A 57,087-nucleotide genomic window follows, 5' to 3' on the forward strand; every position below is an offset into this window, starting at 1 on the left:
ATCGGCAGATTTGGACCTTATATCCGCCACAAAAGTCAGTTTTACTCACTGACTAAAGATTTTGATCCAATGACGGTAACTGAAGAAGAGGCTGTGTTGATCATTAGAGCGAAAAGAGAACTCGAAGCCAACAGGCTCATCAAGAAATTCACTGAAAACGAAGAAGTTCAGGTGCTGAACGGTCGCTTTGGCCCTTACATCAAGTTTGGCAAACAGAATGTGAAGATTCCGAAAGGTAAAGAACCCAAGGAGCTTACCTACGCCGAATGTGTGGAGCTGGCCGAAGCGGCGCCTGCCAAAAAGGGAGGATTCAAGAGAAAGTCCAAATAGCGTAAACGAACATGAAAATCGTATTCTTTAGCACCAAATCGTACGACAAAGAATACTTCGAAAAGGCCCACAAGGAGTTTGAATTCATATTCATAGAGGCGAATCTTGACCCCATCACTGCGGTGGTCATTCCCGAAGGGGCAGTTGTTTGCTGTTTTGTGAACGACACGATCAATGAGCAAGTCATTGAGGTGTTGAAAAGTAAGAAGGTTTTGCTGATAGCCCTCAGGTGCGCCGGGTTCAATCAGGTAAATCTGGAAGCCGCTGCCAAAGCCGACATCAAGGTGGTGAGAGTACCCGCCTATTCTCCTCACGCCGTGGCCGAGCATGCGGTCGCACTATTACTTGCCCTGAACAGAAAAACGCACAAAGCATATAACAGGGTGAGAGAGGGCAATTTCTCACTGGAGCGCATGACCGGGTTCGATGTCTTCGGCAAAACTGTTGGAGTGATTGGCACCGGTAAAATTGGGGCCACCTTTGCCAGCATCATGCTGGGGTTTGGCTGCCGGGTCATTGCCTGCGATCCCTTCCCAAACACTGAACTGACTGAGAAGGGCATTGCGTACTACCCGTTGAACGAGCTACTGGCTCAGTCTGATATCCTATCGCTTCACTGCCCGCTGACACCTGAAACACACCATTTGATAGACGAAAAAGCACTGGAGCACATCAAACCGGGAGCCTTTTTAATCAACACCAGCCGGGGAGCGCTCATCGACACACCTGCTACTATCGATGCATTGAAAAGTCGGCGGCTTGGCGCCCTGGGCATCGATGTTTACGAGCAGGAGGAGCACCTCTTCTTTCAGGACTTCTCCGATGTCATCATCGACGACGACGTTATCTCCCGCCTTATGACCTTCCCCAACGTGCTGATTACAGCACATCAGGCGTTCCTCACCAGCGAAGCGCTGGAGCAAATTGCGTTGACCACTCTGCAAAACATCCGAAGCTTCAACGAGGGGCGAACACTCGTTAATGAAGTTACTTTAAATAAAAATTAGTTGCCGGCCCCCAGTCGCACCGTCGCCTAACATTACTGGTTTCTCCTCATCTCTGCCCGCCGCATGGGCATAGCATCTACCAGATCGAAAATTGTTTCTACTGGCACAACAGTTTGTTCCTTTAGTTTAACACCGCCATCTTTTCCAATCAGAACGATTAAAAAATCACTATTGGCTGGGTTAAAAGTTTGCTGCAACGTGGCGGCATCTTTGGCACCAATCGATGCTCCATCAATTGATCCTTTACTTCCACTGTCAACGACACCCAACACCAGGTCACGGTCATCCAGTTCCTTTTCCTGTCTTTTGAAAAGCGCTATTTGCTCGACAGCAGCATCTGCTTTTGCATCTGAATGAAAGACAAGGACGACCCTGTTTTTCCAGGCATAATGTTCAAGTGGATCGCCAGGCTGAGCCTCACTCAATCCAACTGACAACATCAAAATCAATGCGATAGATAACATGGTATGATAACCCGCCTCTGCCGCCTTTTGTTATCAACTGGCCTCAGCAATGCATTCAATCTCCACCAATGCATCCAGGGGCAGCCTGCTCACCTCCACTGTGCTCCTGGCAGGTTGATGTCCTCCAAACACTTCGGCATATACAGCATTCATCGCTGGAAAGTCCCTGAAGTTTTTAAGAAACACAGTCGTTTTCACTACGTCGCTCAGCGACAAGCCTTCGGCTTTCAACACTGCTGACAAATTCATCAATGCCTGCCGGGTCTGCGGCCCTATCTCCCCTTCAACCATTTTGTTAGTGTCGGGCACAATGGGTGTTTGCCCAGAGCAGAATAGGAGGCCTCCGGATCTGATCGCCTGCGAATAAGGGCCTATGGCCTTGGGTGCCTCGTCTGAATGTATTTTCTTCATGTTTGCTCAATAATTTAGACCAATCTATAAAAATCTATTCTTGTTTTAACTAATCCACCCTGCATCTCGTTATCTTTCGGAAATGGCATTCTTCGATCAGTTATATCAGAAATTATTCAATAGCCGGGGCAGCGAAACTTCGCTCATCCTTCATGAGGTGATTGTAAGAAATGAAAAATACCTGCAAGGCTATGAGCAATGGAAGTTGAATGGCCGTGCCACCAAAATGATTTCGGACTACAGCCGCTCCTACCATTTCAAAAAATCAGGAATTCAAAGTGAACCCAATGTGCACGTATTTGCCTCCTCAGCGTCCAACGGATTTGCGCTGACATACTCGCCAGATTTCGATAAGCAGGAGTTTCAGTTTCTGTTCGACTACCTGGCGGAAATCAGCAAAACATTGGGCTACAGGCAGGTAAACAGCGATGTGACGATCACGGAGAAGAACGACACGATTGAAACCAGAGAGAAACACTACCTAAAACCACCTATGGTTACTGCTGATCAGCTGTCCAAACAACTTTTTGGTAACATTCTTGTGGAGTACATAATGATTGATGATCAGCCGAGCTATATTAAGCTACTGGCTAATATCTACTTCGATAGACAATATGAGCCGGCTGAAGACCATAGAGAATTGATCTCACATTTGTTTTCTATCGACTGATAAACTTAAAACCGTTATAAATCTCAAAACAATGAAAAGAATTGCTCACAGAATTACAGGCTTTAACATTATAATGATTGCATGCTTCTTGCTGCTCACATCTTCCACGCAGTTGCTCCCAACCAACCTGAGAATCACTGTATTGAATAGCCTTGGTAATGCAGAAGAGGGTGTTACGGTAACCCTTTATGCCACCGAAGACAACTACATAGAAGAAAAGAATCCGGTGCAGGAGTCGCAGTTGACCGATGCCAAAGGACGAGTAACGTTTACCAAACTGGAGCCAAAGCCTTACTTTGTTGTGGCCAGAAAAGGAGACCTTGACAACAACGGTGAGGGCGCTGAAACAGCTCCCCTACAAGAAGGACGAATGAACAAAGTAAACATTGTGATTCAGTAGGCCGGATGTCCCGAAAAGAATTGATCAGCCTTTTGAGCCATTACGAAACGCCCCATGCAAGTGAGGTTCATTACGCTCCAAGGTTTGTATCTCTTCTTCAAAACTTCTCAGGTTGTTTCCGCAGAGATTTGGTTTCAGGCCATATCACCGGCTCTGCCTGGGTAGTTTCTTCAGCCCTCGATCAGGTAGTACTGTTGCACCACAAAAAGCTCAATAAATGGCTGCAACCAGGCGGTCATGCCGATGGCCAGGAGGATGTATTGAAAGTTGCTTCAAAGGAACTCGAAGAAGAGACAAGTCTTACTGCCTATAAATGGATCACCGAAGATATTTTTGATATCGATATCCACCTTATTCCTGAAAGAGGCAACGAGCCGGCTCATTTTCACTATGACATCAGGTTTATTGCTATGGCTGAAGCTTCAGCTCCCCTTGTTGTAAGCAACGAAAGCAGAGATGTAAGGTGGATACCCTTGTCGTCTGTTACTGAAGAAGCAGGTTTTGAAGAATCGATTCTCCGAATGGTTAAGAAAACACACAAGCTAAAGGAATCGCTAACCTGATACCGTGAAGTTGATATGAACAAAAGGGCTCTCTTTATCTCCTCACTTTTACTTGGCAGTGGCCTCCTTTCGATTTACTTTTTAGGAAAGTTTTCAAACGACGGCGACCAGCAGTCACCTGAAGTGCTGGCCACGCCGTTTACACCCACCAGCCTGGGCGTTGAGGAAGATCCGGACGCCAGAGCCAACTTTGAACGCATGATGCTGGCGGATCCGGTGTCAGGAGCAATCCCCGCAGGTATTCACAGCAAGGCACTTAAGTTTACCCGACAGCTCCCTACAAGCAGCGAAATGAAACGGAGTGGTCTTGCGAGAACCGAGGAAAGGGCATACATCCCACGAGGACCCTTCAACGTAGGCGGACGTACCCGTGCGCTGGCCATCGACCGCAGCAATGAAAAGGTAATTCTGGCAGGAGGCGTTTCCGGTGGATTGTGGCGAACTGAAAACGAGGGGATTATATGGAAAAGAATCACGCCACCCGAAATGATCAACAGTGTGAGTTGCCTGGTGCAGGACACACGGGCTGGCCACACCGATACCTGGTACTTCGGCACGGGCGAATACTCCCTTTTCAACTCAGCCAGAGCGAATAATTCCACACCCTACAGAGGCGACGGTATTTTCAAATCGACCGACAAAGGGCTCACCTGGCAACCACTGAGTGCTACTGTATCGGGGGATGTCACCACTTTTGGAAGTCCTTTTCAGTATATCTACAAGCTGGCCATCAATACGGCCAACAGCAATGAAGACGAACTGTACGCCGCCACTATTGGAGGCGTGATCCGTTCTGCCGACGGCGGTGACACCTGGGCAACCGTGCTGGGTGCTGACCTGCTGAGCGAGCCACCCGGTACCGATTTGAATGACAAAACCTTTCCGTTCTTTAGCGACGTGTCAGTTACCAAAAACGGGATTAAGTATGGTGCGTTGAGTACTACAAGCAATGCCGACAACAATTGGGCAAAAGCCGGCATTTACAGATCAGAGGATGGGCTGGCATGGGCGAATATTACCCCAACAGGGTTTCCAGCGCAATACAGAAGGATAGTCATCACGCCTTCTCCTTCCAACGAAAGAGTCATCTACTTTTTAGTCGATGCAGCAGCTACAAACCTGTGGAAAGCCACCTACCTGCCTTCGGGCAACAACTATATTTGGGAGAACCTATCGGCCAACATACCGGACTTTGGTGGCAGAGTGGGTGAGTTTGACACCCAAAACGGCTACAATATGCTATTGGAGGTGCACCCAGCTGATGAAAACATAGTATTCATGGGCGGCACCAATCTGTTTCGTTCGTCCGACGGCTTTAAAAGCAAAGACAACACCGAGTGGATTGGAGGATACGACCCGGAAAACAATGCCAGCCAGTACCCAAACCACCACGCCGACCAGCATGTACTCGCCTTCTACAGCGCTGATCCGGCAAAAATGCTTTCTGGTCACGACGCCGGCGTGTCGATTACCTGGAGTGGACTGTCGAAAGAAGTCAACTGGCTAAGCCTGAACAATGGCTACCTGACTTCCCAGTTTTTCACCATCGATATCCCCAAATATGAGTACAGCGACCTGATGGTAGGCGGCATGCAGGACAATGGCACCTACCTGAGAAGTGCTCCCGGCGAAAACCCGCCATGGGACCAGGTTTTTTCCGGAGATGGCAGCTATTGCCAAACCACATCAGATGGCACATTTTGGTATGTGTCGGCACAAATGGCACAAATCTACCGGCTTACGTTCAATACTAAATTCGAGCTCACCGGCTATGCCAGGGTAGACCCAACAAATGGGGGGCTTGACAGCGACAACGGCTACCTGTTCGTGAACCCTTTCAGGCTTGACCCGGGCAATAACAATATCATGTTCCTGGCCGGTGGAAACATCATTTGGAGGAACTCAAACCTAAGCCAGATCACTAACGGCTCGCAGGAAAAAACGAGCACTAACTGGCAGCGAATCGAGTCGTCGGTTATCCCCGAAGGACAAATCACAGCCATGGAGATAAGCACCACGGGAGAAAAATGGTTACTGTATGGTAACAGTACCGGCAGGCTTTTCAAGCTGACTTCAGCAGGAGACACAGCCTTTGATATGGAAGAAATTACAGGTGCTGATTTCCCGCAAGCATTCATCAGCTCCATTTCCATTGACCCTTCCGATCACCACAACATCATGGTGGTCTTTTCCAACTACGGCATTCCCAGTGTCTTCTTTTCAGACGATGGCGGCCTTTCATTCACCGACATAAGTGGTAACCTGGAAGAGCATGCGGATGGAACGGGAAATGGCCCCAGTGTCCGTTGGGGGCAGTTGATCCCCATGCAAGGTGGTGAGCTTATGGCTGTTGTTGGCACCGGCTCGGGGCTTTACGCAACCGAAGCGCTATCGGGAACCGCCACCACCTGGGCCAGAGAAGGCTCCGACGTGGTCGGCTACAGCGTAGTACCTATGCTGAGCTACAATCCGCTTGACGGGCGACTGGCGATTGCTACCCATGGAAATGGCATATTTGAAACTTTTATATCCGATCATTTGGTGATCGAAAGACCGTCGTCTTCTGAGAAATTTATTGTCGGTGCCCCCTACCCTAACCCTTTCACTGATTTGATCAGCATTCCGTTCGAAATACCGAAAAAGCAAATTGTGAAATCCATCATTTACAATGCCGCCGGCCAGCAGATCAAAACGCTTGTTTGGGGCACACAGTTTGAAGGGGCCACTACTATGACATGGGATGGAACGAACGTGACGGGCACGGCAGTGGTGGATGGAGTTTACTTTTGCCGGATACAATTGGCCTCTGGTGAACAAAAAACTGTCAGGCTGATACTCAACCACTAAAAATAAGAAACCCCGGCAGACAAAATCTGCTCGGGGCCCACCATCAACCTTAATTAAACCTTAAAGAACCTAATCAATTGGATCGTTTTCCATTTGATTAATTAACTCAAAGATAGAGTGCTGCAATGATACTATTCAGGCATTAAACCTGGCGATATTATACATGTAAGTTTTGGTACAAAAAACAATACTTGCACACCTTTCAGGAAGGTAACACATCAAAATAGTGCTATGAAAGCAAAAAACTGATGTAAGTATTTCCTTATTTTCTACAAAATATTGAGCTATTAATCGTAGGTAGCGCTAATTCATACCTTTGAATAGTCAAAACTTCATCAGCGGCATCTGCAAGATAATCTTTATTTTATCCTATTTGGAGCTAATCAGCACCAACATAAAGGCGATGACCATCAGCCAAAATTTGTAGGCAGCAATAGCAGGGATAATGACAATACTCAACTCACCCAAAACAAGTAGCAGCACAACGAGTACGGCGATTAGTTTTATGACAGATCTTGTTCTTTGACTCATAGCTTTAAAATATTTTTTGTGTGTAATTTAATACATCACGAAATAAACAGAATAATTGTAGATTCGCAGTATCTGATGAAATTTCATGGCGGAAATAGGGATCGACATAGACAAAGCAAAATCCTTTTTGGATCGGGGGCAACTGATAGGGCTGCCCACTGAGACTGTGTATGGTCTTGCGGGAAATGCTTTTAATGAAGCGGCCGTTTTAAAAATCTTTCAGGTAAAAAACAGGCCCTCCTTCGATCCGCTTATTGCACACACCAACAGCCTCGAAAAAGTTAAGACATTTGTCAAGGACATCCCGGATGTAGCACTTGACCTCGCTGAGGCATTTTGGCCCGGCCCACTTACGCTACTGCTTCCAAAGAAAAAAAGGATTCCGTTGCTGCTTACCTCCGGGTTAAAAACTGTGGCGGTGCGAATCCCGGATCACCCGCTCACTACGGCATTGCTCGAGCAACTTGATTACCCGCTGGCGGCACCCAGCGCCAACCCATTTGGTTATGTAAGCCCTACCACTGCACACCATGTGCAGGATCAACTTGGGGAATCCATCCCGTACATCCTCGACGGGGGGCCGTGCCGGGTAGGTATCGAATCAACCATTATCGGGTTCGAAAACAATAAGCCGGTTGTTTATCGGCTGGGAGGCAAGCGAATTGACGAAATAGAAAAGCTCATTGGCACAGTGCGCATAAGAACCAATATGAGTTCCGACCCTGCCGCACCAGGCATGTTAAAAAGCCACTATGCGCCGACAAAAAGGGTAGTTGTTGGCGACCTGGAAGAGCTGATCCCCAAATTAAACCCGATGAAAGTGGCGGTCATTTCATTTCAGAAAGACTTTCCTGAAGTGCCCGAAAACAACAAGTTTATCCTGTCGAAGGCGGGAAACATTGATGAGGCAGCTGCCAACCTATTTTCAGCCATGCGAAAAATGGATAAAACAGCTGCGAACTGCATTATAGCTGAATACGTGCCGGAAATCGGTTTGGGGAAGGCCATTAATGATCGTCTGAAGCGTGCTCAGGCATAGCTGAAAATGAAAGACCCGGCGAACCTCTTTCAAACTCGCCTAAAAAAAGTAATTTTACAGCTATCATTAGCCCACATTCTCGAGCCAATTTATTTCCCTGGTTTTAAAAATTAAAAACCTTTTATGATAACACTAGATAAGTACAATTTTAAAGGAAAAAGAGCGCTAATACGGGTCGATTTTAATGTGCCCCTCGACAAGTCAAACAATATAACGGACGACAATCGACTAAAGGCAGCCATTCCAACAATCAATAAAATAATAAAGGATGGTGGGTCTGTTGTGCTCATGAGCCATTTGGGGCGCCCAAAGGAAGGGCCTGAGGAAAAATTCTCGTTGAAGCATGTGGTAACCTACCTGACTGAAGCCCTTGGAACAAAGGTTCAGTTTGCAGATGACTGCATTGGCGAAGCGGCTTTCAAAATGAGTGCAGCCCTTCAGCCGGGTGGCGTTTTGTTACTCGAAAACCTGAGGTTTTACAAGCAGGAAGAAAAAGGTGATGCGGAGTTTTCGCAAAAGCTGGCCAAGCATGGCGACGTTTATGTAAACGACGCTTTCGGAACTGCTCACCGGGCGCACGCCTCCACTACCATCGTGGCCAACTACATGAAGGACAAGGTGTGTGGCTACGTGATGCAAGCAGAGCTTGATAACGCACAGAAGGTGCTTGAAAATGCCACCAAGCCATTTACGGCCATTATGGGTGGTGCTAAAATTTCCGATAAAATACTGATCATCGAGAGGCTGCTGGATACAGTTGATCACCTCATTATTGGTGGCGGCATGTCCTACACGTTCTTCAAGGCCATGGGTGGGCATATTGGCAAGTCACTGGTGGAGGAAGACAAGCTTTCGCTGGCCAAGGAGCTGATTCAGAAAGCCAAAGAAAAAGGTGTTGAGCTTCACTTGCCTATCGATTCGATAATAGCTGATAACTTCAGCAACGACGCCAATACAAAAGTGGCCAACAACCACTCTATACCAGACGGCTGGATGGGTCTTGACATCGGGCCTGAGGCAACGGCCATCTTCTCGAAAGTGGTAGAATCGAGCAAAACTATTCTCTGGAACGGGCCTATGGGCGTATTTGAGATGGAAAAGTTTGCGAACGGAACAAAGAAAATTGCCGATGCCGTTGTAAAAGCAACAGGCAATGGCGCTTTTTCTCTGATTGGCGGAGGCGACTCCGCTGCTGCCGTTAACACACTGGGCTATGGGGACAAGGTAAGTTATGTTTCAACAGGTGGAGGAGCCCTTCTTGAGTTCATGGAAGGCAAAGAACTTCCGGGCGTAAAGGCCCTTCAATAGTGCCACACCCTGAAAATAAATGAAAAAAAGGCGGCTTTAAAGCCGCCTTTTTGTATTTTCGTTTACCACAGACCTTAATTATTTCCTTAAAGTGCTTTAACCTACAAAAAGACTGCTTTATAAAGGTGAAATCACTTGTCCTCTTCTTTGTCACTTTCATTGTTTCGGCCAATCTATGGGCTGACTCTGTTTATTTTCCCTCCGACAAAAGTCGAGACAGCTTGATCAACCTACTCCAAACCAGTGAAAAAGAGCAGCTTGTGGACGTGCTCAACAAACTTTCACTGTACTACAATATATCCGACCCCTCAAAAGCCAGCGCTTATATACAGCAAGCAAAAAGCTTGGCCGGGGAGCTTGACTACCAAGCAGGTCTGGCCTTCGCAACAAAGGAGGAAGGCATGATGAAGTTAAATAATGGAGAAATCATTCCAGCCCTTACGTTGCTTGAGCAGGCCAGAAATATTAGCGTTGAGATCAATGACTATCGGCTCATTGGCGAATCGTTGCATTGCATTGGTCTTGTCTACTCTGCCTTTGGCTTCCATGAGTACGCTTTGAAATACCTCAATGAGGCCATGGACGTCTACCGCAAGGGAAATGAAAATCAGCTAATAGCCTATTGCTACTACGATGAGGCAGCTGTTCATGTAAAAAACAAAGAGTTCCAAAAGGCGCTCGACAGGGTGCGGGAATGTGACCAATTCAGCCTTAGCAATGGCGTCAAAATTGAGGGCGGCCTCTCCCACATTCTATTGGCCGACATATACGCTGGGCTGCACAAAGACACGCTGGCCCTCGAGAACTATAAGTTGGGGCTGGTGCTGATAGGAAAAGAGAACTTATCACCAAGAATCAACGCAGCCGGACTCAGGGCTTTGGGGAAATTCTATCTGGAAAAAGGTCTTTATAAAGAGGCTAAGAAATCCTTTTTTGAAGCAAAAACCGTCATTGACGAGGGCACCAACGATATTGAAAAGGGAGAAATAATGCTGGATTTGTCCAGTGTTTGCCTGAAACAAAACTACCTTAGGAGTGCGCTGGAAATGATCGACTCAGCCCTCATAAAGAGCGAGAAGACCAAAGCCATTGCTTTACTGACAAGGGTACTCTTCACCAAAGCCGAAATACTTAAAAAAATGGGGTTGGAGGGGTCAGCCTTAAGGGATATTTCGAGGGCTTACACCCTTCAGGATTCAATTAACTCGGAAGGGTACAAGAACTACATCGCCGATATGGTGGCCTCTTTCGAAATTCAAAAATCCAACCTTAAAATCAAGGCCCTCAACAATCAACTTGAAGCTACACAGGGGGAGTTGGCGAGCACCAGCACCTTGTCACGGTATTACCTTGCAGCTACACTTTTCTTTGTGGCCCTGCTAGCATTCATTGCTTTTGACCAGCTAAAGCTAAAAAAGATTACAAAGAAACTCTATGCTGTTAACGAACAAGTGAACAACCAAAATATCGAGTTGAAGAGGCTTGATGACGAAAAAAGTGACCTCATTAAGCTGGTGGCACATGACATGCGCAGCCCCGTAAATAATATTGTTTCCATTGCCGGACTGCTGGAGCATGAAGCTACTACTGCCGAAGAGAGAAAAGAATATGTACAGCTGATAGAATCCATCTGTCAGCGAATCAATAGCAGCATTTCAAAATTCCTGGGCAGAAATGAGCACGCTTCGCCAGCCAGCAGGGTACCAGAGCTTGAGATGGTGAGCATCAATGATTTGATAATTGAAACAATGAGCGAGTTTAGCCCAAAAGCTGCGTCGAAGGATATCGAGTTGCTATTTACGCCATCAGACAATAAAAATGAGGTATTAACTGACGGCGACTACATCTCGCAGATACTTTCCAACCTTTTATCCAATGCCATAAAATACTGCCAGTCGGGTGCCACAGTAAGTCTGGAGTTTGCCATGCAGCTAAAGCATTGCGCCATCATCGTGAGAGACAATGGGCCGGGCATTTCTAAAGAGGAACAATTGACTTTGTTTGACAAATACACCACCACCAGCAATAGGGCAACTGGAAACGAGTCGTCCACAGGTCTTGGTTTGTCCATCGCAAAAAAGCTAACGCTGGCACTGGGAGGGGATATTCAGTTGGAAAGTGATATTGGCAGGGGCTGCCAGTTTATTGTGAGCATTCCAACAGTGGAAAATAGCCACGTGCCTAAGGCAACGGTGTTGGCTAAGTGAGCATCAGCTTCCCTACTTCATTGTATCGCACTTTTTCTTCATCCAGTAGATGCCGGATCCCGTACATTCTCGCCTCCTTTGTCTTGCCAGAATGTCCTTTCATTAGTTGCTCTAACGACACCTGATTCTTTCCAATTTCATCCATCAGCTGTGTCAGCAATTTATTGAAATCCTTCTCCGACTGAAGGGCCTTCTTTTGCCTGATGCAGTAATCGCACATTCCGCAGGGGATATCATTATGTTCGCCAAAGTATTCCTGAATCACCTGCGTACGACATCTTACCTCCTGTTGCAGGTATTTTATCATGGCGTCTACCTTGTCAATCAGCTCTTCTCTTCGCTGCGCCAGCCGTTGTTTGTCGATGGAAAGCTTGGCGGCATCCTGACGGGGCGTAAGGAACTGCACTTGTGGCGAGTCTTTCATTTTCTCGTACACAAAGGCCCCCTGTGTGTCCAAATACGTCAGCTGCTTTACCACCTCAGCTCTCGTGCAATTGGCAAGTCTGGCAATGTCACTTTCGGAAATTGTGGTCAAATGGGCAAACACCTCACCACCAAAAAGGCGGAGTGTCGCCTTGATTACCGGATCCAGGTTAGCATTGGCCACCTGTATTTTATACAACTCCTGCTTGTCGACCTTCGCAAACAGCCTGGAGGGCTGGTAAAAGCTCTCTGTGAGTTGGATGAGCCCCTCTTCTTCAAGCTTTTTCAGTGCTGCAAAGGCCTCAAACGGGCTTAATTGGTAGGTTTTGATAAACTGGTCATAGTCAAAGTCGAACGACACAAACTGTGAGCTTCCCACCGCCAGCTTGAAGTAATTGGCCAGCGCCTGGTATACCTTTTTGAGGTACTCTACCTCTGGCAGTGAGCGAAGGGTGCGTTCCTTCAGCTCCCTGACGTCCGCTGCCAGATAAATCATGACTGCGTAGGCAAGCTTCTCGTCACGGCCTCCCCTACCCGCTTCCTGATAATAAGCCTCGAGGCTGTCAGGAATATCGACGTGGATCACCACCCGCACATCGGGCTTGTCGATGCCCATGCCAAAAGCGTTGGTAGCCACCATCACCCGCACTTTGCTGTCGATCCAGTGGGTTTGCCGGTTCGACCGCTCCATGGCGTTCAGCCCCGCATGATAGTAGGAGGCAGATATGCGGTTCGACATGAGCCATTTGGCCAGTTCCTCCGTGCGCTTCCGGCTTCTTACATACACCACAGCCGACCCCTGCACATTGGTGAGTACCTCCAGCAGCTTCCTGCCTTTGTCTTCTACCTTGAAAACCGAGTAGGACAAGTTCTTTCTGGCGTAGCTCTTCATGAAAACAGCCGCAGCTTTCATTCTTAGCTTATCCTGTATGTCCTGCTGCACTTTCAATGTGGCCGAGGCAGTCAGAGCGATGAGTTTTGCATCGGGAATTTTTTCCCTGAAGTCGGCTATTTGCAGATAAGGTGGCCTGAAGTCGTAGCCCCACTGCGAAATGCAATGCGCCTCGTCGATGGCTAATAGTGACACCTTCATTTTGACAGCCCGCTCAATAAAAATCTCGGTCAGCAACCGCTCAGGCGAAACGTACAGAAACTTGATATTGCCATAAATACAGTTGTCGAGTATGATATCAATTTCTCTTTTACTCATGCCCGAGTAGATGGCCTCAGCTTCAATCTCCCGCTTTTGCAGCTGGAACACCTGGTCTTTCATCAGAGCAATGAGAGGCGACACCACAATGCAAATACCTTCCACGCACAGGGCAGGCACCTGAAAACAAATGGATTTGCCACCGCCCGTGGGCAGGAGCGCCAGTGTGTCTTTACCGTCGAGCACACTTTGGATGATGTCCTCCTGTAGCGGCCGGAAGGCGTCGTATCCCCAATATTGCTTTAATATGTCGGCTGGTGCTTTCACTATTCGAAGATATCTATTGCAAAAGCTTGATAGCAGTGATGAGGTAAATATCGTTGCTCACCCGCTGGTCGATGGGCAGCTTCGCCATCGATTCGCTCACGGACGGCTCCTGCTGCACCAGAAAATCGGGCAGCACCCCGTTTGCCTGCCACGACCGCCCAGCAGGTGAGTACATGGCACTGCTGATGAACTTCACCCTGTATTGATTCTCGAGCGTGTAGGTGGTTTCAATTACCCCTTTGCCAAATGTTTTGGTACCTATAATGGTGGCTCGCTTGTGGTCCTGCAAAGCGGAGGCAATGATCTCAGCGGCGGAAGCGGTACTCTTGTTCACGAGCACCACCATTTCAAAGTCAAATGGTGCCTCTCTGTCCGCCACTATGGGTGTGGCCTTGTCGCTTCTGGCAACAGTGCGTACGATGATGTTATTCTTGCTCAGAAACAGGTTGGCGATGTTGACCCCTTCGTTCAGTACCCCACCCGGATTATTGCGCAGGTCGAGCAGTATTTTCTTTACTCCCTGCTCTTTCAGTTTTTGCAAGTCGGCAGCCAGCTGTTGCGTAAGCCCCTGCGACACATTTTTAATTTCTACAAGGGCCGCTTGCCTCCCCGGAAGTACAGTCACTTTCAGGTCGTTGGAAGGAAAGGCGGCTCTTTTCAGCTTTACGTCCATCACGCTGACATCCCGGATCACTTTCAAGGTAGCCTCTGAGTTGGCCGGCCCGTCGAGCAGGTCGTTAACGAAGGCAAGCGTTTTGCCCTTCAGCGCCTCGCCGTTGATGCGCACGATGCGGTCGTACACTTGCAACTTGCCCACGGCAGGCGAATCTTCCAGCACTTCTGTTACCGTGAGGCTACCATCGTTGGTGTTGAATGTGCTGTTGAAGCCAAGCGACACCTTTACTCCCTTGAGTGAGTTCAGGATGTTTTCGTACTCTTCGGGTGTCCAAATTTTCGCCAGGTCGGGGTTTTCTGGCGGCGAGATGTGACGCAGCATCCCCTCAATAGCTGCCCAGTACAGCGCCTGGTCAGTAACTTCAGCGGAATAGTAGTTGCTAAGGATCAGCTTTCGCACCTCATCGAAGGTCTTTTCCGGGTCAGCAAAGTCGTGGGTGATTGTTACCGGGAAAAGCGGGGCAATGGCGTTTTGCGCCAAACTAACGGAAAAGCTAATGAGAAAGGTAAACAACAGGACTAAAGGACTTTTCATGATGATGCACTTGAATCTTGAGTAAGAACAAATCTAAAGCTAAGGGCAGGAGAAGAACCAGGTACAAATACCAAATAACAAGCATCAAAAAACAAATAAGTACCAAATCCAAAAAAGGAAAATCTCAAACGCAGATCAGGTTTTGAATTTCCCATTTGAAAAATTGAGATTTATTTGTCTTTTGTTATTTGAAATTTGGGTTTTTAGGTGCCTACCAGCTGATCTTCTCTTTGTTCAAAAAAGCGGCCATTCCCCGCTTGCAGTCTTTGGTCGAGCGGGCGACGGCGTTTTGTTCGGCCGCATACTGCAGGGCGTCAACAATCGACATCTGCTGCACTTCTGCCATCATTTGCTTGGTCATGCCCATCGACTGCTCGGAGTTGTTGGCAATCAGTCTGGCCGCCATTTCCTCCACCCTGCCTGCAAGCTTATCGGCGGCGACTACCTCATTTACGATACCCAGCTCCCACGCCTTTTTGGCATCGATCAGCTGGCCAGTGAGCAGTAGCTCTCTTGCCTTTGCATCTCCCAGCTTCCGCACCAGAAACACCATCACAATGGCTGGGATGAAGCCGATCCTGACCTCTGTGTAGCCAAACTGGGCTTCGGGCACTGCGTACACCATGTCGCAAACCGTGGCCAGTCCACAGCCGCCTGCAATGGCAGGGCCCTGCACCTGAGCAATTACTACCTTGGGAATGGTGTAGATCATTTCAAACAACTCCTTCAGGTGGATGCTGTCATCCAGGTTTTCTTCGTAGGTATTGCTTTGCAATTGTTGGAGGTAGGCGATGTCGGCGCCGGCACAAAAAGAAGTGCCTTCTGCTCTCAGAATGATCACCTTCACTTTGGGATCGTAGGCGGCTTTTTGAAAAGCTTCCTTCAGCTCAGCTACCAATTCATAACTCAGCGCATTTCTCTTCTCAGGTCGATTGAGCGTGATCCACGCCAGGCGCTCACCAGTCTCATATTTTATCAGGTTCATGTTGCTTCTCTTTGGTGTGAATTTAAGGAGTGGATAGAAGGAGGCAAGCTGTGAGGGAAAAAAATTACCGCTGGCAGCCCGGAAACTGCCTAAATATGGGTTCATCAATTTTTTTATCTCAAAAACAGAAACATATAATCAAAAGACCCGTATCATATATCATCTCACAAATAGAAAGATATAATGAAAGGCTACTTAGGAGAGTTTGAAGAGCTGGTATTGCTAACCATTGCCAACCTGGGCAAAGAGGCCTATGGGCTGGGACTTATCAGAGATATCAACGAAAGAACCAGCAGAAACCTCAGCATGGGTGCGATGCATTCGACCCTCACCAGGCTGGAGGAAAAGGGCTATATCACCTCCTTTCTCGGGGAACCTACCAACGAGCGGGGTGGACGCAGAAAGCGATACTTCGAGCTAACCAGCGCCGGCATAACGGCCTTGAGTGAAATGAAAGCGCTGCGGGATGAACTGTGGGCCAACACAAAAGTGAAATTGTCGCTATGAAGAACTCTCAGCACCCCTCCCCTCCCGGTTTTGCCAAAAAAGCTTTTGCATGGTGGGCCAAAACGGCCGACACAGAAGACCTGCTTGGCGATTTGGATGAAGACTTTCTCTACAACGTCGCTGACAAGGGGAAGTTTAAAGCACAGCTTATTTACTTCAGACAGGTAGCATCTCTTGCCTTTTCCTACACACTAAGAAAAAGAAAAGATGCCGCCGCCTATTCCCACTACTACTCAGGAAACTCCCTCGCCATGATCAGGAACTACTTCAAAATTGCCGTCAGGAACTTCTCCAAGCAAAAGCTTTTTACCAGCATCAATATCATTGGCCTGGCACTTGGCATGTCCATCTGCGTGCTGGCCTTGTCCATTGCCGTGTCCATTTTCAGGTTCGATGAATTTCAAGAAAACAAGAACCGCATCTATCAGGTCAACACCTCGATAGCCGACAAAGAGGATACCAGGCTGTATGCGTCTACCTTCAATGCCACCGCTGACTTCATGAGCGAAAAATACCCGTTCGTTGAAAAGGTGGTGAAGGTCAGAGAGGGGTTCAGCCCCGAAGTGCAGCACAAGGGCAACTCTATGCACTTCAATGGCTACTTCGCCGATTCAACATTCTTTGATGTATTTACCTTTCCACTGCTTAGCGGCGATGCGAAAACAGCTTTAGCAGAACCATTTAGTGTAGTGCTGACCCGGTCGACGGCAGAAACCCTGTTCAAAAACGAAAACCCTGTCGGGCAGGTGCTTGAGTCTGACTACGGGCAACTGCACGTAACCGGGGTAATGGACGACCTGAAAGAAACGCATTTCTACTTCCAGCTGCTCACCTCCCACCAAACATTTGAGCAAATAAATAGCCAGGCACGCCTGAATACTGACTGGGTAAACTTCAGAGACAACTATCTGTACTTACTGCTAAAGCCCGGAACCAACGAAGTCACTTTGACCGAAGCCCTGGCCCAGGTATCTGCGCAAGCCGCCTCCTTTCACCCAAACCAGCAAGTAAATCTCCAGGCTACACGGTTGGACAATGTGATCCCCACGTGGAATGTCAGTAATGGCCTGGGGGTAGGTTGGGACTTGCCCAGTTTGCTCTTTTTCATGGCTATTGGCTGCCTCATCCTTTTACCGGCCATTTTCAACTATACCAATCTGTCTATTGCCCGGGCGCTGAAAAGGGCCAAGGAAATTGGCATAAGGAAGGTGGTGGGCGCAGGTCAGAGACAGATAAAGATGCAGTTCATCATTGAGACCATCCTGCTGACATTCCTGGCACTGCTCGGCTCGTTGTTTATTTTCTACTTCATCAAACCGGAGTTTCTCGACATGGTAATGGCCGCTGAGTCTTTGGACACGTCATTCGGCTTGATGCTCGTGATAGCCATCACTGTGCTTGCATTGGTCATTGGTTTATTGGCTGGAATTTTTCCGGCACTATACTTCTCGAGGCTTAACCCGGTGAATACGCTGAAGGGACAACTGCAAAACAAATCAGCCAATGTTTCGGGAATCAAAAAAGGATTGTTTGTCTTTCAATTCTTCCTGTCGCTGGTCTTCATCATCGGTGTGGCCGCCATCGGCAAGCAGTATGCCTATGTGTTCAGCTACCAACATGGTTTTAATTCGGACAATGTGCTAGCTGTGCCTTTTCAGGGGATCGACAAACAGGTGCTTCTCAACGAGTTCAAAGCGCATCCTGATGTAAAATCGGCTACAGCAGCTTCCAACCTGCCGGGTGCCTTCCTGCCAACACAGCTTGACGTGACGCCCAACAAAGTGGACACCTTGCCTGTGAAACAGGTGTTTATCGGTGAGGATTTTATTGAGCAGCTCCATATGAAACTCGCCTGGGGAGAAGGAAGGCTCACTGCCTCCAATCAAAATGAGGAGCAGGTGTTGGTCAATCAGGCATTCATTCAGGCCATGGGCGTTTTCAAAACCAAGAGCGATTCCCTCACCTTTACACTGGCCGATGGCACCCAGTGCCGGATAGTGGGTGCTTTGGAAGACTTCAACTTTGAGCCCCTGAACGAGTATATCAGCCCTCTTGTGCTCAGGTACTCACTGGACAACAGCAATTTTGCCCTGCTAACCATCAATTCCACGGATATCAAGGGTACGATTGGCGACCTGGATGCCATTTGGATGAGTATTGACCAAAAGCCTTCTTTTGAAGCTACCTTCCTGGACGATGAAATTGAAAAAGCGTACTACTTCATGACGGCGCAGATCAAGATTTTCAGCTACCTGAGTGCCATGGCCATTACCATCTCCTGTCTGGGCTTACTGGGAATGGTGGCTTACACCACCGAAAACAGAACGAAGGAAATCGCCATCAGGAAAATTATGGGTGCCACCAACAAAGGCCTTTACTATGCACTGACCAAAGATTTTGTAAGGCTGATTGTAATCTCAGCCATGCTGGCCATTCCGTTCGCTTACTTTTTCTACGACTACATTTTCCTCCGCATGTTGCTCAAGTACAGCAGTGGTGTGGGCGTCATTGAAATTGTGGCGAGCGTACTTTTTCTCTTTTTGATTGGTTTTGCGTCGATTTACTGGCAAACCTCGAAGGTAGCAAATGCCAATCCGGCCCAAAGCCTGAGGTACGAATAGCGCCCCACCCCTTGGTTCGTCTCTCACAAACGACTCCGGAGGCGCCGTCAAACTAAGCCTTTCGCTGGTCAACCCCGTGGCAACGGTCTATTGGCTTGCCTCGAAAACCTTTTGGAAATGCCAGAGGAACTGCTTGCAATCTCCGACACAAAAACTAACTTTATTAGCTGAGGCCTGCAGCCTTCAACACGCAAGCAAAGATGCCAGCCTAAACATCGCGCCATGAGAAAAGTAATTGCCTCCATCAATATGACCCTGGACGGGTTCTGCGACCATACGTCCGCAATTGCAGACGATGAATTACATGAGCATTTCAACGATGCATTGCGCAACGCCGGCGTCCTACTTTATGGCAGAACCACCTACCAGCTGATGGAAAGCTACTGGCCTGCTGTAGTGAAAAACCCCACCGGCAACCAGCCAATAGATGAATTTGCTGTGCTGCTGGAAAACGTCCCAAAAATCCTTTTTTCCCGCACGCTGAAAAGTGTGGCCTGGACCAATGTCACACTAGCCAAAGGCGACCTTCAGGGCGAAGTGCTGACCCTGAAGCAGCAACCCGGCAAAGACATTTATTTGGGTAGCCCGAGTTTAATTTCCGCTCTTACGAGACATGGTTTAATTGACGAATACCACCTTTGCGTGCACCCGATCATCGCCGGAAAAGGACTGCGGCTGTTCAAAGACATCGACGACATGGCAACGCTGAAGCTCATCAAAACAAAAGCCCTCAAAGCCGGTCAGCTAGCGCTTTACTATGAGGCGGTGAGGAAATGAAAATCGACCGACAAACCTTACAGAGACAATTTTAGGTTTTACTATGGAAGAATATACAACCTACGTTTACGAAAAATCGAAGAAAAAGGCGACCAAAAGGCTTTTCTATAACCTGGGCATTTTAGCTGCACTTGTCGGCGTGATTTACATGTTTGTCGCTGGCATACTTGGCATAGGTCTTAGCATTGTGGGAGCTATTGCACTCATTGTTGCGATCATCCAAATGAAAAACTACGATGACAAATACATGGGAATAACGGCCTATGGAGACAGGGGTGCCAAATTTATTATCAGTGAAACGGGTTTCACGATGGGAGACTCGGTGCTGCCTTTTGCAGAGCTTAGCGACCTTATGATATACGTTGATGAGTATGCAGGGAAGCCCAGGGAGATTTTTGGTGTGCATCACGGAGGCAACAACGAAATTACATTCAGGTACAAGGGCCAACCTTACAACGTTAACTATATTATAAAGAACAAGGCCGACTTTCAACAGGTGGAAAAACTGGTGGCGAAGATTGAGGGCAAAACCAAATAGGCATCGGGGCTGTTTATAGCCCCTGGCCCCCAATACTCATCATCACCTTGAGTCGTTCGTGAGACAAGAACCACTGCGAGTCGAAAAACATTTTACCTTTGTTTTACATTTCTTTTACAATCCGTTTATGGTGCTCCAGGTTCACTTCCCTTAGTTTTAGCGAATGCCTATTCAAGAGAACGGGCAGTAAAAGAGAAAAAATGAAAACAAGCACTCCCATTTACCTGGTGCTCCTGGTATTTGCTTTTTGCAGCTCCTGTAAAGAACAAAGCAACACCGACCAGGCCAAAGAAACTCCCGCAGCCGAAACCAAAACCGTAGCCGCCCACGGCGGGCCTAATAGCATCACCCGTGCCATCATACAAAACAGAAAGGGTGATATTTGGATGGCTACCTGGGAGGGTGTGTTCAGGTACGACGCCCGCCAGCCGGTCGGGCAGGGCACCACCTTCACCAACATGACCACCGGCGTAAGCGATGCCCGCTTCTTTTCCGCTTTGGAGGACAGCAAAGGCGACCTGTGGTTCGGTACCATTGGCTCGGGTGTTTATCGGTATGATGGCGTCAACTTTACGAATTTCACCACCAAAGACGGCCTGCCTAACAATGAAGTAACCTGGATATATGAAGACAAAGCCGGCCATATCTGGTTCGGTGTCAACGGCGGCGCCAGTAGGTACGACGCCCGCCTGCCGAACGGGCAGGGCACCTCGTTTCGGAATTACCTGATCGAAGGCGACATGATGGTGGAAGATACCACAGGCAAAACCATCCCGGATCTTACCCGCCCGCCTATGGAGGTAAACGCCATCATGGAAGACAGCTCAGGCAAGCTTTGGTTCGCTACCCGGGGCCGCACCTATGTGTACGACGGCAAAACATTCCTGGTCTTCATGCATGCCGACAAACCTTTCACCAATGTCCGAACGGTCATTGAAGACAGCAAGGGCCAAATATGGTTCGGCGGCAACGATGGCCTTTGGCGGTATAGCAACAACACACTGACGCAAATATCGAAAGATTTCTGCGGGTACATTTACGAAGACAGCAAGGGCAATATCTGGACCAGCTCCGAAACCGGCAAGGGTTGGGCCCTTTCCCGCTACGATGCCATGGCATTAGCCGGGTTAAAGCCGACGCCCACCGTGATCAACCCATGGAAAGATGGAAATCCGGGATTGGCCTTTGGGATTTTGGAGGCCAATGACGGTAGTATCTGGTTTGGCACAACGACTGGCGTGTACCGCTACGACGGAGCGAACTTCACAGATTTTATGGGGAACGGGGAAAGGAAATAAGATTACGGTACGAAATAGCTTAAGACAATGCACCTACCGGTTCAATCTAAGATTTCATCAGCAGATATTTCATGAAAGTGCTTGTTAGGTCAACAACAAAGTTAATCTCGCTTGCTTGCACCATGTCGTTATGCTTGACATAGTTATTCTGATACTTTGTATAATATTCAATTAGCTTGTGGAACATATTTGTTACTTCATTTGATGCACCACGACTCTTTTGATAGGCACCTAGTTCAGACATCTGATTCTCCAATGATTTTGTATTCCCTAAAAGTTGCCTAAGAAGAATTTCAAGTGAAAGTCTCATGTCGTCCAAAGCATTCCTTTCAAACTTCCCTCCTTCATACTTCTCAATAGCAGAATTAAATATCCTAAGCGAATCTGGATAAGCAATTAACCCCTGTCTTGCTTCTTCTATCAGCAAAACTGTGGGGCCCTTATCATGCGTTCTCTCATCAAACGGATTCGGATGATAAGTTTCGGTTTCGTCCAGACAATGTTCTATAAAAGATACCTCGTCTTTCTCAGTTTCATTCCAAATAAATCTATTCTTTTCAGCGAACAAAGGAATCTCATCCTCCTTCAAAAGAGTTGTTGTAATCCTCACCTCAGAAATATCGTCGAAAGGAATTAGTTTCCCCTTAATCTTTATTGGCCTGCGCATAACGAACTGGCTTGCAAAATCTCTATCGAAGACGTCATAAGTCATCATCAACCTAAGCTCAACCCTTTCAGTCTTACTTCTATAAAAATGCTTTAGGACTAAATTATACTTCTTTTCAACGCTTGGGTTTCTTTTCGAGATATCAGGATGCAGCCCGTAATTTGATAAGCAAGAATATACGAAATTAATAAAGCTCTTCTTATAATTTAATTCTTGCTTATGCCTCTCGTTCAGGCTTTCAAAAGAGCTAATGAGCGTCACGAAAATATTTGGCTCTATTGACTTATCACTATTGAAATGTTTTTCTTGCGGTTTAGGGGCCGGTACTTTCCTATTATATAAGTCAATCAATTTTTCTTTAAAATTCTCCCTTAGAAATTCATTGATCCTCGATTCAAGCTTATCTCGTTCGACATCTTTAAGAAAAGTAACCCTAGGCTCAATTTTGCTAAAAGCCTCACAGATGCCCCGAAGTTGGTTTAACACAAAATCCCGATGCTTAATACCAGCCAGGTGTCTTTTGTAGAATAGTCTATATTCCTCAATGGTTTCCTCCAAACTGAGAGATTCTAACAAGCTCATGTTTTGTTACACTGTGTTTAAAACATATAAATATCATGTATTTATAGTACAGAATTGTTATCAAATTTCCGCTAAATAGACAAAACGGCTCGCATGCCCCTCGTTTGAGCGATAGCGGAAATGCCTACCCCGCCGCCCTGAACCGTGTCTCATGGGCCAGCACACAGCTGCATGATCCCTTAACTGCCCGGCTATAAAAATAGCACGCTAAGCCGCAAATCGGACAAGCCCGATCGCAAAGGATGTTGATCTTGCTGAGGCAGCCACAACCAGTTCTTCCTTTGCGTCTTGGCGCCTTTGCGTGATATTACTTCGGGGGCCAAGCCTAAGCGGCCCGGCGGACGCTTGAACCAGTTGAGTCGTAAACAAATGACATAACTATTTCGATTCGGCCTCTTTCGCCCTCATCTCCTGAAACATTTTTTGTAGCTCTTCCCTTGAATATTTCCAGTATTCAATCACAGGATTCTCCTTTACTTTCTCATGATACTCTTCGATGAACATCTGATTGAGGGAATCACTGTCCTGATACTGGGTCCGAAGTTGATCCAGCTGCTGATGCAACTCGGCTTTTACCTGGGCATAGGCCGGATCACTGTATACGTTCTGCATTTCCTGTGGGTCCTTTTCCAGGTCGAACAATTCCCAGGTATCTATATCGTAGTAGTAATGGATCAGCTTATACTTGCTGGTGGTGATTCCATAGTGGCGCATCACATTGTGCTCCGACGGATGCTCGTAATAGTGGTAGTAGTGCGCTTGCCTCCAGTCGGCGGGCGTTTCTCTCTTCAGGATGGGCACCAGGCTCGCTCCCTGCATATCGGCGGGTATCTGTGCCTCGGCAATGTCGATCAGTGTTTCTCCAAAATCGAGGTTAGACACCAACTGATTGCTCACCGAACCCGCCTTCACCACGTCGGGCCAGCTAATCAGCAATGGCGTGCGCAACGACTCCCTGTACATCCATCGCTTGTCAAACCAGCCATGCTCGCCGAGGTAGAATCCCTGGTCTGAAGTATAGATCACAATGGTGTTCTCCTCCAGTCCGTTGGTTTTCAGGTAATCCAGCAACCGGCCCACACTTTTGTCCACAGCGGAAACAGATGCCAGATAGTCACGCATATACCGTTGGTATTTGAATCTCACCAGGTCATCGCCGGTTGGGTTCTTTTGCTTAAAGTCTTCGTAGATAGGCCCATACACCGCATTCCATTTTTCCTTTTGGGCCTCAGTCATGGCTGCCGGTGCATTTTCCATCATTTTGAGGTCTGTTTCCATCTTCATGGTTTTGGCAATCGTCATGTTATTGAGCGAGGCCGCCTCCCGGTCACCGGAGTAATCATCGAACAGGCTTTCAGGCTCAGGAAAGGTCACATTTTCATACATGCCCAATTCGTTGGGGCCAGGCTCCCAGTTGCGGTGAGGTGCTTTGTGCCACATCATCACCATAAAAGGGGCCTCCTCTTCTTTGGCAGAGTCAAGCCACTGCAATGTTTTGTCGGTGATGATGTCCGTCGCATAGCCTTCCACCTCGTATTGTCCGTCCTTGTTAATGAACTGGGGATTGTAGTAGCGCCCCTGATCGGGCAGGATATCAAAGTAATCAAACCCGGTGGGCACACCACCCAGGTGCAGCTTACCAATGGTGGCTGTTTTATAACCAGCCTGCTGCAGCACCTTGGCGAAGCTTTCCTGACTAAAATCAAACTTAGAGCCGATGGTATTGTCGATAAATCCGTTGAGGTGGCTATACTTTCCAGTAAGAATGGTCGCTCTTGAGGGTCCGCAAATGGAGTTGGTGACCAGGCAATTATTGAACAGCATGCCTTGCCGGGCGATCCTGTCGATATTGGGCGTGGGTGCCAGCTCGGCCAATGCCCCGCCATAAGCGCTGATGGCCTGATAGGCGTGGTCATCGCTCATGATGAAAATGATATTAGGCCTTTTTTTAACCTCTTCTGCTTTTTTGGTCTCGGGCTGGCAGCCAGTGAGCAAAGGGAGAAATGCCAGTAAGAGATAGGCTAGTTTGACAGCTAGTCGGTTTGATTTCATAGGTGTATCCATGGTTGGTTCGATATTGCCGAAAGTCACTGCGACCCGGTAGTAACGGTTACGCAACTCAAGGTACTGAAAAAAAGACATTGTTCATTTCCGTAGATAGTTGGCAGGCAGAGCGACTCAGCACCTGCCCGCTGCCGCAAACGTAGCTTTGGACTTGCACCCCTATCCCGCCCATACCGCAAGGGTCTCCCTTGTGGGGGCTCTTCCTTCGGCGTCTCGCCGCTAAGACACAACATCCCTATAGGGTTCTAGCTCCAGCCTTGAAATGAGAGCGAGACGCTCAAATGTAATAGATCCAAGCCGACACGGCCCGGCGGACGCTTGAATCAGACAGCCGTAGATGGACATCAATCCAGCTGTAGATCGAAGTGAATCCAGGTGTAGATGGAGATCCATCTTGCTGTAGTTAGAAATGCATCTTGCTGTTGATGGAGATCCATCTAGCCGAAGACCGACCTGCATCTTGCTGTAGATGGAAATCAATCTTGCCGTAGATGGAGATCAATCTAGCTGTAGATTAAGTTGAATCTAGCTGTAGATGGAGTTGAATCTAGCGCTAGATCGGGAACAATCTAGCGCTAGATTTGGAAAGGTCTTGCGGTAGATCCAAATGGCCTATGCACATACCCATGTCACGAAAAAGATAGCAGCTGTCAGTTCGGAGGTGACAGCTACCACCAAAAAGCATCCCCGTCTCACCAAAAAGATGACACAGCGCATGAATTTGGTGATACAGTGCAGGAAAAAGATGAGTGCTCGCACCAAAAAGATGCGAGCGACCACCGAAGAGATGACCCAGTTCACCAAAAAGGTGACAGCTGTCAACAAAACCAGGGGGAGGGGTATCTGGAAGGGGGGTACCCCCCTCTGCGAGGGGGTGGAAGATCATTGTCAGTAAAGATTACAAAAGTTTGGAATAGCCTGTGAGGTTGGTTGCCCATCAGGCCGCCGGTTGTGGCGGCAACATGGGAGCGAGTGGCGAAACTTTTGTAATCTGCTGCAGACTCAAACCACCACAACAGACGCTTTGGGATGAAAATTTTATCACCTAACTTCCGTTTCTAAAAAAACTCAACTATGAAAGTTAAACTCATCCTGTCGGTATTGCTTCTGTTCGCATCTGTAGCTGCCTTTAGCCAGGAAAAGCAGCCTGGCAAAGCCAGGAAGCAAAAGCAGATCGTCGTTGAAAAAGGGCTCATTAAGGTATCCGTCATGTACCCATTTGAAGAAGGAAAGACCTTTGACATCGACTACTACGAAACCAAACACATGCCCATGGTAGCGGGGTATTTGGGGTCAAATTTGGTGAAATACACCATCGAAAAAGGCACCGCCAGCGGCATTCCCAACACGCCCCTGCCGTTTATGGCCATCGGCGCATTCTATATAAAAGACCTGAAAGCGTACCAGGACGCCATAGCTCCCAACAGAGATGCCATAAGGGCCGACTTCCCCAATTACACCAACGCAGCTCCTGTGATTCTGGTGAGTGAAGTGGTGAGGTGAGGCGTCTGAATATCGTCAACTAAGATTACAAAAGTTTGGAATAGCCTCTGAGGTTTGCTCTCCATCGTCCCACCGGGCGTGCTGGAAAAATTGGAGCTGGTGACGAAACTTTTGTAATCTGCTGTAGCCTCCAACCCTTCGCCGAACGCCTCACCAGTCAATAGCTACCCCTGCATTGCCGAGAGTGGCTCATGAAGACACGAGCCACGGCGGCAGAGGATGTAACGAGACAGACGATTGTATCGCCACCCAACATGCCCCACATGTCCGGCCGGATACTTGAACTAGAGCGGTAAAGTATTATACAATTTGTATAATATTTCAGTCTTATCTTCGTAAATTGCAATGGATGAATGTTAAGGTAATTGAGACAGAAAGTGGTAAGATATTAGGTGCAAAAATTGTCTCGAATGATCAAGTACGAACTGATTTACCTTCCGTTACCGAGGGATGGAGATTTAATTTTAACAAGCACGCTAAAAAGAAAAATCGTCAGACTTATATTCTTTATTGCCCTCATTCGCCGGAAATAATTGAAGGTTGCTTGATTTTTGAAATGAAGAATACTGTGGAGCCCTATATGGCTTATACTAAAATAGCTCCACACAACAGACATGAGAAAAGTAAGCTGAAAAATGTTGCGGAATGCCTGATTGCCTTTGCCTGCAGACTAAGTTTTGTCAATGGAAAGGGTGATTATTTAGGGTGGCTTGCATTTGATGTATTTGAAGAGAGGAAGGAGGACGAAGCAAAGCTAATGGCTTTGTACTCCTCCAAATACAAAGCGCTACGACTAGATAGCACCACCACAATGGTCATTCCCCCGGAAGGCGGCGAACAATTGATTGACGAATTTCTAAACAATTAATGATGGAAGCAAAGGAGATAAAACCGAAGGACGTTTGGAATAGCGATAAGAAGACCAGGCTTAGTAATTTTATATCGGAGCAGTCTAAAAATCAGCCCAAAGAAAGGCTTATAAGAAACAAGCTGTTGTCTATTCAGTATCAACTTGAAGACTATGCCAATAACCCTGAACCACAACCTGAATTACGAATTCTTGATTTTGTGAAAATGTATTTGGAGGTGCTAAATATTTCCAAGCGAAGTTTGGCTCAATACTTTGACATGCAAGACGGAAATCTTCATAAATATTTGTCTGGGGAGCGAAAGCTCAACGCAGAAATAGCGATGAAATTAAGCTCATTCTCACACACCCAACCAGAGCAATGGTTTGCTATTCAAGTAAAAAATGAATTATCCGCATTAAGAAGAGATAAAACGACCGTTGAAAAGTTTAAAAAATACGGTTACGAAAATTTGGTTGACATCGAATAACCCCTGTAGCTCCGTAATCGTCTTCATTTGAATCCCGATAGCGGGAGAAACAAGAATATACGGGACTGGCGATTGCATCGCCACTTAGAAACTCATACTCACTTCATCCTACTCACCGCCCCCACGCCCTCCACAATCAACCTCACCTCCTCCTCCGTCATTGTTGGGTGCAGGGAAATCCTCACCCAACCGGGCTTGGCAGAGGTATCACCCTGGTCAATCAGGTCGGTGATTTGCTTTGATTGCTCCTCACCAATCTCCAGCAAATAATGCCCATAGGTGCCCGCACAGGAGCAGCCACCCCGGCACTGGATGCCAAAGTGGTCGTTGAGCAGCTGCACGGTGGTGTTGAAGTGCTGGCCCTCTATATAGAAAGATACAATCGGCAGCCTGTTTCTATGCTCAGGAGCCAAAATGCGCAAACCAGGAATGCCGGGCAACCCTTTCCACAAGATAGCCAGCAGTTCTTCCTCCCTCCTGGCCATTTGTTCTACTCCCATTTCCTCCTTCAGATCTATGCACAGCGCAGCTTTGATCGTCTGGAGGATGGGCGGCGTACCTCCATCCTCCCTTGCTTCAATGTCTTCCACGTACTTCCGTCCACTCCAGGGGTTGGTCCAGTCGACGGTGCCACCGCCGCTGTTGTCGGGTGCTTCATTCTCGTACAGCTTTTTGTTAAACACCAGCACACCCGACGAGCCAGGTCCGCCCAAAAATTTATGAGGAGAAAAGTAGATGGCATCCAGGCGGGCTTCTTCGTCTTCGGGATGCATGTCGATGTCCACGTAAGGTGCCGAGCAGGCAAAGTCTACAAAGCAGTAGCCACCATGGCCATGCATGATCTTTGCAATATCGTGGTAGGGTGTGCTGATGCCTGTCACATTGGAGCAGGCGGTAATAGCGGCGATCTTCAGCGGTCGGGCAGCATAGCAGGCCACAGCTTCTTCAAACAGGGAGGCCTCTACCTCTCCCCTGCCGTTGGGTGGCACCACTACCACATCGGCGATGGTTTCGAGCCAGCTGGTGTGGTTGGAGTGGTGCTCCATGTGCGTGATGAAGACCACGGGCCGTTCCGATGTTGGTACTTGCCACCGGTGCCTGAACGATTCAGGCAGCCGAAGGCCCAGCAGTCGCTGTAGCTTGTTCACCACGTGGGTCATACCGGAGCCTGAGGCAATGAGTACGTCGTCGGCAGCGGCGTTCACATGGGCTTTGATGACTTGCCTGGCCTCATAGTAGGCTCGGGAGATAAAGGCCCCGGAGTGGCTGGTCTCCGTGTGGGTATTGGCCATCAGCGGCATGATCTCCTGGAGTAGCTTGCCCTCAATGGGCCAGTAACAGCGCCCGCTGGCCGTCCAGTCGGCGTACAACATGGGGATGGAGGCATGCCTGGCCGTGGCTATTTGCTGATCAACGCCGATAATATTTTTCCTGTAAGAAGCGAAGTACGCTTCCAGGTTGAGTGTTTGTTTAATGTCGTTCATGATTAGCTTTTATCTCGCAAGCGGCCGCTCGGCCGGTTTCCTCAATTGGGCAGCCTTTTGGATGCACTCTTTTCGGCGTTTAGCCGGTTGCCAGGTAATACCATTTGGCTGCTGAAAAAGCGGGACGCTCAAGTAGGACAGGTCCAAGCCTGCCCGGCCGGGTGGACCCTTGAACCATTGCGTGTTGAACAAGTGAACTCACAATCAACAGCCCTTTCTAGCCAGCTTGCCCACCCTTTTTACTACAGGCCAGGAAGCCTTACCCAAATCCTTCCTGTAGTAAGCAAGCCCCATGCTGTCCTTTTCGAACTCAGCCTGCCCACCATAAAAACGGGTAAGGGCCTCCACTTTCTCAGCCATCACCGAATCTTCGCCATGAATCTCCAATGGAAGCGTTGGGTAGAGGAGATGATTGTACCAGTCGTGCACCCCACCGTAGAGAATGGATGACCGCTTTTTAATGGCCTGAGGCAGTGAGATCCAGAGATGGCGGGTGAGCAGGTCGTCGGCAGAATAAAAAACATAGGTTACGCCGGTTTCCAGGCCATTCGTCTGTATTTCATTCAGCGACATGTTTACCGCCGTTGGCAGGTGAAACTCTTCGTACAGGTCGGGTTCCCTGAGATCGATAAGTACCAAAGGCTCCCGATTCTTGATCTGCTCCGCCAGCGTCAGCACCGACACAAACCGGGGCTCCTGACTCACGCTTTTCGGGCCGTTGGGAAACGCCAGCGATGCTATCAACGAGGCAACTGCCAGCAAAAAAGCCGCAGCCGCCAGCTTCTGATTAAAGGTGAGTTGAGTCATTGAGCCGAATACTTTTTCTCCAGTTTCTCCGATGTCCAAAAGCCCGCCAAAGCCATGCTCACAAGCAGAAACACCATAATGCCCTCCGGCACGCCGAAATAGTCGACCATCGTCACCTGCCCCAGTGGCCCTGCTGTGTAGAAACCTTCCAGCAACGGATACAGCTCTCCAAACAAAAAGATGCCAAACAGCAGCCCGGCGACGTTCACCAGTCCATCCAAACTCCCGGTGGAAGAGGCCACGCAGGACGTGCCCGGGCAGTAGCCGCCCACAATAAAGCCCACGCCAAATACCAGCCCGCCGATGAGCTGCGGCCAGACAAAGGTGGGCGTTAAATAGATCATATCGGCCTGCAGCAGCCCTGCCCAGCTAAGCCAGAACACGCCCAGCATGGCCGTGATGATAGCAGTGAACATCATTTTGAACACGGTCATGTCACGGAAGTAGAACTGCCCTGCCAGCTTTTTGGCACTGCCGAGGCCCGCTCGTTCCAGAAAAAAACCGAAGGCGACGCCAGTGACCAGTGCAAAGGCCAGGCTGGCCTCCTCTCCTATCCATCCTAATTCGTAAAAGGGTCCGTTCATGCCCAAAGTCGTTTAGCGGCGCCCGCCACAGCATAGGCACCTGCGAATAATGCAATCATAAAAATCCAGCTCCCCACGTTCATCAAGGCACCGCCGGTAAGCGCTTGTCCGCTGGTGCAGCCCCTGGCGAGCTTGGTGCCAAAGGCCATGATGATGCCGCCGACAAAGGCATAGAGAAACCGTCGGTTGTTGGTCAGCAGCGCTCCCTTTTCTACCTTGAACTTGAACCTATGCGCCATCTTGCCTGAGAGAAACCCGCCGATGAGCACGCCGAGCACCTCAAACACCAGCCAGTCCTTCAGCGGGCTCACGGTGCCATCGCCCAGGTAGCCCTGGTAAAAGGCATTGGCTTCCGCATGTGAGGTCGACACGGTTTTCACACCCGTAGCTACCACCGAGCTCATGGCTCCTGAGGCGCCGATACCTCTGCCCATCACCACGAACGCCGCCAGCAATACAAGCCCTAGCCCAATGCCGCAGACGTAAGGATTCCAGTAAGGCTGCGGCGCTTTTAGTTCCTTTGGCATATCAGTCGATTTCTATCGGGAGTTTTTCGTTCGGGCCCCACTCATGAAAGGAGCCGTCGTATATTTTGATATCGGTGTACCCCAGCAGTTTGGCCGACGTGTAAACGACCGTCAGCTGCATACCAATATGGCAGTAAAGCACCAGCTGCTTGTCTTTGGACAGCCCCTGTGCAGTAAAAATGGCCCCCAGGTCTTCCAGCGACTTGAACTCGTAGGCACCTGTGCTGGTCTTTTCGTACAGGCTTGTATAGGGGATGGTTTTGGCGCCTGGTATCCTGCCCTTTCTGGCGCCGTGAGTAGGTTCAATGCCATTGTAAAAAACCGCTGCTCTGCAATCAACAATATTAGTATTGGCGTCTTTGATGCTTTTCAGCACATAGACTTGGTCGGCCACAAGCCCTGGGTTAGGCTTAATGCTGAAGATTCCTTTTGCACGGGATGGAGTCTCCGAAGACAGAGCGCCTCCACCGTCTTTCCAGGCCGTTAGACCACCATTCAGAACATAGGTTTTGCTGGCGTGCCCGAGATAGTCGAAGGTGAAGTAGAGCCGGGTCACCATCGGAATCCAGTTTTCACCGGTGTAGATCACCACGTCGGTTGACGAGCTAACTCCTTTGCTTTCCAGGGTGTTTTTCAGTGTAGCGTCTGGCGGAAGGTCAAAAACGTGTGGGTCGTTGTCTACAGTGTACTCATCTCCCGCAATAAAAACAGCGCCGGGAATGTGTTCTTTTTTGTAGTTCTCCTCCATGCCGATGTGGAGAATAACCAGGTCGTTTTGCTTCATCCTGTTCTTTAACCAATTGGCATCCACGAGGATATTGGTCTTCTGGGCGAACAGCTGACAGGATAGCAATAAAAAAGGGAGTCCGATGAATTTGAGTTTTCGCATGGCTTTGTAATTTTTCATGCAGTTTAGGGCTTCCTCTCTTCTCTTTGGGTTAACGAAGCGTTAAACTCACTTAAGCAAAAGTTAAAAGTGTTAAAGAAAGGTTAAAAAGGGGTTCAAGTGATTAAAAACACTTAAATTTCGAAAGCAAATATGCGAGATTTGGTGAAGCCAACAATATCAGGGAAGCTAGTGGGCCCAAACTGAAATGTCATTATTGATTGCCCAACTTCAATCAAATTGAGCGCCCAGGCAGGAGGGTTCAATGCTATTAAGTTAAGAGCATTTTACCCTTAATCCCTAAAGGGCTCTGCTAATGACAATTCACTCGCCCTTCAGGGTCAGGGGTAAAAATAGAATTGGTACAAGGAACCTCTTAACTTAATAACATTGCAGGAGGGTTGGGGGGAAAATGGTGGGAAGCCTGAGCGCTTATTTTCCCAAAGATTTTTCGGTCGCTGCGGCGAACCGACGCCGAAGCGGGTTACTTTTCATCGTTTGGAAAAGTAACAAAAAGTTTGGCTGGTGAAACCAGCCTTTCAGCGAGATGTGATGTGCCCTTTGGCCAACAGATTACCACACTCGGACTAAATTATTTTAGCACATATAGACCAGGTCTAGCTCGTTCTCATTGATGTCCAAATAAAAAGCAATGATAAAGCCCTTCGGCTCCCTTTAGGGTTGGGGTAAAACGAAGGATTTCATTATTGCATATTGTAACATGAAAATATCAAAGTACACCTTCATCCTCCTCTTCTTCGTGGTAGTCACCTCGCTGGGGGTGCTGTTGTACAACCAATACCGCATTCTTGAACGGGATCTGGAAATCAACAAGAACGTCATGAGCATGGCGGTGCCCGACATCCTCTCCGATCTCTACGACAACTCCATGTACAACGACGAGCTGCGAAACCTGGTCAGTGATATCAGAGGAACTGGCTCTTTTGCATTTGCCAACACCTCCGAGCTCACCGATCCGCTCCAGCTAAAACTAAAAACCGAGATCGACAAGGTGCTGGCGCTGAACTATCCCAGGTTCGAATACAGGGTAGACGGCTATACATCGAGCGAATATGGCTGTATGATCCACCGTGGCAACTGGCCCGTGCAGCCACAAGCCAAAAATGTGATGGAGGCCGACAATCATCTTTGCTTCTGTATGATTTACCCTAAAAAGCTCGACATCGCCATGACCTACGCCAACAAGGAGGCTGCCGTGCTGGGAGAATCGGCCGACATTATCCGCAACAGCCTGCTGCTCATTACGGTCATTCTCGGGGCCTTCGGTTACACCATCTACACCATCAATCGCCAGAAGAAGCTTTCTGACCTGAAGCGTGACTTCATTAATAACCTTACCCACGAATTCAAAACACCGATTTTTTCAATTTCCTTGGCTGCTAAGTCGCTGAAAGAAAAAGAAGAGATCAAGACCTCCGAAAAAATGAGCTCCTATGTGAACCTGGTAAGCACCGAAACCAAAAGGCTGCAAACCCAGGTCGACAAGATTCTGCAAATGGCCCTGCTCGACTCAGGCAACCTGCACCTCGAAAAGAAAACCCTCGACCTGCACGAGCTGATCAGCCAGGTAGCCGAAAGCTTTGCGATGATCATTGCAGAAAAGCAAGGCGAAATAAAGCTGAGTCTACAGGCAAAGAGGCACCTGATTACCGCCGACGAAACCCACATCAAAAATGTGCTGTACAACCTCATCGACAATGCACAGAAGTACACCGATGGAGCACCTCGGATAGACATCACAACTGCCGACACCGAGCAAAACGACATTCAGCTACTGGTGAAAGACCACGGTATAGGCATAGAAGAACGGGTGCAGAAATACATTTTTGATCAGTTTTACCGGGCGCAGCAGGGCGATATCCACACCGTGAAAGGCTTTGGGCTGGGGCTCAGTTATGTGAAGCGCATTGTGGAATTCCACAAGGGCACGATCAGTCTCAAAAGTCAGCCAGGCGCAGGCAGTGAGTTCAGCATCTTTTTACCCCATGTATCATGAGCAGCATCTTACTGGTTGAGGACGACAATAGTCTCGGGTATATTTTGAAAGAATACCTGCAAATGCATGACTTTGAGGTAGATTGGGCCAAAGACGGTGAAGAAGGCCTGAAAGCCTTTAAGCCAGGCAAGTTCGACATCTGTATCCTGGACGTAATGATGCCCAAAATGGATGGCTTCGCCCTCGCCGACAAGCTGAAGGGGATTGACTCCCAAATTCCGCTGATCTTCCTCACCGCTAAGTCAATGAAGATCGACAAGATGAAGGGCTTCAAGGCCGGTGCCGACGACTATATTGTGAAGCCCGTAGACGAAGAGGAGCTGATCATGCGCATACAAGCGGTGTTGCGGCGCAGCGGTAAAGGCAGCTCAGGCACCGCCACCGACAGCTTCCAGATTGGCAGCTACACCTATCACCTCAAGAATCGGCAGCTCGTACACGATGGTAACTCTCTCCACCTAACCAAGAAGGAGGCCCGGGTGCTACAGCTACTTTGCGAAGCCAAAGGCCAGCTGGTGGAAAGCGACAAAATCCTCCGGGAGGTATGGGGCGAAAACACCTACTTCACCCGCCGCAGCATGGACGTATACATTTCCAAACTCCGCAAATACCTCAGCACCGACGAGCAGGTAAAGATCCAGAACATGCACGGAAGCGGGTATATTTTGGAGGAGGGGTGACTCTTAGAGCAAGAGGCACGGGCACATCAACCCCGTACAAGCGGTGGTTCCTTGCTGTTGCACAACTCAGAAACTGATGAAAAAGGAAGGTTGGCTCACGTGTTTAAAAAAGCCGTACAAATTCTGTGACTTTTCTGTATACTTCTGATTATACAACAAACACCTACTGCTATGAAAAGCCTCAACAAACCCAGCCTTCGCTTTGCATGCGAAAAAAATAAGACCAATCTACAGCCCTGCGGAACCAATTTCTTTTGCGATAGCTGTTCCAAAAAGGTGATCGATTTTACCCGAAAGACAGACAGCTATATCAACAAAGCGGTTCGCTCATCAGACGAATCAGTATGTGGCATCTTCAAGCCCTCCCAACTAAACAAAAAGTTCGTAAAGTACGCAATAGCTTCAATGGTTGCTGCGTCCTCAATTACTACGCAGTCCTGTACAAAGGACGAAATATTGCCAGCAGAAACGTCACCGATCAATCCGAGCGAAGAAGAGATCACGTTGACGGGAATCGTTTATCTTATCGAAGATGAACCATCGATGCCCGAACCTGTGGGCGGCCACGCAAAACTATATGAAATGCTAAAAGCCAACCTAAGATACCCCAAAGGTGTCGACTTTGTTGGCATCGTCTTCCTAAAAGTAACGGTTGACCCCGATGGCTTGATAAAAGATGTAAAAGTAATGAAAGGCAATTGTGCAGCGGCTAACGAAGAGGCTGTAAAAGCCCTAAACTCTCTTGATCTATCATTCAACCCAGCACTACAAAACGGTAAACCGGTAGAGTCGTCGATTATCATACCGATTAGATTTTCTGATCGCTAATTCAGATAAAAAATATATCAAAATATATATTCTGCACCCTGGCGCAAACGGAAATTGGTCGGGAAGCTCTCAGCTTGAATTCCTTCCTTCGGGAAAAATCAGAATATTTACAGAGACGCTCGTGGAAACACAACCCCTTGCCCCAGAAACTATTACCTAATGTCACTAAAAGACACCATCTCCAGCTACATCCGCTACAACCACTGGGCCAATAAAAAATTAACTCAATGGCTACAAACGTTGCCCAATGAAGTACTCTACACAGAGACTAACGCCAGTTTTGCCAGCATCGACCTGACCTTGCAGCACATGAAAAATGCACAGTTCTTCTGGTACGAAGTAATTACCGAAGGTGATGTAAAGAAGCTTGATGAAGCAATTGTGGTTAAATCCATTGACACAGTGATTGATCAATTATTGCTTGGCTCCGGGCAAATGATTGAAATCTATACAAAATTTAGTGAGCAAGGGCTTGCGGCTGACATCAAGTGGCCCGTCATGACGAGGAGCAGGCACGACTTCATGATGCATGTGATCAATCACAACTCTTACCACCGGGGGCAAATTATTACCATCGCCCGCATGTTAGGAGCCGTGACCAATATCCCCGAAACTGACTACGAAGCCTATTTCTGGGACCAAAAAACAAATACCAAAGTGTAACGTCCCCTTCGGCAAGGGACTGCAACTGCCTATTTGAAGGTAAAAGATATAATTCCCCGCACCTTGCTTCGTGTCTTCAAGAACTACTGTGATAGGGCTGAGGAATGCCACTGCCCTATCCAAGCCCTGGCGCAAGCGTCGGTGGCTATTACTCTCTCACTTTACTTGCTGTCCTTTTTCTCGGCGCCTGCTTCGCCACGAGCTACGTGCTTTGTCTTTCGCTTCCCGCTGAAACGGCGTATGTACTGGTAGTCAGCATTGGCATATTGATGGGTAAGTCCCCAGTCGAACACGGCAAATGGAACACTGTCGGCGTTTTTCAGCGAGCGGTTGAGCCCAATGGCGTGCGGTGCCCCAGGAATAACAGCCAGTATCTCAAAATTGATACCGTCGGGTGACCACTGAATGGTGTTTTTCTCCGGGCCATCGGTGGTAATCAAAGAACCAATGCCTCCCTGGTAGGGCCACACGCAAATTTCATGGCCACTATTTGAAATGGGGTTGTAAGGTGACTTCACATACGGGCCAAGGGGGCTGTCGGCAATGGCCACGCCATGTCTAATTTGTCGCCCCCCAAATGTGATCTCCTCACCCATCTGTTCGCCTTTGTAATAGAGGTAGAATTTTCCATTGTAAGGAATAATGCAAGGGTCGTGCACTTTGTGGCTGTCAAAATCACCCTTTTTGATAACACTGAAACGGTTTTGTTCCTCCCCTTTCCAAATTCCGTTGTCAGCCGGACTTAAAATAGGCTCAGCACTTTTTGTCCATGGGCCATGTGGCGAATCGGACCAGGCAATACCTACCTGGTTTTTAACTCTTACAACATACGGGGATTTAACCGTCTGATAACACAAATAGTATTTCCCTCCGTGGGTCATAATTTCAACAGTAAACACAGAGCGATCGTCGTAAGCACCACTGGCACCCCTTGCGACAGCGAGGCCCTCTTCTTTCCACGTCCAACCATCATCGGATGTCGCATACCAGATGTCGCAGCGATCCCACGGAAAAACTTTATCAACTTCAATATCTCCGGCGAATCCCTGCGTTGGCCCCACACTTTTTGAGTACCACACAAAATACTTACCGTCAACATTGATTACTGCGCTGGGATCCCGGCGGACGATACCTTCTTCATAAGCCAGGTCACCTTTTAAATCAAATACTTGAAATTCGCCAAACCATTCATTTGACAAATCCGGCCATGTCAACGCCCTCTTTGATGCGGCGCTGATATAATCACGGTTGGTTATCCCCAAATGATCCAATTGCTCGTCGGTTACCGTCAACGTTTCGCCAGCTTCTTGTTCCTTTTGAGGCGGGGAGCAACCAATGGCAAACATCATTATTAACAGTATGGGACTTGTAAGCTTCAGTGTCTTCATTGGAGGTTGTTTTTTTCTGACTATGTTTCTGTTGCGAAAAAGGGAATTTATCAAAAAAATGGTAATAGTTGTCATTCGCAATCCGTCAGTGCATTCCAATGGATAATCAAAACTACCTGCCTGACTGGCACCCACCCTTTTGTCCCCTCACCAGTGCAAGTTTGGAACTCGGCTGCGACCCGACGATTAATCAAGCTGCTAGTTTCAAGCCCGGGCTAAACCAAGTATATTAGATTAAAAAAATGCTCAAGAGAATTCTCTATACGGTGCTTGCCCTGATAGCTGTTATCCTGGCTTTCGGCTTGGTTCTGGCCTTTATTCCGTTGAAACCAAAAAGCATCCACAAAGCAATTACACCAGAAGAAGCTGCAGAGTGGCGCCAGAGTTTTTCCGAACCCCACTATGAGTTCACTACCACAGATGGGGAAACACTCTTCATGCGCCGGTGGAGCCCGGACAGCGTAGCAACTACGAAAAAAGGCATTGGCGTACTAATTCTTCACGGCATTACCGCCCATAGTGGTGCTTACAAAATGGCCGGAGTGCCGCTGGCAAAGGCGGGCTACACTACATTTGGTTTGGACTACCGTGGACACGGCCTTTCGGGCGGCAACCGGGCCGACTACCCGAGCAAAGAGCGCCGAATTGCCGACTTAGTTGAAGCAGTTGACTATGTCAAGAGTCTGGGCTATTCCAAAGTAGTCGTTTTTGGCCATAGCCTGGGTGTGGCGTCTGCCATCATGGTGGCCAAAGCCGTGCCTGATGAGATTGCCGGATTGATATTGCTCTCGGGTGCTTATGAAGGCAAAAAGGGCGTAACCGCACCACCGTCACTTTATGAGAAAGCTAAAATTCTTTCGAGTGCTTTTTTCCGCCCTTCGCTGCAGGTGGTGGAATATTACCGGGAGGGGATGACGGGACTGGACGACCCCCTGTTCAATTTTAAGTATACCCTTCGGTTTCTGAGCATGCTCGACGTGAAAGAGCTTCGGCTGCCGAAAGACCTGAATATGCCTGTGCTGGTGGGCGTGGGCGACAAAGACGAGTTGTTTGAGGTAGAGCAGGTAAAGGCATTGTACGACGAGGTGCCGGGTGACAAAAAGGAGTTTGTGGTCTTGAAAGACACCTACCACGCCCGGTTTCCCGATGAAAGCTGGCAGGAGTTGATTGGCTGGCTGGATAGGAGTTTTTGAGGTGTATTGCCGCAGCGGCATTTGCAGACTGAGCACTATCAGCAATCCAATTAGGTACACTCAATAATATACGCAAACAGGCGATTGCTCAGGGGTGAATAAAACATAAGCTCCTTACTGTGACCAAATTAGAGCCATGCTCTTTTGAATTTGTTCGAGTCAGTGATTATATTCATAGGCTGTTAAAGAGTTCAGGCCCAGTTCCATACACCGCAAAGCCTGGAAACAATTTCTCGAACCTGACCAAAAACAAAATGAAAAAACAAACCACAATCAGCTGCCTGTTTTGTTTGGCATTATTGTTCGATTCGTGCACCAGCACCAACAAAGAGGGTAATGCTCCCGAGCAGAGAAAAGAAACCTTTTCCTTAAATGAACTAGTGCCGGAAGAGAAAACTGCTCCCGATTCAATTATTAAAGCTTTGAATGCGATGCACCACCAGCTCAAAGTGCTTGAACGAAGGACGGTACCCGGGCCATTTACTGCCCCCGCAATGAAACACTATGCTGAATACGCTATAGATGTCAATGACTTACCAGTTATCAATCCAGGGCCTGGCGAATATGTGCATGTGATGGAAGGGCAACGGGCTGGCTATCAAAATCTTACCATCGGAATAACCGAGACGTTTCCTGGTGGAGCGCCTCCGATGCACTCACATGAGGGCGAAGAATCCCATGTGTTGCTAGAGGGCGAAATCCTGTATGCGCTGGGAGATACCGTTTTTACAATGAAAGCGCCATATATGGTCAATATCCAGGCAGGCGTTCCTCATGCTTTCAAAAATATCGGGAAGAAAACTGCCAACCTTGTAGTGATATTTCCAACTAATATCTGGAAGTACGACGTGCTCGACTACTTTCCGTTTGACTCCGACACAGTGAATGTGAGTGCGAGATTCGCCAATTTCAAAAATAAACTGGCCAAGAATTAACACAGGCTGTTGCTTAATCTCCTGTCGGGGTCACCGCTTCTCAAGGTGGTGACCCCGTCGGCGGTCTAGCCTCTAGTCACCTTTTCACGCATTGAGAGCTAAGGGTTGCATAATTTACTATCCTGAGCATCAGCCTTATGTCTTTCATCGAATAGTTTTTGGTATCAAGGAGATACATTGATGCCAGGTTATATTCCGGAAATTGCCTGCTAGCTGACATATTATGAACTAGAAGCAAAGCCTTTGCCCCAATCCAACTGAGATCAAATAAATTGTAGGCCAAATCGTGGTTATGCGCAAGCCAATGTGGGGGGTATACCACCGTCACATTTGATGAATCACCCTGAATAATGAGCAACACACAACTTCTCCAATACGTCCGCAGCTTTGTTTCCCTCACCGACGAGGAGGCCGAGCAGTTTGCAGCTCCTTTTGAAGAGGTTCATGTAAAAAAACGGCAATTCGTTGTTCAGCCGAATTTCACCAACAAGCACCGGGCTTTTGTGGTAAAGGGTGCCTTCAGAAGCTATGCCGTGCACGACGGGCAGGAGCATACCCTTCAGTTTGCCATCGAAAACTGGTGGGTGTCGGATTTCAACAGTTACATCTACCAGCATCCGGCAACTCTTTTCATCGTGGCCCTGGAAGACAGTGTCCTTCTTCAAATTGAACACGCTAAAGAGCTGGAGTTGAAAAAGGCCAATCATAAATTTGAGACCTTCTTCAGAATAATGGCCGAGAAAGGGCTGGCGTTTGAACACCGGCGGATCATCTTCAACCTCTGCCACTCCGCAGAAGCCCGTTACGAAAATTTCATCCTGAACTTCCCGAATTTCATTCAGCGGGTGCCACAATACGCCCTGGCTTCTTATCTGGGTATGACCACCGAGTTTCTGTCACGAATCCGCAACAAAAAGGCGCATCGGAGAAGTTGAACTACATCAACCTTTTTTCTTGATCTGCTTCATTTTTACTGCCTTTTGATCGCCGCACTTTTGTGCTGTCAATTTTGACAAATGATCTAAAAAAAAGAAAATGGAACAATCGCTGAACGAAATCTTCTCGGCTAAAAACGAGATGGTGAAGAAAGGGCAGATCGTGGAGGCAACCGAGAAATACTTTGCCCCCAATGCCAAAACCATCGACTTCGATGGGACTGTAACCCAGAACAAATCTGAAATGGTGGCCAAGATGCAGGGGTTTGCCGACGCTATAGCCAAAGTAAATGGTATTCAATTGCACACCGCTTCCCTCCATGGCGACACCTCTTTTGCCGAATTCACTTTTGATTTCGACATGAAGGATGGTAGCAAAATTCTGTGGCATGAAATCCTCAAGACTTCGTGGGAAAACGGACAGATCGTGGAGGAACAATATTTCAAAGCTTAAACAACGCTAACGATGAAATTCGTAACCAAAAGAATCCATGCTTACCTGGACTATCCGGTGGCGGTGGCTTTGATGGCTCTGCCTTTTGTACTGGGGCTCGGTAAGTCGAATATGTTCGCCTTTCAACTCTCCGTGGCCACAGGAGTTGCTGCCTTTGCTCTCACGCTGCTTACTGACCATCACCTGGGTGTGATGCGGGTGATTCCCTATCGGATTCACCTCATCGTAGACGCCCTGGTTGGAGCGGTGTTCGTACTGGCCCCCTTTGTCTTTTCCTTCAAAGGGCTAGACACCTACTACTACCTGATCAACGGCGTGGCTGTGTTAACAGTAGTAAGTCTGCACAAACCCGAAGCGGTCAATTCAAAATCGTAATCAATAGCTACTATTCAAACATTTTAAAACCATATAAACAGACAAACAATGAAAACATTTTCATTCATATTCGCAGCATTGCTTATCTCAACTATCGGCTTTTCACAGGACATCAAAGCCAGCTACAATATTGATGATAGCAAAATCGCTCTGCAAGGCTACAGCCCCGTGTCGTACCTTGATTTAGGGATTGCCCAAAAAGGCCAGAAGGAGTTCAAGGCTACCCACGAAGGTGTGGCTTTCTACTTCACAGACGCTAAACAGAAGAAGACCTTTGAAGCCAACCCTCAGAAATACCTGCCTCAGTATGGCGGATACTGTGCGTTTGGCGTATCCGTTGGGGCAAAATTCAGAGTCAACCCCAATAAATTTGTGGTGAGAGATGGAAAATACTATCTATTTCTCTACGACCTTGAGGTAGACGCTCAGCAGCTATGGCTGGAAGGCAATCACAACCAGTTAGCGTCCAAAGCCGACAACAACTGGAAAAAGCTAAGCGGGGAATAGTTATCCCCAGGCAGTTTATTTCATGCCACCTGAAGTGTATCGCCTCAGGTGGCTAAATTCTGTAGGAAAATGGACAAGCTTCTTGACGAGATCAGAAATTGCAGCGTGTGCAAAGCGCATTTGCCCTATGCACCCAAACCTATCATTCAGGCCAGTGCTTCGGCCCGAATACTAGTAATCGGGCAAGCGCCTGGCATGAAGGTGCAGCAAAGTGGCATTCCGTGGGACGATGCCAGCGGCGACAACCTGAGAAGCTGGCTGGGAATAGACCGGGAAACTTTCTACAATGACAAGCTGCTGACACTTATGCCCATGGGTTTTTGCTATCCTGGCACCGGAAAAAGTGGCGACCTGCCGCCAAGGCCGGAATGTGCGCCGTTGTGGCATCAACCAGTGATCGCCTCAATGCCGGAAGTAGAACTCACACTGCTGATCGGGCAGTATGCGCAGACCTACTATTTGAAACAACGATGTAAAAACACACTGACCGAGACTGTGAGGAACTATCAAACCTATCTGCCAGACTATCTGCCTCTTCCCCATCCATCGCCCCGCAACAATATATGGCAAAAGAAAAACAGCTGGTTCCGGGAGGATGTGCTGCCCACGCTGCAATCGATCGTATTACCCCTACTCGGAAATTAAAAAATGGAAATCGAGTTCAAACAACTGTCGGAAATAGACAAGTCGGACATCATCACGCTCATGAATCACCCGCTCGTCAGGCGGCAGATGCCCCTGCTGAAAGATCATTTCGACGAAAATGCCTGCGAAACCTTCATTGCATCTAAAATGAAACTGTGGAATGATCACGGGTATGGCCCGTGGGCATTTGTCGTGAACAATGAATTTGCAGGATGGGGTGGCTTGCAGCCTGAGGGTGGAGAAGCTGATTTGGCCCTGGTTTTACATCCAAACTACTGGGGCATTGGGAAAACATTGTATCAGAAAATTATAGATAGAGCATTTATCGACATGGGACTGGAATCGGTCACCGTATTGTTTCCGCCTTCAAGAACCAGAGTGCAAGGCTTGCTACGCCTTGGTTTCAAGGAAGACGATGATTTGTATATTGGAGATCAACGCTTTATAAGGTATCGGCTGGGGAATCCAATGTAGTCCAAAGAATCTCACTCTTTCGCTTTTTCATTGGATGCCGAGGGCATAATTCCCTATTTTTATAGAATGCCCAAACACACCACCTGCTCATGAAACGAAGAATCTTTGTCCGAAACCTGGCTTTAGCTACGCCTGCGTTGGCTTTTATGCCCTATCTCGACCTGTTTTCCAACCCGCTCAAGGGAAAAGTAAAAATCACCGACGTACAATGTGTGCTGACTAAAATTGGCTTTCGGGTCAGTCCGTTGGTCAAGATCAGCACCAACGTGGGGCTGGTGGGCATTGGCGAATGCCATCACGACGAAACCGGGTATGGCGCCAAAGACATCATCCAAAACGTTTGCAAGCCCATCCTGATGGATCAGGATCCGCTGGACCTGGAATACCTCGTGTTCAAAATGAGCACCCGCACCTCCTACTACGGCGGCAATCATGGCCTGGCCACCCACGCCATCACTGGGGTGGAGTTTGCCATTTGGGACCTGATCGGCAAAATCACCGAACAGCCAGTGCACAAAATACTGGGCGGTGGCAGTCACGTGAAGGAAGTACGGGCCTACGCCTCCTCGGGCCCGCAGGACATGCTCAGCAAAGACTCCTGCGCCGAATTCGCTGAACTAATGAAAAGCCAGGGATGGACTGCCTGCAAAACCAATATCTTAAGAGACCAGGAATGGAACCGGCTCGACAACCGTCGGCTGTCCAACGTGGAGGCCGACCGGAATGGAACAGGCTACGCCAATATGAGAGAAGCTCTCGGGCTCGAATTCGATATTGCAGTGCACTGTCACTGGGAGTTTGATTTCGACAGCGCACTAAGGCTGGCCAATGCAGTAGCGCCTATGCGACCTATCTGGATGGAAGACCCACTTCCCATAGCCTACAACGAACAGTGGATCAAGCTGACAGAAAAGTCGCCCGTTCCCATCCTCACCGGTGAAAACCTGTACACCCGGGACGACTTCCGGCCCTTTATCGTGAACCAGGGGGTGAACCTGATTGAGATTGATGTGTCGATGGCGGGAGGGCTGCTTGAAGCCAAGAAAATTGCCGACATGGCCGAGACTTACTATATCCCAGTATGCACGCACAATGTAGCGGGTCCTGTAGCCACTATTGCCTCAGCCAATTTTGCTGCTTCAGTGCGGGAGTTTGTGGCACACGAAGCGTTTATCTTCCACCCGAAGAACAAGGCAGGCAATGGCATCAATGGCGACCCTGATGTGCTTGGTTACGACAAGGACGTGATTAAGAACGGCCACATCCAACTCAGTGAGCGGCCTGGCTTTGGGATAGAGCTCAATGAGAAGCTCATCAAAGAGAAATATATGGTGGAGGGGGAAAGCTGGTGGAAATAACCGGATGATAAAAAAATAAAAACTTCTTGAACAAACAGAGGTTTGCATCAGAGTGGCAATACTTCAACATGTCAAATACTGAAAAACAAATAGCCGAAGCCATTGTAAGGGCCAACGGACTGAGCCTAACCACGCTTGGCTTACGCTTCGATAAAGTCGTGGTGCGGCTCCTGGGGAGTCTCAAGGCCTCTTTGGAAGGCGAGATACCGACAGGGAAAGCTGTTGTAGTCACGATTACCGCACCCATCAAGCTTCCGGCGAAAACAGCGGATGCGCTAAAAGAAAAAATAGAGGGTGCACTAGCGTCTGGTATCCCACACGAGGAACTAAACATTGCTGTCTTTCACAACACCGTTTGCCTAAAGGTGCTCAATGTTTCGCCACATCAGGGGATGAAATTTCTTGGTCTCGTGCACAATCCTGACACTGACCCCAGGCTGCTTCTTGATTTGGTGTCTAAGTGGCTTTCAGATGACAGCCGCTGATTTTATTGTACCGCCTTATAGCTGTTTTTCTGACCTGAGAAAACCTTATTCAGAAGGATCCGGCATGGTAACAACAAACTCCGCTCCTTCGCCTCTCCTGATGCAAGCGCAATGTCGTTAAATTAAGAGGTTCGGTCTCCAAATTGTATTTTTGCTACTGACCCTAAAGAACATATAGACTACCATTAGCAGGCCTCTTTAGGGGTGTCTGGCTTAGGGATTAAGGGTAAAATGCTTTTAACTTAACGACATTGGGCTTTTGACGTTGACGGCAAGACACCCTCTGAAAAACAGCTAACAAACACTCATGAGTCAATTTGATTTCAAAAAGAGAAACCTTCTATCCGGCCCACACCTGCTGGGGTCGCTGATGATCCTGGCAGGAGTATTTGCCCTGATAAGTCCCATGCTAATGGAGAGCGGGAGTTCGCTGGAAAAGACTTTGCTTGTGGGAGGTGGGGCTGTGGTCATAGGCCTTGCAATAGTGTCTTCATACGATGGAACGCTCATCTATTTTAGTGAAAACAAGATGAAAGACTACACGTCAGTTTTCGGATATAAATTTGGTGAGTGGGTGGAGCTTCCGTCTATCGCCACGGTAACGGTCACCTCCACCAACTACAGAAGCACCAACACGTCCAACGGCATCAGTCCTACGCTTTCGGGAGAAGTAACTGACTACAGGGTTCTCTTGTATACCAATAGCGCCAAGCCGGCATTTTCATTTGCATACCCAAAGAGGTCAATTGCCATCGATGCTGCCAAACGGCTCGCCGATGGCTTGCATGTTGATGTGGTGATGCGGCTACCGGAAGAGTAGGTGTTTGACATGTTTACCTGAGTGACCTACTTTCCATTTCCCCAGAAGGCCAGAAAACATAGTAGCTTGCCAGGCAAGGCCCTGCCAGCGGCCACCCTCCAACCAAAAAGAGCATTGTTGCATCTACCTACTAACCGACAATTTTTGTCACGTCGATCACATCCCTAAATAAACCATCTGACCATGCACAACCTAACTTCCTACCTTCGCTTCCTTTCCCGTCACAAAACGCTCAGCTTCATCAATGTGTTTGGCCTGGCTATTGGCTTTGCGGCGTGCATTTTTATTGGGCTGTATATCACCGAAGAGCTCAGCTACGACCAGTACCAAGAGAAACTGGACAGGATATACGTGGTCGCCTCAGAAATAAACTCGGGTAAGTCGGTCACCAAAGTGTCTACTGCTCCCTGGTGCGAGCCTGCGGCTCGTATCCAGTTAAATCAATAACCAACAGTATCATCCCTAGGGCTAATGGTACGAAACTCCGCCCGGGTCAGGCTCCCCAATCGGGTATCGCACCAGCGCTTGCTGCTATTGCCGAGCTTTGCTGCTCAGATGCGTTGGGCCGATTTCTCAAAAAAAGGATGTATCGAAACATTATCCGTATCCTAAAAGAGCCTTCAGGTTAGGTAATAATGTGATTAAATCGTTGTCTACATCTTTGATGAATATCGGCATTTGATCTTCGATCACAAATTGCAATTCAAAGCTATTAGAAGAGTTATACAATGCTATTCGGTCAAAAGCCGATATAGCTTTATCGTCGAATATTTGCAGGCCTCTGGTAAATCTTTCTCTAATCGTGGACTCACTCACTGCATGGCCGCCTTTCCTGACTCTTTCCTGGACACGCTGAATTGCAATGGTCGGATCGGTCAGCGCCAAGAAGTATAGAATCGTTGTATAACCCAATTTCTTAGCTTTTTTTGCTAGTTGGATATTGTATTCTGAGTGGAAATTTGTTTCGTAGGCTACCGACTTATCTTGAGAAAAAGAATGAGACAAATATGATTCAAATTTTGAGTTGATAGACTCCCTGATTCCTTCGGTAAGCAGGGGATCAAAGCCAAATTTTCTCCATACTGATTGGAATTCCTTATCCCAATCAAAGGCTTCTATCTCATACGGCCTCAGTATTTCTTTACTCGTAGTCGACTTGCCAGCACCGTTGGGTCCGGCAATGACAATAAAAAATGGCGACGAGCTGAATTCAGATTTTTTCTGCAACAACTATCACTTTTGGAGCGACTAACTGTTTTTTCCCTCCACGGGATGCCTTTTCTCTCTTTAAAGCCTCATTCATTGCTTTTTCAGCTCTTAATGCGTCTTTTACTGCGTCTTTCATGTGTATAAAATTTGTTTTTCAGCGGCCACCGGTTCGCCGGTGCGATGGAATAGCCCAAGTTCCTTTGAAAATGAAAATCGATTGCTCTACGACGTTATTCATTCTCGTTGGGTGTGGCTCTCCTTATGGCTATTTCATATTAACAAATATACAAATTTATTTGCGCTCAGGAATTTCCTCCGCAGCTGAAAGCATCAAAAAAGGCAGCCTCTCAGCCGCCTTTCTCCTTTCCTTGGCTAAACCCACCGCTACATTGCCTCAATCTGCGCCTGCGCCTGGTCGGCGATGCTGGTGGGTGTGGGCGACAAAGATGAGCTGTTTGAGGTGGAGCAGGTAAAGGCATTGTACGACGAGGTGCCAGGAAACAAAAAAAGGAGATTGTGGTGCTGAAAGGCGCCTACCATGCGAGGTTTCCCGATGATAGCTGGCAGGTGCTGATAGACTGGTTGAATAAGAGCTTTTAAGGTTTGTGGCTGCGATAAAACATATACAGCCAAATTTGCAGCCGAAGCCTTTGTTCCTGCACTCCGTTGAACAACTCTCCAACCAAAAAGTACCTTATTGACTCTGGGTACTAACAAGCGGCCACTATCGCCCCGACTATAGATTCAACTAAACTCCGGCCAATGCACAACCTAACTGCCTACCTTCGCTTCCTTTCCCGTCACAAAACGCTCAGCTTCATCAATGTGTTCGGGCTGGCCATCGGATTTGCGGCGTGCATTTTTATTGGGCTGTATATCACCGAAGAGCTCAGCTACGACCAGTACCACGAGAAACTGGACAGGATATACGTGGTCGCCTCAGAAATAAACTCGGGTGAGTCGGTCACCAAAGTGTCTACCGCCCCGGGGGCGCTTGCCGCCGCACTCAAAAATAGCTTCCCCGAGGTGGAAGAAGCAGTAAGATTGGTGACCATGGGCGGAACTGTAAAATACAAAGACAAGATTTTTAACGAAGATGATATTTACCAGGCCGATCGGGAGGTATTCAAAGTCTTCACCTATCCTCTCCTGCAAGGCGATCCAAATACTGCCTTGACAGCCCCCGAAAGCATCGTGCTAACGCAGTCGCTGGCACGTAAGTATTTTGAAGATGAAGACCCGCTCAGCAAAACAATCATCATCAATGACCGCAACTTTCAAGTGACGGGCGTAATGAAAGACCTGCCAGCCGCTACCGACCTGAAATTCTCTGCCCTGGCCGCTTTTGATAACCAAATGGACGACAGCTGGTTCGATATTGAGTATTTCACCTATATTTTGTTTGACAAGAGCTACCAGCCAAAGGGCCCGGCTGGCCAGGCCTTCGCAGACAAACTTACTTCCCTTACGAATGAGTATCTGAATGAACCCTTGAAGGAAGAAGGCCTGATCTTCACACTTCCCCTTACCCCGCTTGCTGATGTTCACTTCCGGGAGCCGGTATACGACGACACGCCGAAGGGAAATATGCGCTTCATCTATATCATTGGCGCAGTGGCACTATTGATGTTGTTGATTGGCAGTCTCAACTTTATCAATTTCTCGCTGCTACAGTCACTGGAAAGAGGCAAAGAGGTTGGCATTCGAAAAATTGTGGGGGCGAGGTACCATCAACTGGTAGTCAAATACCTCACCGAGTCGGTTATCATCGCTTTCCTTGCCTTCACACTATCACTTGTGGTAGTGGTGCTCTTTATGCCTCTTTTCAATAATGTGTCTGGCAAAAGCCTGGAGGTTCAGAGGCTTTTCACTCCAGGTTATATTGGATCTGCCGTCGTGATTGTTTTACTGGTAGGTGTTTTAGCTGGTAGTTTCCCAGCCTTTTTCACTTCCTCCATTCAGCCACTACAGTCGCTCAAAGGGAAGATCACCGGCCTCAAAGGGCAGTGGTTTCGCAAGGCCTCTATTCTGGCTCAGTTTGCTATCGCCATGGGGCTGATCATCGGCACGCTGCTCATCAACCGGCAAATGCAGTTTATCAATAACTACGACCTTGGCTTCAGAAAAGAGAACATTATTGTAGTGAACACACCGGCCGATTCTGTTTCTGCTGGAAGGGTGGGTGTATTTAAAGAAGCTTTACTTCAAAACAATACCATACAGCTGGTGAGCAAGGTTGGATGGGGTGCCATACCCGGCAAAGACCCCATGAAGGGCACCATCAAAGTGAAACCGAACGGAGATTCGAGGCTCGTGAATATTCTGAATGTAGATGAAGACTATGTGAACACACTCAACATACAAATGCTGGAAGGGAGAAACTTTGATGCTTCCAGGCCCAACGACAAGAAACAGGCGGTTTTGGTAAATGAAGCTTTTGCCAGGCTTTGGGGCTGGGAGAAGCCGCTTACCGAAAAGGTGGTGTGGGATGAGGAAGTGGAGGTGATTGGCGTCATACGGGACTTCCATTTCAAATCCCTCCGTGGTGCGCTTGAACCTACAGTCATGGTGTTTGAGAAGAATCGGTTCCCAAATACAATTGTTCGGTTTAATGCCAACGTTCCGGTCACTCAGCAAATTTCAGTATTGGAAGAAGAGTGGAAAAAAGTATTCCCCAACAAGCCATTTAGTTCCTACTTTCTCGATCAATCCATTGCAGAACAATACATCGCTGAAGAGCGAACATTTACGCTTTTCACCTCCTTCAGCACCTTAACCATTATCGTATCGTGCCTCGGTTTGTTTGGCCTTTGTTCCTTGTCCATTTCTCAAAGGAGAAAAGAGGTAGGCATCCGAAAAGTCATCGGTGCGAGCTATCGGTCAATGATCTCACTTTTCTCAAAGGAGTATTTAGTACTGATTGGGCTGGCTTTTGTGTTGATAAGTCCTGTTGTTTACCTCCTAATTTCACAATGGCTGGAGTCATTTACCTACAGGGAAAATGTCAGCCTTTTTGTGTTCATTGCAACAGCAGTTGGCGTATGCACCCTTGGTCTGCTCACTGTAGTATTAAGCATTGGGAAAACGTGGAATAGCAATCCGGCGAGTTTGATCCGGGACTAAAGCTTCATTGGCAGCAGCCCCTTCTCTTCCAGGTGGGCTTTGATCTCCTCATGGTCCTTCCAAAACTTCGCCCTTACCTCGCCAAATGCCTTTTGAAATTCAGGCCGATCTTTGATGGGTTCAAACATGGGGTCCATATCCAGCATCAGCACCCAAATGTAGAAGTTGTCCTGTTTTGAAAACAAGGTCATCTCCTCGATGACTTTTGGCCAATCTTTCAAATAGGCGAAGTATGCAGCCTGGTTCACGTGCATGTAAATCGTGGGGTCGTTGTCGGCATATTGTTTATAGCGACTGATAAATTGCCCGGCTTCCTCATTGAAACCCATTTTTTCGTACACGGCCCCAATCTTAAGGTTGGCGTGGGCATACAAATCAAGATGAAGGCTGTCCTTTAGGGTGACGAATTTTTTGTAGTAACGGTAAGAATTTTCATAGTCCATCAGCACAAAGCAGGTGTTACCCAACTCTTGCAAGAACATTATATTGTTAGGATCATTTTCCAGCTCTTTGAGCAGAAAATCTTTTGCCTTTGCAAAGCTTCTGGTTTTGGCTAGCTGGGTGAATACTTTCACCATCCTTGCTATAGTGTTGCCGGGCTCATACGCAATGGATTTGTCGATGTAAAAAAGTGCTTCATCCACGAACCCTGCCTGCACCAACGCATTACTTATTTGCAGGTAGTTGTAACTCTGGGTGGAGGAGTCTGCTGCCACATCCACCCGGGCCTTCATCAATGCGTACTCCAAATACTTTCCCGTATCAGGTCGGCGGGAAAAATAATATTCGGAAAGAAAATGCAGGACGACACCCGAGTTGGGATTGTACTCCAGCGCCTTTTCCAGGTAAGGTACTGCCTGCTCGTTCTTTTCTTCATAGATGTAGGCCAGTGATTTAGCCACAAGGCTTTCCGGCAAGGTTGGATCAAGAGCGAACGCCTTTTCCGAGCTCTGGCTTATTTCCTCACTATACAGCTTGTCTGATCGATAGATATCCAGGTAAAAATACACCATGGTCATATCGGCATAAGCAAGGGCAAATTGATCGTCTATATCAACAGCATTTTTATAATAAGGAATCGACGCCTTCAGGCTTTCGCCAGTACTTTGATAGAATAGCTCCGTTCCTTTCAGGTAAAAATCATAGGCTGCCAGGCTCTCTGTCGGCCGCTTTCCAATTCTTTCTTCCTCTTCCGGTGTAATGAACACCTGTATCTCCTCGGCGATATTTTTAGCTACTTCTTCCTGCAATTCAAAAATATCTTTCGCCTCCCTCCTGTACTGCTTGGCCCAAAGATGGCGGTCAGTGGCTGCTTCTATCAACTGGATGTTCAACAGTATTTTCTCGCCAATTTTCTGTCCGCTCCCTTCTACGAAATAGCTGACGTTCAATTCCTTCGCCATTTCGGGAATTGACTTGCTCGTGTTGCGGTATTTTTCAGAAGATGTGCGGCTGATCACCCGAACGTCACGCATCTTTTGCAGGTTAGTCAGGGTCGACTCCATCAGTCCATTAATAAGGTAAACGTTGGTGGAGTCGTTGCTTTCGTTTTTGAACGGCAGCACGGCTATCGATTTGTCGAGCGGAGCCTGCGCTGCTTCCGGCGTCTGCGGACGGTAGAAAAACCAAAAGGCCAAGGCCCCGATAACCACCAAGGTTCCCACCGCCAATGCCGGAACCAGAAATGATTTTCTTTTCTCAGCAACAGTCGAACTCACCGGTTCGTGATGCTCTCTTTTCCCCACCTCCCCCGGCGGATAGCCATAATACTCACGAAAACATTTGATAAAGTACGATGTACTGCCAAAGCCGACTTTGTACGATACCTCCGACACATTCATGGAAGTTTGCCTGAGCAACTCCATGCCCTTTTTTAGCCTCTCCTGGCGTATAAACTGGCTGGCGGAAAGCTTGGTCAGTTTGCTGATTTTGCGCAGCAGATTTGAACGGCTCATGTTCACCTCACTGGCCAGCTCCGACACGCCAAAGTTTTCATCAGAAAGGTTGTCGCCGATGATTACTGTAAGTTGGGTCAAAAAATCATTTCCCTCCGTCAGACCGGTTGGGCTTTGGTTCTCCATTATCAGGCAGCTAAAAGTTGTGCAAGCTCTACAAAAATGGTGATTCCAAGTGGAAGTCACAAACGTTCTGGAATGAGTAATGCAAGCATGCTTTCAAGCAGGTTTGCGTCATAATTTATATCAAATCGTCATAATTTTCATCTCTTCGCCAAACCTTATGGTTTCGGCTGCAATCGTGCTTAGTGCTGCGCCAGACCTTGACGGAACTTTGTCTCAAACAAATTTCTCAGAAACTAAACTCAAAGAATTATGAAAACGATCATGAAAAACGGTTTAACAACTTTCACTCAACTGTTGCTGGTAATTGTACTTTTGGGTACCTCCGCCTGTACGAGCGACTCAAAGAAGAGCGAGTCCACCACCGCAGCATCCGGCGTTTCCGCACCAGAAATGGATATCCACACTGCGGTGCTTTCCGGTGATATTGAAGTGTTGAAGCAACACATAGCTGCCGGCTCTAACCTGAACGAGAAAGACCCTTTCGGAGGGTCAAGCCCTTTGATTTCTGCGGCCGTATTTGGTAAGCCGGAGGCAGCCAAAATTCTTATCGACGCAGGTGCTGACATCAATTTCCAAAACAACGAAGGCTCTACCGCACTGATCTCAGCAGCATTTTTCTGTCGGCCGGAAATTGTGCAAATGCTGCTCGACAAGAATGCAGACAAAACTATTAAAAATAAATATGGCGCAACCGCCTACGACGGAGTGGCAGTACCATACGCCGACGTAAAAGGCAGCTATGAAATGATGGCCACTATGCTTGCTCCAATGGGCATGAAACTCGACTACGCCTATATAGAAAAAACAAGGCCCGAGATAGCGGAAATGCTGAAATAATAATAAGTATCAAAGACTACTCAAATGACAACAACAAACAGAAGGTACGATGTTGACTGGTTGCGTGTAATCGCCATCGGCTTGCTACTGATCTACCACATCGCCATTGGGTTCCAAACCTGGGGCGTGATGATTGGGTTCATCACCTCTGAAAAGTCATGGGAATCATTGTGGATTCCCATGTCGATGCTGAATGTGTGGAGAATTCCCCTACTATTTTTTGTTTCTGGTATGGGCGTCTACTTTGCGCTGAGGCGCAGGAACTGGAAAGAACTGATGCTGGAGCGTTCAGGCCGTATACTGGTGCCTTTCCTTTTCGGGATGTTCGCCATCGTGCCTATTCACATCTATATTTGGAAGTCGTATTACAAGATGACAGCCGGTTACGAATATAACCCCGGGCACCTGTGGTTTCTCGGCAATATCTTCATCTACGTGCTAGTGCTCTCTCCCCTTTTCTTCTATCTAAAACATCATGAAGACGGGAAAATGGCCAAGGGGATCAAATGGCTATTTGGCAACCCGCTTGGGCTCATTGTCACTTTGGTTGTTTTCGCTGCAGAAGCATGGCTGGTGAACCCGGGTATCTATTCCCTTTATGCCACTACCTGGCACGGCTTCTTCCTTGGCCTGCTGGCATTTTTCTTTGGGTTCTGTTTCGTGCTTAGCGGACAGCCCTTTCTGGAAATGATCCTGAAGTGGAAGTGGGCGTTTGTTATTGCTGCCACTGCACTGTTCGTTATCAGAATGGTTGTTTTCAATCAGGTAGCACCTAACTACCTACAGTCTATAGAATCAAATTTCTGGATCTTCTCGGTTTTCGCCTTTGGTTACAAATACCTGAATCACGGTGGCAAAACCCTGACCAACCTGAGTCAGGCTGCCTATCCGGTGTATATCCTGCACATGGTGTTTCTTTATCTGGGGTCGAAATACATTTTCCAGCTCGATGTTGCAGCACCTGTCCAGTTTCTGATGGTGTTGATGTTCACGACCCTTGGTTGCTTCGCTACTTATGAAGTGATCAGAAGAGTGAAATTCCTGAGGCCATTGTTGGGTCTAAAATGGAGATCCTCATAATTTTGTCCTGTGATTAGTTGCAATGGTTCGTTGAAAGCCGGGCCATTGCAACAAAATCACCCTTGCTTCCGTACCAAAAAAAGCCAGACAGTCATACTCAATGTGAAATCTAATTTCTTTCAAATAAAGTAGGCAGCCTCTCCCCCTCCGCTGCATTTTGTTCACTTCTACCGAAAGAAATTCAACATGCTTATTCTTCAAGATATTACGTATACCCATCCCAATAAGGATGTGCTGTTCAGCCATCTTAACTTCACGATCAACCGACACGACAAGGTAGCCCTCATAGGCAACAACGGTGAAGGAAAGAGTGTGCTCATGAAAATCATGGCCGGGGAGCTGGAGCCGTCTGCAGGAGCAGTGCAGTCCGGCTCAAAGCCTTATTACCTTCCGCAATTGTTTGGGCAATTCAATGACCTCACTGTTGCCCAGGCGCTAAGGGTTGACAGAAAAATCGATGCTCTTCACCAAATACTGGAGGGCAAGGTAACAGAAGCCAACATGGCGATTCTGGACGATGACTGGAGTATTGAGGAGCGCTGCAGCGAAGCCCTGGCCAATTGGGGGCTTGGAAGCTTGCCTGCAAACACCAGCATGAGCTCTCTAAGTGGAGGGCAAAAGACAAAAATATTTCTAGCTGGCATTTCCATACACCAACCGGAACTGGTGCTGTTTGATGAGCCCAGCAACCATCTCGACTCCACCGGCCGGGAATTGCTTTACCAGCTGGTGCGGTCAAATTCCCTCACGCTGGTTGTAGTAAGCCACGACAGGCAGCTTTTGAACTTGCTTGACAATGTTTATGAGCTCAGCCGGGGCAAAATCACGATGTACGGAGGGAACTACGAGTTTTACGTAGAGCAGAAGAAGATAGAAAGCCAGGCACTCCAGCACGACGTGAACAGCAAAGAAAAGGCCCTTCGCAAAGCGAAAGAAGTAGAAAGAGAAGCCGCCGAAAGAAAGCAAAAGCAGGATGCCCGGGGAAAGAAAAAGCAGCAGAAAGCCGGGATGCCGACCATCATGATGAACCTCATGAAGGACAAGGCCGAAAAAAGCACATCACGGCTCAAAGGCGTTCACGCAGAAAAGATAGGCGAGATCACCCAGGAGCTCAGCTCACTCAGAAAAGAGCTGCCCGACAGGGACACGATGAAGTTTGGCTTCGACAATTCCAATCTCCACAAAGGCAAGGTGTTGGTAGAGGGGAAAAAACTTAACTACGGGTATGGTGAAAAGGCACTTTGGGCACACGGAATTGATTTCCGCATCACCAGCGGCGACAGAATAGCCATTAAAGGCCTGAACGGCTCTGGAAAAACTACATTGATTAGGCTAATACTTGGCGACACACAGCCCCAATCGGGCACGATCTACCGGGCAGGCAGCTCGGCCATCTACATCGACCAGGATTACTCGCTGATCGACAACAAGCTCACTGTGTATGACCAAGCCCAGCTATTCAACACCTCCAAGCCACCATTGCTGGAACACGAAGTCAAAATAAGGCTGGCCAGGTTTCTGTTTTTCAAAGAAGAATGGGGCAAGCCATGCAGTGCGCTAAGTGGAGGTGAAAAAATGCGGCTGATGCTCTGCTGCCTCACCATTACCCACCAGTCACCCGACATTATCGTGTTGGACGAGCCCACCAACAACCTCGACATCCAGAACATCGAGATTTTGACCGGGGCCATCAACGAATATGAGGGCACGCTACTGGTGGTGTCACACGATAGCTATTTTCTGGATCAGGTAAACGTGGATCGGGAGATTCTTTTGCGGTAAAAAAAATGCAAGTCAGCGAGAGCTGCGCTACTACTCACGCTCTCTCAAATCTCTCACATAGGCACCCTCCCATGGAATGATATAGACTTCTACGCCGGTTCCCTGCAACGCCTTCGAAGTTCTGCTCAGGTAGTTGAACCTGCTTGTTCCGTCAAAAACTATTTCCTTTGGCGCAAAGTACTTCCCCAGATCCGTCGGCCAAAAACTCTGGTTGGATACGATCAGGAGGTCGGCCGCCAGGGGTTCTGAAAAAGCTTTACGCTTCGGCAGTGGGTTCAGGATATGAAACACTTTCAAGCTGCCGGCCTTTATTGCAACGAGGGTGTCTTCTATCAACACTGTTTGAGGGAGCCAGTTGTCAGCATGGGAAACAAAAGGGATCATTGTGCCCTGCTGGATGAGATGAGGTCTCACATTAAGGTTGAATAGTCGTTCCTCCTGCTTAAAGGCCTCATCAAAATAGTGAAACACCTTCCCTCCTTCCTGATAATCCATGGCAGTGTAGCCGGTCATTTCGTAGATCACAAGCTCCCTTTTCTGATGTTTGTCTGCTACAAAAAGTCCTTTCGACAGGACAAACAGCAGCAGGCAGGCAGCCATATACTGAAACCACCTGTAATCACGGCTCTGCCACCAAAACAGCATCAGCAGAAGGGCACCGTACAACAGCCAGGTTTGTGCGGAGGAAAAGGAAATAGGGAAGATTTGGCTGGCCGGCAGCTGCTCAATAAACTCAACAAACCAGTTGAGGCCAAACACCATCCATTTCAGCATAAAGGCGATCACTCCGGCCAAAAAAGATGACACATAATGAACAGCAAATAAAGCCACTCCGGTGCTGAGGATCAGAAATGCTGCCGGAATGACCAGCAGATTGGACAGCAAAAACCAACTGGGAAACTGATTGAAATAGTACATGCTCAATGGCCCTGTGGCTAGCTGAGCAGCCAGAGAAACGCAGGTAATAGCCCAGATTTTGTCGAGCAGCCAATGAGGTGCAGCCCATTGGCGGTACAGAAAGGGTTGAAGATAAACAATACCCAGCACCGCCAGAAACGAAAGCTGGTAGCCCACATGAAAGAGAAAGTTGGGGTCGTAAAGGAGCAGCAGAAAGGCAGCCAGCGCCAGCGAATTGTAGATATTGGTCTTTCTACCCAGGCCTT

At 48.1% G+C, this 57,087-nt stretch carries 56 protein-coding genes (2 of these 56 only partly in view); 37 read left to right on the plus strand and 19 right to left on the minus strand.

All coding sequences use genetic code 11. The features are described from left to right. Positions 1-330 carry the 3' portion of a type I DNA topoisomerase gene (gene topA, locus RIF36_RS16295; protein ID WP_350121082.1) on the plus strand. Its footprint begins 1,989 nt before the window's first position, so only the last 330 of its 2,319 coding nucleotides appear in the window; its start codon lies beyond the left edge, outside the window; the stop codon is at positions 328-330. Positions 331-341: 11 nt separating this feature from the next. After that, on the plus strand, positions 342-1,337 hold the full coding sequence (locus RIF36_RS16300) for a 2-hydroxyacid dehydrogenase (protein WP_350121085.1): 996 nt from the start codon (positions 342-344) through the stop codon (positions 1,335-1,337). 32 nt (positions 1,338-1,369) lie between these two features. Here RIF36_RS16300 and RIF36_RS16305 read toward each other — a convergent pair whose 3' ends face one another. After that, positions 1,370-1,801: a DUF4174 domain-containing protein gene (locus tag RIF36_RS16305; RefSeq protein ID WP_350121088.1), complete on the minus strand. Its 432-nt coding sequence runs from the start codon at positions 1,799-1,801 to the stop codon at positions 1,370-1,372. 33 nt (positions 1,802-1,834) lie between these two features. Further along, on the minus strand, positions 1,835-2,212 hold the full coding sequence (locus RIF36_RS16310; protein WP_350121090.1) for a RidA family protein: 378 nt from the start codon (positions 2,210-2,212) through the stop codon (positions 1,835-1,837). An 82-nt stretch (positions 2,213-2,294) separates the two neighbouring features. On the opposite strand from RIF36_RS16310, the gene RIF36_RS16315 reads away from it, so the two are divergent. Genes RIF36_RS16315 through RIF36_RS16330 form a run of 4 tightly spaced genes read left to right on the plus strand, consistent with a single transcriptional unit; the run spans position 2,295 to position 6,692 of the window. Further along, positions 2,295-2,882 carry a hypothetical protein gene (locus tag RIF36_RS16315; RefSeq protein WP_350121093.1) on the plus strand — a complete coding sequence of 196 codons (588 nt, stop codon included), beginning with the start codon at positions 2,295-2,297 and terminating at the stop codon, positions 2,880-2,882. A 31-nt stretch (positions 2,883-2,913) separates the two neighbouring features. Next, a complete protein-coding gene (locus tag RIF36_RS16320) occupies positions 2,914-3,282 on the plus strand; it encodes a carboxypeptidase regulatory-like domain-containing protein (protein WP_350121096.1) in 369 nt (122 codons plus the stop codon). A gap of 5 nt (positions 3,283-3,287) precedes the next feature. Beyond that, positions 3,288-3,845: an NUDIX hydrolase gene (locus RIF36_RS16325; protein ID WP_350121098.1), complete on the plus strand. Its 558-nt coding sequence runs from the start codon at positions 3,288-3,290 to the stop codon at positions 3,843-3,845. 15 nt (positions 3,846-3,860) lie between these two features. Beyond that, positions 3,861-6,692, plus strand: a complete 2,832-nt coding sequence (locus tag RIF36_RS16330) for a FlgD immunoglobulin-like domain containing protein (protein WP_350121100.1) — start codon at positions 3,861-3,863, stop codon at positions 6,690-6,692. Positions 6,693-7,061: 369 nt separating this feature from the next. On the opposite strand, the gene RIF36_RS16335 is transcribed toward RIF36_RS16330, so the two are convergent. Continuing rightward, positions 7,062-7,223, minus strand: a complete 162-nt coding sequence (locus RIF36_RS16335) for a hypothetical protein (protein ID WP_317487597.1) — start codon at positions 7,221-7,223, stop codon at positions 7,062-7,064. Positions 7,224-7,308: 85 nt separating this feature from the next. Between RIF36_RS16335 and RIF36_RS16340 the strand changes: the two genes are divergently transcribed. The 3 genes from RIF36_RS16340 (at position 7,309) to RIF36_RS16350 (ending at position 11,777) form a co-directional block, all read left to right on the plus strand. After that, positions 7,309-8,262: an L-threonylcarbamoyladenylate synthase gene (locus tag RIF36_RS16340; RefSeq protein WP_350128431.1), complete on the plus strand. Its 954-nt coding sequence runs from the start codon at positions 7,309-7,311 to the stop codon at positions 8,260-8,262. A 123-nt stretch (positions 8,263-8,385) separates the two neighbouring features. Next, positions 8,386-9,570, plus strand: coding sequence for a phosphoglycerate kinase (locus RIF36_RS16345; protein ID WP_350096735.1), 1,185 nt, complete (start codon positions 8,386-8,388; stop codon positions 9,568-9,570). A 125-nt stretch (positions 9,571-9,695) separates the two neighbouring features. Beyond that, positions 9,696-11,777, plus strand: coding sequence for an ATP-binding protein (locus RIF36_RS16350; RefSeq protein WP_350128433.1), 2,082 nt, complete (start codon positions 9,696-9,698; stop codon positions 11,775-11,777). Here RIF36_RS16350 and RIF36_RS16355 read toward each other — a convergent pair. The 3 genes from RIF36_RS16355 to RIF36_RS16365 form a co-directional block, all read right to left on the minus strand. Further along, entirely contained in the window at positions 11,770-13,677 is a 1,908-nt protein-coding gene (locus tag RIF36_RS16355; RefSeq protein WP_350128435.1) for a RecQ family ATP-dependent DNA helicase, read from the minus strand. The genes RIF36_RS16350 and RIF36_RS16355 overlap by 8 nt on opposite strands. 13 nt (positions 13,678-13,690) lie before the next feature. Next, positions 13,691-14,887 (minus strand): S41 family peptidase, encoded by a 1,197-nt coding sequence (locus RIF36_RS16360; protein ID WP_350128437.1) that lies wholly within the window; start codon positions 14,885-14,887, stop codon positions 13,691-13,693. A 211-nt stretch (positions 14,888-15,098) separates the two neighbouring features. Then, the gene (locus tag RIF36_RS16365) at positions 15,099-15,872 is read right to left on the minus strand and encodes an enoyl-CoA hydratase/isomerase family protein (RefSeq protein WP_350128476.1); all 774 of its coding nucleotides are present in this window, start codon (positions 15,870-15,872) and stop codon (positions 15,099-15,101) included. A gap of 183 nt (positions 15,873-16,055) precedes the next feature. Here RIF36_RS16365 and RIF36_RS16370 point away from each other — a divergent pair, with 183 nt between their 5' ends. The 5 genes from RIF36_RS16370 (at position 16,056) to RIF36_RS16390 (ending at position 21,613) form a co-directional block, all read left to right on the plus strand. Continuing rightward, positions 16,056-16,379, plus strand: a complete 324-nt coding sequence (locus tag RIF36_RS16370; protein ID WP_350128439.1) for a PadR family transcriptional regulator — start codon at positions 16,056-16,058, stop codon at positions 16,377-16,379. Next, positions 16,376-19,000 carry an ABC transporter permease gene (locus RIF36_RS16375; RefSeq protein WP_350128442.1) on the plus strand — a complete coding sequence of 875 codons (2,625 nt, stop codon included), beginning with the start codon at positions 16,376-16,378 and terminating at the stop codon, positions 18,998-19,000. The genes RIF36_RS16370 and RIF36_RS16375 overlap by 4 nt, the downstream gene beginning before the upstream one ends. Before the next feature lie 222 nt (positions 19,001-19,222). After that, positions 19,223-19,777, plus strand: a complete 555-nt coding sequence (locus RIF36_RS16380; protein ID WP_350128445.1) for a dihydrofolate reductase family protein — start codon at positions 19,223-19,225, stop codon at positions 19,775-19,777. A 43-nt stretch (positions 19,778-19,820) separates the two neighbouring features. Beyond that, positions 19,821-20,315 carry a hypothetical protein gene (locus RIF36_RS16385; protein ID WP_350128447.1) on the plus strand — a complete coding sequence of 165 codons (495 nt, stop codon included), beginning with the start codon at positions 19,821-19,823 and terminating at the stop codon, positions 20,313-20,315. 200 nt (positions 20,316-20,515) lie between these two features. Next, entirely contained in the window at positions 20,516-21,613 is a 1,098-nt protein-coding gene (locus RIF36_RS16390) for a ligand-binding sensor domain-containing protein (RefSeq protein ID WP_350128450.1), read from the plus strand. A 46-nt stretch (positions 21,614-21,659) separates the two neighbouring features. Here RIF36_RS16390 and RIF36_RS16395 read toward each other — a convergent pair whose 3' ends face one another. Continuing rightward, positions 21,660-22,862, minus strand: a complete 1,203-nt coding sequence (locus RIF36_RS16395; RefSeq protein WP_350128452.1) for an amidohydrolase family protein — start codon at positions 22,860-22,862, stop codon at positions 21,660-21,662. A gap of 378 nt (positions 22,863-23,240) precedes the next feature. Beyond that, a complete protein-coding gene (locus RIF36_RS16400) occupies positions 23,241-24,914 on the minus strand; it encodes a sulfatase family protein (protein WP_350149406.1) in 1,674 nt (557 codons plus the stop codon). A 1,086-nt stretch (positions 24,915-26,000) separates the two neighbouring features. Between RIF36_RS16400 and RIF36_RS16405 the strand changes: the two genes are divergently transcribed. The 3 genes from RIF36_RS16405 (at position 26,001) to RIF36_RS16415 (ending at position 27,767) form a co-directional block, all read left to right on the plus strand. Further along, positions 26,001-26,429, plus strand: coding sequence for an EthD family reductase (locus RIF36_RS16405; protein WP_350128457.1), 429 nt, complete (start codon positions 26,001-26,003; stop codon positions 26,427-26,429). Positions 26,430-26,778: 349 nt separating this feature from the next. Next, complete coding sequence (locus RIF36_RS16410; protein WP_350128459.1) at positions 26,779-27,297, plus strand: hypothetical protein; 519 nt, start codon at positions 26,779-26,781, stop codon at positions 27,295-27,297. A 2-nt stretch (positions 27,298-27,299) separates the two neighbouring features. Continuing rightward, complete coding sequence (locus RIF36_RS16415; protein WP_350128462.1) at positions 27,300-27,767, plus strand: helix-turn-helix transcriptional regulator; 468 nt, start codon at positions 27,300-27,302, stop codon at positions 27,765-27,767. Positions 27,768-27,865: 98 nt separating this feature from the next. Here RIF36_RS16415 and RIF36_RS16420 read toward each other — a convergent pair whose 3' ends face one another. The 5 genes from RIF36_RS16420 to RIF36_RS16440 form a co-directional block, all read right to left on the minus strand. Then, positions 27,866-29,251, minus strand: a complete 1,386-nt coding sequence (locus RIF36_RS16420; protein ID WP_350128464.1) for an aminotransferase class V-fold PLP-dependent enzyme — start codon at positions 29,249-29,251, stop codon at positions 27,866-27,868. 204 nt (positions 29,252-29,455) lie between these two features. Beyond that, positions 29,456-30,058, minus strand: coding sequence for a rhodanese-like domain-containing protein (locus tag RIF36_RS16425; protein WP_350128466.1), 603 nt, complete (start codon positions 30,056-30,058; stop codon positions 29,456-29,458). Further along, complete coding sequence (locus RIF36_RS16430; protein WP_350128468.1) at positions 30,055-30,642, minus strand: YeeE/YedE thiosulfate transporter family protein; 588 nt, start codon at positions 30,640-30,642, stop codon at positions 30,055-30,057. Before RIF36_RS16430 ends, RIF36_RS16425 begins: the two co-directional genes overlap by 4 nt. Further along, the gene (locus RIF36_RS16435) at positions 30,639-31,169 is read right to left on the minus strand and encodes a YeeE/YedE thiosulfate transporter family protein (protein ID WP_350128470.1); all 531 of its coding nucleotides are present in this window, start codon (positions 31,167-31,169) and stop codon (positions 30,639-30,641) included. The genes RIF36_RS16430 and RIF36_RS16435 overlap by 4 nt, the downstream gene beginning before the upstream one ends. A 1-nt stretch (position 31,170) precedes the next feature. Continuing rightward, positions 31,171-32,076, minus strand: a complete 906-nt coding sequence (locus tag RIF36_RS16440) for a sulfurtransferase (RefSeq protein WP_350149408.1) — start codon at positions 32,074-32,076, stop codon at positions 31,171-31,173. 700 nt (positions 32,077-32,776) lie between these two features. Between RIF36_RS16440 and RIF36_RS16445 the strand changes: the two genes are divergently transcribed. The 4 genes from RIF36_RS16445 (at position 32,777) to RIF36_RS16460 (ending at position 36,243) form a co-directional block, all read left to right on the plus strand. Beyond that, a complete protein-coding gene (locus RIF36_RS16445) occupies positions 32,777-34,072 on the plus strand; it encodes a sensor histidine kinase (RefSeq protein ID WP_350149409.1) in 1,296 nt (431 codons plus the stop codon). Continuing rightward, positions 34,069-34,752, plus strand: a complete 684-nt coding sequence (locus RIF36_RS16450; protein WP_350124976.1) for a response regulator transcription factor — start codon at positions 34,069-34,071, stop codon at positions 34,750-34,752. The genes RIF36_RS16445 and RIF36_RS16450 overlap by 4 nt, the downstream gene beginning before the upstream one ends. A 171-nt stretch (positions 34,753-34,923) precedes the next feature. After that, positions 34,924-35,580: an energy transducer TonB gene (locus RIF36_RS16455; protein WP_350124979.1), complete on the plus strand. Its 657-nt coding sequence runs from the start codon at positions 34,924-34,926 to the stop codon at positions 35,578-35,580. A gap of 159 nt (positions 35,581-35,739) precedes the next feature. Further along, positions 35,740-36,243 carry a DinB family protein gene (locus tag RIF36_RS16460; RefSeq protein ID WP_350124982.1) on the plus strand — a complete coding sequence of 168 codons (504 nt, stop codon included), beginning with the start codon at positions 35,740-35,742 and terminating at the stop codon, positions 36,241-36,243. Positions 36,244-36,404: 161 nt separating this feature from the next. Here RIF36_RS16460 and RIF36_RS16465 read toward each other — a convergent pair whose 3' ends face one another. Further along, positions 36,405-37,631, minus strand: a complete 1,227-nt coding sequence (locus tag RIF36_RS16465) for a glycoside hydrolase family 117 protein (RefSeq protein ID WP_350124985.1) — start codon at positions 37,629-37,631, stop codon at positions 36,405-36,407. A gap of 242 nt (positions 37,632-37,873) precedes the next feature. On the opposite strand from RIF36_RS16465, the gene RIF36_RS16470 reads away from it, so the two are divergent. The 12 genes from RIF36_RS16470 to RIF36_RS16525 all read left to right on the plus strand — a co-directional run bounded on the left by RIF36_RS16470 (position 37,874) and on the right by RIF36_RS16525 (position 46,259). After that, positions 37,874-38,824, plus strand: coding sequence for an alpha/beta hydrolase (locus RIF36_RS16470; protein ID WP_350124988.1), 951 nt, complete (start codon positions 37,874-37,876; stop codon positions 38,822-38,824). 254 nt (positions 38,825-39,078) lie between these two features. Further along, positions 39,079-39,759 carry a cupin domain-containing protein gene (locus tag RIF36_RS16475; RefSeq protein ID WP_350124991.1) on the plus strand — a complete coding sequence of 227 codons (681 nt, stop codon included), beginning with the start codon at positions 39,079-39,081 and terminating at the stop codon, positions 39,757-39,759. A 350-nt stretch (positions 39,760-40,109) separates the two neighbouring features. Further along, entirely contained in the window at positions 40,110-40,694 is a 585-nt protein-coding gene (locus RIF36_RS16480) for a Crp/Fnr family transcriptional regulator (protein WP_350074160.1), read from the plus strand. 100 nt (positions 40,695-40,794) lie between these two features. Then, complete coding sequence (locus RIF36_RS16485; protein ID WP_350087997.1) at positions 40,795-41,148, plus strand: SnoaL-like domain-containing protein; 354 nt, start codon at positions 40,795-40,797, stop codon at positions 41,146-41,148. Between the two features lie 12 nt (positions 41,149-41,160). Beyond that, complete coding sequence (locus RIF36_RS16490; RefSeq protein WP_350074164.1) at positions 41,161-41,523, plus strand: SPW repeat domain-containing protein; 363 nt, start codon at positions 41,161-41,163, stop codon at positions 41,521-41,523. A 48-nt stretch (positions 41,524-41,571) separates the two neighbouring features. Continuing rightward, entirely contained in the window at positions 41,572-42,030 is a 459-nt protein-coding gene (locus tag RIF36_RS16495; protein WP_350124994.1) for a YHS domain-containing (seleno)protein, read from the plus strand. Between the two features lie 69 nt (positions 42,031-42,099). After that, positions 42,100-42,675 (plus strand): uracil-DNA glycosylase family protein, encoded by a 576-nt coding sequence (locus RIF36_RS16500; RefSeq protein WP_350124997.1) that lies wholly within the window; start codon positions 42,100-42,102, stop codon positions 42,673-42,675. Positions 42,676-42,678: 3 nt separating this feature from the next. Next, positions 42,679-43,149, plus strand: coding sequence for a GNAT family N-acetyltransferase (locus tag RIF36_RS16505; RefSeq protein WP_350125000.1), 471 nt, complete (start codon positions 42,679-42,681; stop codon positions 43,147-43,149). A gap of 89 nt (positions 43,150-43,238) precedes the next feature. Further along, entirely contained in the window at positions 43,239-44,507 is a 1,269-nt protein-coding gene (locus tag RIF36_RS16510; protein WP_350125003.1) for a mandelate racemase/muconate lactonizing enzyme family protein, read from the plus strand. 26 nt (positions 44,508-44,533) lie between these two features. Further along, positions 44,534-44,992: a hypothetical protein gene (locus tag RIF36_RS16515; protein WP_350125006.1), complete on the plus strand. Its 459-nt coding sequence runs from the start codon at positions 44,534-44,536 to the stop codon at positions 44,990-44,992. Between the two features lie 307 nt (positions 44,993-45,299). Beyond that, the gene (locus RIF36_RS16520; protein ID WP_350125009.1) at positions 45,300-45,812 is read left to right on the plus strand and encodes a hypothetical protein; all 513 of its coding nucleotides are present in this window, start codon (positions 45,300-45,302) and stop codon (positions 45,810-45,812) included. A gap of 183 nt (positions 45,813-45,995) precedes the next feature. Beyond that, positions 45,996-46,259, plus strand: coding sequence for an ABC transporter permease (locus RIF36_RS16525; protein WP_350125012.1), 264 nt, complete (start codon positions 45,996-45,998; stop codon positions 46,257-46,259). Between the two features lie 150 nt (positions 46,260-46,409). On the opposite strand, the gene RIF36_RS16530 is transcribed toward RIF36_RS16525, so the two are convergent. From RIF36_RS16530 to RIF36_RS16540, 3 genes are all read right to left on the minus strand, one after another. Further along, complete coding sequence (locus RIF36_RS16530; protein WP_350125015.1) at positions 46,410-47,039, minus strand: ATPase; 630 nt, start codon at positions 47,037-47,039, stop codon at positions 46,410-46,412. Beyond that, positions 47,023-47,157, minus strand: a complete 135-nt coding sequence (locus RIF36_RS16535) for a hypothetical protein (protein WP_317487635.1) — start codon at positions 47,155-47,157, stop codon at positions 47,023-47,025. Before RIF36_RS16535 ends, RIF36_RS16530 begins: the two co-directional genes overlap by 17 nt. Before the next feature lie 248 nt (positions 47,158-47,405). Next, positions 47,406-47,654 (minus strand): hypothetical protein, encoded by a 249-nt coding sequence (locus RIF36_RS16540; RefSeq protein ID WP_350125018.1) that lies wholly within the window; start codon positions 47,652-47,654, stop codon positions 47,406-47,408. A 129-nt stretch (positions 47,655-47,783) separates the two neighbouring features. Between RIF36_RS16540 and RIF36_RS16545 the strand changes: the two genes are divergently transcribed. Further along, positions 47,784-50,144: an ABC transporter permease gene (locus RIF36_RS16545; protein WP_350125020.1), complete on the plus strand. Its 2,361-nt coding sequence runs from the start codon at positions 47,784-47,786 to the stop codon at positions 50,142-50,144. Here the strand turns inward: RIF36_RS16545 and RIF36_RS16550 are convergent. Continuing rightward, complete coding sequence (locus RIF36_RS16550; protein WP_350125023.1) at positions 50,141-52,225, minus strand: helix-turn-helix domain-containing protein; 2,085 nt, start codon at positions 52,223-52,225, stop codon at positions 50,141-50,143. The two genes, RIF36_RS16545 and RIF36_RS16550, sit on opposite strands and share 4 nt — an antisense overlap. A gap of 249 nt (positions 52,226-52,474) precedes the next feature. Between RIF36_RS16550 and RIF36_RS16555 the strand changes: the two genes are divergently transcribed. From RIF36_RS16555 to RIF36_RS16565, 3 genes are all read left to right on the plus strand, one after another. Continuing rightward, the gene (locus tag RIF36_RS16555; RefSeq protein WP_350125026.1) at positions 52,475-53,062 is read left to right on the plus strand and encodes an ankyrin repeat domain-containing protein; all 588 of its coding nucleotides are present in this window, start codon (positions 52,475-52,477) and stop codon (positions 53,060-53,062) included. A gap of 24 nt (positions 53,063-53,086) precedes the next feature. Further along, a complete protein-coding gene (locus RIF36_RS16560; RefSeq protein WP_350125029.1) occupies positions 53,087-54,142 on the plus strand; it encodes an acyltransferase family protein in 1,056 nt (351 codons plus the stop codon). Positions 54,143-54,328: 186 nt separating this feature from the next. Next, positions 54,329-55,924 (plus strand): ABC-F family ATP-binding cassette domain-containing protein, encoded by a 1,596-nt coding sequence (locus tag RIF36_RS16565; protein WP_350125032.1) that lies wholly within the window; start codon positions 54,329-54,331, stop codon positions 55,922-55,924. Positions 55,925-55,954: 30 nt separating this feature from the next. On the opposite strand, the gene RIF36_RS16570 is transcribed toward RIF36_RS16565, so the two are convergent. Continuing rightward, positions 55,955-57,087: the 3' portion of a ComEC/Rec2 family competence protein gene (locus RIF36_RS16570; protein WP_350125035.1), read on the minus strand. 1,000 nt of this gene lie beyond the right edge of the window; 1,133 of the gene's 2,133 nt are visible here — the last part of the coding sequence; its start codon lies beyond the right edge, outside the window; the stop codon is at positions 55,955-55,957.

The organism is Imperialibacter sp. (assembly GCF_040222815.1).
Taxonomy (GTDB): Bacteria; Bacteroidota; Bacteroidia; order Cytophagales; family Cyclobacteriaceae; genus Imperialibacter.

What these genes read in the sequence shown, in the direction of transcription:
- RIF36_RS16300 (WP_350121085.1), top strand. Translation starts at nt 342, where the DNA reads ATGAAAATCGTATTCTTTAGCACCAAATCGTACGACAAAGAATACTTC.
- RIF36_RS16305 (WP_350121088.1), bottom strand. Translation starts at nt 1,801, where the DNA reads ATGTTATCTATCGCATTGATTTTGATGTTGTCAGTTGGATTGAGTGAG.
- RIF36_RS16310 (WP_350121090.1), bottom strand. Translation starts at nt 2,212, where the DNA reads ATGAAGAAAATACATTCAGACGAGGCACCCAAGGCCATAGGCCCTTAT.
- RIF36_RS16315 (WP_350121093.1), top strand. Translation starts at nt 2,295, where the DNA reads ATGGCATTCTTCGATCAGTTATATCAGAAATTATTCAATAGCCGGGGC.
- RIF36_RS16320 (WP_350121096.1), top strand. Translation starts at nt 2,914, where the DNA reads ATGAAAAGAATTGCTCACAGAATTACAGGCTTTAACATTATAATGATT.
- RIF36_RS16325 (WP_350121098.1), top strand. Translation starts at nt 3,288, where the DNA reads ATGTCCCGAAAAGAATTGATCAGCCTTTTGAGCCATTACGAAACGCCC.
- RIF36_RS16330 (WP_350121100.1), top strand. Translation starts at nt 3,861, where the DNA reads ATGAACAAAAGGGCTCTCTTTATCTCCTCACTTTTACTTGGCAGTGGC.
- RIF36_RS16335 (WP_317487597.1), bottom strand. Translation starts at nt 7,223, where the DNA reads ATGAGTCAAAGAACAAGATCTGTCATAAAACTAATCGCCGTACTCGTT.
- RIF36_RS16340 (WP_350128431.1), top strand. Translation starts at nt 7,309, where the DNA reads ATGGCGGAAATAGGGATCGACATAGACAAAGCAAAATCCTTTTTGGAT.
- RIF36_RS16345 (WP_350096735.1), top strand. Translation starts at nt 8,386, where the DNA reads ATGATAACACTAGATAAGTACAATTTTAAAGGAAAAAGAGCGCTAATA.
- RIF36_RS16360 (WP_350128437.1), bottom strand. Translation starts at nt 14,887, where the DNA reads ATGAAAAGTCCTTTAGTCCTGTTGTTTACCTTTCTCATTAGCTTTTCC.
- RIF36_RS16365 (WP_350128476.1), bottom strand. Translation starts at nt 15,872, where the DNA reads ATGAACCTGATAAAATATGAGACTGGTGAGCGCCTGGCGTGGATCACG.
- RIF36_RS16370 (WP_350128439.1), top strand. Translation starts at nt 16,056, where the DNA reads ATGAAAGGCTACTTAGGAGAGTTTGAAGAGCTGGTATTGCTAACCATT.
- RIF36_RS16375 (WP_350128442.1), top strand. Translation starts at nt 16,376, where the DNA reads ATGAAGAACTCTCAGCACCCCTCCCCTCCCGGTTTTGCCAAAAAAGCT.
- RIF36_RS16380 (WP_350128445.1), top strand. Translation starts at nt 19,223, where the DNA reads ATGAGAAAAGTAATTGCCTCCATCAATATGACCCTGGACGGGTTCTGC.
- RIF36_RS16385 (WP_350128447.1), top strand. Translation starts at nt 19,821, where the DNA reads ATGGAAGAATATACAACCTACGTTTACGAAAAATCGAAGAAAAAGGCG.
- RIF36_RS16390 (WP_350128450.1), top strand. Translation starts at nt 20,516, where the DNA reads ATGAAAACAAGCACTCCCATTTACCTGGTGCTCCTGGTATTTGCTTTT.
- RIF36_RS16395 (WP_350128452.1), bottom strand. Translation starts at nt 22,862, where the DNA reads ATGAGCTTGTTAGAATCTCTCAGTTTGGAGGAAACCATTGAGGAATAT.
- RIF36_RS16400 (WP_350149406.1), bottom strand. Translation starts at nt 24,914, where the DNA reads ATGAAATCAAACCGACTAGCTGTCAAACTAGCCTATCTCTTACTGGCA.
- RIF36_RS16405 (WP_350128457.1), top strand. Translation starts at nt 26,001, where the DNA reads ATGAAAGTTAAACTCATCCTGTCGGTATTGCTTCTGTTCGCATCTGTA.
- RIF36_RS16410 (WP_350128459.1), top strand. Translation starts at nt 26,779, where the DNA reads ATGAATGTTAAGGTAATTGAGACAGAAAGTGGTAAGATATTAGGTGCA.
- RIF36_RS16415 (WP_350128462.1), top strand. Translation starts at nt 27,300, where the DNA reads ATGGAAGCAAAGGAGATAAAACCGAAGGACGTTTGGAATAGCGATAAG.
- RIF36_RS16420 (WP_350128464.1), bottom strand. Translation starts at nt 29,251, where the DNA reads ATGAACGACATTAAACAAACACTCAACCTGGAAGCGTACTTCGCTTCT.
- RIF36_RS16425 (WP_350128466.1), bottom strand. Translation starts at nt 30,058, where the DNA reads ATGACTCAACTCACCTTTAATCAGAAGCTGGCGGCTGCGGCTTTTTTG.
- RIF36_RS16430 (WP_350128468.1), bottom strand. Translation starts at nt 30,642, where the DNA reads ATGAACGGACCCTTTTACGAATTAGGATGGATAGGAGAGGAGGCCAGC.
- RIF36_RS16435 (WP_350128470.1), bottom strand. Translation starts at nt 31,169, where the DNA reads ATGCCAAAGGAACTAAAAGCGCCGCAGCCTTACTGGAATCCTTACGTC.
- RIF36_RS16440 (WP_350149408.1), bottom strand. Translation starts at nt 32,076, where the DNA reads ATGAAAAATTACAAAGCCATGCGAAAACTCAAATTCATCGGACTCCCT.
- RIF36_RS16445 (WP_350149409.1), top strand. Translation starts at nt 32,777, where the DNA reads ATGAAAATATCAAAGTACACCTTCATCCTCCTCTTCTTCGTGGTAGTC.
- RIF36_RS16450 (WP_350124976.1), top strand. Translation starts at nt 34,069, where the DNA reads ATGAGCAGCATCTTACTGGTTGAGGACGACAATAGTCTCGGGTATATT.
- RIF36_RS16455 (WP_350124979.1), top strand. Translation starts at nt 34,924, where the DNA reads ATGAAAAGCCTCAACAAACCCAGCCTTCGCTTTGCATGCGAAAAAAAT.
- RIF36_RS16460 (WP_350124982.1), top strand. Translation starts at nt 35,740, where the DNA reads ATGTCACTAAAAGACACCATCTCCAGCTACATCCGCTACAACCACTGG.
- RIF36_RS16465 (WP_350124985.1), bottom strand. Translation starts at nt 37,631, where the DNA reads ATGAAGACACTGAAGCTTACAAGTCCCATACTGTTAATAATGATGTTT.
- RIF36_RS16470 (WP_350124988.1), top strand. Translation starts at nt 37,874, where the DNA reads ATGCTCAAGAGAATTCTCTATACGGTGCTTGCCCTGATAGCTGTTATC.
- RIF36_RS16475 (WP_350124991.1), top strand. Translation starts at nt 39,079, where the DNA reads ATGAAAAAACAAACCACAATCAGCTGCCTGTTTTGTTTGGCATTATTG.
- RIF36_RS16480 (WP_350074160.1), top strand. Translation starts at nt 40,110, where the DNA reads ATGAGCAACACACAACTTCTCCAATACGTCCGCAGCTTTGTTTCCCTC.
- RIF36_RS16485 (WP_350087997.1), top strand. Translation starts at nt 40,795, where the DNA reads ATGGAACAATCGCTGAACGAAATCTTCTCGGCTAAAAACGAGATGGTG.
- RIF36_RS16490 (WP_350074164.1), top strand. Translation starts at nt 41,161, where the DNA reads ATGAAATTCGTAACCAAAAGAATCCATGCTTACCTGGACTATCCGGTG.
- RIF36_RS16495 (WP_350124994.1), top strand. Translation starts at nt 41,572, where the DNA reads ATGAAAACATTTTCATTCATATTCGCAGCATTGCTTATCTCAACTATC.
- RIF36_RS16500 (WP_350124997.1), top strand. Translation starts at nt 42,100, where the DNA reads ATGGACAAGCTTCTTGACGAGATCAGAAATTGCAGCGTGTGCAAAGCG.
- RIF36_RS16505 (WP_350125000.1), top strand. Translation starts at nt 42,679, where the DNA reads ATGGAAATCGAGTTCAAACAACTGTCGGAAATAGACAAGTCGGACATC.
- RIF36_RS16510 (WP_350125003.1), top strand. Translation starts at nt 43,239, where the DNA reads ATGAAACGAAGAATCTTTGTCCGAAACCTGGCTTTAGCTACGCCTGCG.
- RIF36_RS16520 (WP_350125009.1), top strand. Translation starts at nt 45,300, where the DNA reads ATGAGTCAATTTGATTTCAAAAAGAGAAACCTTCTATCCGGCCCACAC.
- RIF36_RS16525 (WP_350125012.1), top strand. Translation starts at nt 45,996, where the DNA reads ATGCACAACCTAACTTCCTACCTTCGCTTCCTTTCCCGTCACAAAACG.
- RIF36_RS16535 (WP_317487635.1), bottom strand. Translation starts at nt 47,157, where the DNA reads ATGAAAGACGCAGTAAAAGACGCATTAAGAGCTGAAAAAGCAATGAAT.
- RIF36_RS16545 (WP_350125020.1), top strand. Translation starts at nt 47,784, where the DNA reads ATGCACAACCTAACTGCCTACCTTCGCTTCCTTTCCCGTCACAAAACG.
- RIF36_RS16550 (WP_350125023.1), bottom strand. Translation starts at nt 52,225, where the DNA reads ATGGAGAACCAAAGCCCAACCGGTCTGACGGAGGGAAATGATTTTTTG.
- RIF36_RS16555 (WP_350125026.1), top strand. Translation starts at nt 52,475, where the DNA reads ATGAAAACGATCATGAAAAACGGTTTAACAACTTTCACTCAACTGTTG.
- RIF36_RS16560 (WP_350125029.1), top strand. Translation starts at nt 53,087, where the DNA reads ATGACAACAACAAACAGAAGGTACGATGTTGACTGGTTGCGTGTAATC.
- RIF36_RS16565 (WP_350125032.1), top strand. Translation starts at nt 54,329, where the DNA reads ATGCTTATTCTTCAAGATATTACGTATACCCATCCCAATAAGGATGTG.